The organism is Streptomyces sp. NPDC060027, from assembly GCF_042737005.1.
Lineage (GTDB): Bacteria > Actinomycetota > Actinomycetes > Streptomycetales > Streptomycetaceae > Streptomyces.
This window is the reverse complement of the sequence record NZ_JBHWVI010000058.1, coordinates 1-41,283: the sequence shown is the minus strand read 5'-3', so window position 1 is coordinate 41,283 and position 41,283 is coordinate 1. Positions and strand designations below refer to the sequence as shown.

The 41,283-nt window shown below is 70.1% G+C and carries 39 protein-coding genes and 3 pseudogenes; 19 read left to right on the top strand and 23 right to left on the bottom strand.

What is annotated here, in order from left to right; genetic code table 11:
- The 5 genes and pseudogenes from ACFWBT_RS17280 to ACFWBT_RS17260 all read right to left on the bottom strand — a co-directional run.
- Positions 1-1,088: pseudogene (locus ACFWBT_RS17280) on the bottom strand (hypothetical protein); the annotation flags it as partial.
- A 141-nt stretch (positions 1,089-1,229) separates the two neighbouring features.
- Positions 1,230-2,180 carry an isopenicillin N synthase family dioxygenase gene (locus ACFWBT_RS17275; RefSeq protein WP_385700885.1) on the bottom strand — a complete coding sequence of 317 codons (951 nt, stop codon included), beginning with the start codon at positions 2,178-2,180 and terminating at the stop codon, positions 1,230-1,232.
- Between the two features lie 175 nt (positions 2,181-2,355).
- Positions 2,356-2,814, bottom strand: a complete 459-nt coding sequence (locus tag ACFWBT_RS17270; RefSeq protein ID WP_385700877.1) for a nucleoside deaminase — start codon at positions 2,812-2,814, stop codon at positions 2,356-2,358.
- 226 nt (positions 2,815-3,040) lie between these two features.
- Positions 3,041-4,216: an abortive phage infection protein gene (locus ACFWBT_RS17265; protein ID WP_385700874.1), complete on the bottom strand. Its 1,176-nt coding sequence runs from the start codon at positions 4,214-4,216 to the stop codon at positions 3,041-3,043.
- 219 nt (positions 4,217-4,435) lie between these two features.
- Positions 4,436-5,428, bottom strand: a complete 993-nt coding sequence (locus ACFWBT_RS17260; protein ID WP_385700873.1) for a zinc-binding alcohol dehydrogenase family protein — start codon at positions 5,426-5,428, stop codon at positions 4,436-4,438.
- A gap of 136 nt (positions 5,429-5,564) precedes the next feature.
- Here ACFWBT_RS17260 and ACFWBT_RS17255 point away from each other — a divergent pair, with 136 nt between their 5' ends.
- Positions 5,565-5,915, top strand: coding sequence for an ArsR/SmtB family transcription factor (locus tag ACFWBT_RS17255; protein ID WP_385700871.1), 351 nt, complete (start codon positions 5,565-5,567; stop codon positions 5,913-5,915).
- Between the two features lie 220 nt (positions 5,916-6,135).
- Entirely contained in the window at positions 6,136-7,158 is a 1,023-nt protein-coding gene (locus ACFWBT_RS17250) for a DMT family transporter (RefSeq protein ID WP_385700869.1), read from the top strand.
- On the opposite strand, the gene ACFWBT_RS17245 is transcribed toward ACFWBT_RS17250, so the two are convergent.
- On the bottom strand, positions 7,043-7,948 hold the full coding sequence (locus ACFWBT_RS17245) for a LysR family transcriptional regulator (RefSeq protein ID WP_385700866.1): 906 nt from the start codon (positions 7,946-7,948) through the stop codon (positions 7,043-7,045). The genes ACFWBT_RS17250 and ACFWBT_RS17245 overlap by 116 nt on opposite strands.
- A gap of 1 nt (position 7,949) precedes the next feature.
- Positions 7,950-8,348: a PLD nuclease N-terminal domain-containing protein gene (locus ACFWBT_RS17240; RefSeq protein WP_385700863.1), complete on the bottom strand. Its 399-nt coding sequence runs from the start codon at positions 8,346-8,348 to the stop codon at positions 7,950-7,952.
- A gap of 88 nt (positions 8,349-8,436) precedes the next feature.
- On the opposite strand from ACFWBT_RS17240, the gene ACFWBT_RS17235 reads away from it, so the two are divergent.
- The 8 genes and pseudogenes from ACFWBT_RS17235 (at position 8,437) to ACFWBT_RS17200 (ending at position 15,021) form a co-directional block, all read left to right on the top strand.
- Complete coding sequence (locus ACFWBT_RS17235) at positions 8,437-9,888, top strand: menaquinone biosynthesis decarboxylase (RefSeq protein WP_385700860.1); 1,452 nt, start codon at positions 8,437-8,439, stop codon at positions 9,886-9,888.
- Positions 9,885-10,787, top strand: coding sequence for a menaquinone biosynthesis prenyltransferase MqnP (gene mqnP / locus ACFWBT_RS17230; protein ID WP_385700858.1), 903 nt, complete (start codon positions 9,885-9,887; stop codon positions 10,785-10,787). The genes ACFWBT_RS17235 and mqnP overlap by 4 nt, the downstream gene beginning before the upstream one ends.
- A 31-nt stretch (positions 10,788-10,818) precedes the next feature.
- Positions 10,819-11,508 carry a UbiX family flavin prenyltransferase gene (locus ACFWBT_RS17225; RefSeq protein WP_385700856.1) on the top strand — a complete coding sequence of 230 codons (690 nt, stop codon included), beginning with the start codon at positions 10,819-10,821 and terminating at the stop codon, positions 11,506-11,508.
- Between the two features lie 122 nt (positions 11,509-11,630).
- Positions 11,631-12,086 carry an Lrp/AsnC family transcriptional regulator gene (locus ACFWBT_RS17220; protein WP_266761447.1) on the top strand — a complete coding sequence of 152 codons (456 nt, stop codon included), beginning with the start codon at positions 11,631-11,633 and terminating at the stop codon, positions 12,084-12,086.
- Between the two features lie 82 nt (positions 12,087-12,168).
- Positions 12,169-13,332 (top strand): aminofutalosine synthase MqnE, encoded by a 1,164-nt coding sequence (mqnE, locus tag ACFWBT_RS17215; protein ID WP_356468291.1) that lies wholly within the window; start codon positions 12,169-12,171, stop codon positions 13,330-13,332.
- A gap of 2 nt (positions 13,333-13,334) precedes the next feature.
- Positions 13,335-13,867, top strand: a pseudogene (locus ACFWBT_RS17210) (GNAT family N-acetyltransferase).
- Positions 13,868-13,951: 84 nt separating this feature from the next.
- A complete protein-coding gene (locus tag ACFWBT_RS17205) occupies positions 13,952-14,257 on the top strand; it encodes a DUF4229 domain-containing protein (RefSeq protein WP_385700853.1) in 306 nt (101 codons plus the stop codon).
- An 80-nt stretch (positions 14,258-14,337) separates the two neighbouring features.
- Positions 14,338-15,021 carry a TetR/AcrR family transcriptional regulator gene (locus tag ACFWBT_RS17200; RefSeq protein WP_385700851.1) on the top strand — a complete coding sequence of 228 codons (684 nt, stop codon included), beginning with the start codon at positions 14,338-14,340 and terminating at the stop codon, positions 15,019-15,021.
- A gap of 35 nt (positions 15,022-15,056) precedes the next feature.
- On the opposite strand, the gene ACFWBT_RS17195 is transcribed toward ACFWBT_RS17200, so the two are convergent.
- The gene (locus ACFWBT_RS17195; RefSeq protein WP_385700850.1) at positions 15,057-15,929 is read right to left on the bottom strand and encodes a MaoC family dehydratase; all 873 of its coding nucleotides are present in this window, start codon (positions 15,927-15,929) and stop codon (positions 15,057-15,059) included.
- 393 nt (positions 15,930-16,322) lie between these two features.
- On the opposite strand from ACFWBT_RS17195, the gene ACFWBT_RS17190 reads away from it, so the two are divergent.
- Positions 16,323-18,224 carry an AMP-dependent synthetase/ligase gene (locus ACFWBT_RS17190; protein WP_385700848.1) on the top strand — a complete coding sequence of 634 codons (1,902 nt, stop codon included), beginning with the start codon at positions 16,323-16,325 and terminating at the stop codon, positions 18,222-18,224.
- Positions 18,225-18,349: 125 nt separating this feature from the next.
- Here the strand turns inward: ACFWBT_RS17190 and ACFWBT_RS17185 are convergent, their stop codons facing one another.
- Both ACFWBT_RS17185 and ACFWBT_RS17180 read right to left on the bottom strand, forming a co-directional pair.
- A complete protein-coding gene (locus ACFWBT_RS17185; protein WP_385700846.1) occupies positions 18,350-18,673 on the bottom strand; it encodes an AzlD domain-containing protein in 324 nt (107 codons plus the stop codon).
- On the bottom strand, positions 18,670-19,356 hold the full coding sequence (locus ACFWBT_RS17180) for an AzlC family ABC transporter permease (RefSeq protein ID WP_385700843.1): 687 nt from the start codon (positions 19,354-19,356) through the stop codon (positions 18,670-18,672). The genes ACFWBT_RS17185 and ACFWBT_RS17180 overlap by 4 nt, the downstream gene beginning before the upstream one ends.
- 68 nt (positions 19,357-19,424) lie before the next feature.
- Between ACFWBT_RS17180 and ACFWBT_RS17175 the strand changes: the two genes are divergently transcribed.
- Entirely contained in the window at positions 19,425-20,003 is a 579-nt protein-coding gene (locus tag ACFWBT_RS17175) for a helix-turn-helix domain-containing protein (RefSeq protein WP_385700841.1), read from the top strand.
- Between the two features lie 168 nt (positions 20,004-20,171).
- Here ACFWBT_RS17175 and ACFWBT_RS17170 read toward each other — a convergent pair whose 3' ends face one another.
- Positions 20,172-20,375 (bottom strand): cold-shock protein, encoded by a 204-nt coding sequence (locus ACFWBT_RS17170; protein ID WP_010986243.1) that lies wholly within the window; start codon positions 20,373-20,375, stop codon positions 20,172-20,174.
- 343 nt (positions 20,376-20,718) lie between these two features.
- Between ACFWBT_RS17170 and ACFWBT_RS17165 the strand changes: the two genes are divergently transcribed.
- Together ACFWBT_RS17165 and ACFWBT_RS17160 are read left to right on the top strand one after the other, a co-directional pair.
- The gene (locus ACFWBT_RS17165) at positions 20,719-21,567 is read left to right on the top strand and encodes a menaquinone biosynthesis protein (protein WP_351548382.1); all 849 of its coding nucleotides are present in this window, start codon (positions 20,719-20,721) and stop codon (positions 21,565-21,567) included.
- A 99-nt stretch (positions 21,568-21,666) separates the two neighbouring features.
- Positions 21,667-23,571: a protein kinase gene (locus ACFWBT_RS17160; protein ID WP_385700881.1), complete on the top strand. Its 1,905-nt coding sequence runs from the start codon at positions 21,667-21,669 to the stop codon at positions 23,569-23,571.
- Between the two features lie 15 nt (positions 23,572-23,586).
- Here the strand turns inward: ACFWBT_RS17160 and ACFWBT_RS17155 are convergent, their stop codons facing one another.
- A complete protein-coding gene (locus tag ACFWBT_RS17155) occupies positions 23,587-24,189 on the bottom strand; it encodes a hypothetical protein (protein WP_385700837.1) in 603 nt (200 codons plus the stop codon).
- A 97-nt stretch (positions 24,190-24,286) separates the two neighbouring features.
- The gene (locus ACFWBT_RS17150) at positions 24,287-28,852 is read right to left on the bottom strand and encodes an FtsK/SpoIIIE domain-containing protein (RefSeq protein ID WP_385700835.1); all 4,566 of its coding nucleotides are present in this window, start codon (positions 28,850-28,852) and stop codon (positions 24,287-24,289) included.
- Between the two features lie 277 nt (positions 28,853-29,129).
- Between ACFWBT_RS17150 and ACFWBT_RS17145 the strand changes: the two genes are divergently transcribed.
- Both ACFWBT_RS17145 and ACFWBT_RS17140 read left to right on the top strand, forming a co-directional pair.
- On the top strand, positions 29,130-29,435 hold the full coding sequence (locus tag ACFWBT_RS17145) for a WXG100 family type VII secretion target (RefSeq protein WP_266761472.1): 306 nt from the start codon (positions 29,130-29,132) through the stop codon (positions 29,433-29,435).
- Between the two features lie 204 nt (positions 29,436-29,639).
- The gene (locus tag ACFWBT_RS17140) at positions 29,640-30,320 is read left to right on the top strand and encodes a hypothetical protein (protein WP_385700833.1); all 681 of its coding nucleotides are present in this window, start codon (positions 29,640-29,642) and stop codon (positions 30,318-30,320) included.
- Positions 30,321-30,524: 204 nt separating this feature from the next.
- Here ACFWBT_RS17140 and ACFWBT_RS17135 read toward each other — a convergent pair whose 3' ends face one another.
- The 7 genes from ACFWBT_RS17135 to ACFWBT_RS17105 all read right to left on the bottom strand — a co-directional run bounded on the left by ACFWBT_RS17135 (position 30,525) and on the right by ACFWBT_RS17105 (position 36,023).
- Positions 30,525-31,130: a hypothetical protein gene (locus tag ACFWBT_RS17135; RefSeq protein ID WP_385700831.1), complete on the bottom strand. Its 606-nt coding sequence runs from the start codon at positions 31,128-31,130 to the stop codon at positions 30,525-30,527.
- Complete coding sequence (locus ACFWBT_RS17130) at positions 31,124-31,630, bottom strand: hypothetical protein (protein WP_385700828.1); 507 nt, start codon at positions 31,628-31,630, stop codon at positions 31,124-31,126. The genes ACFWBT_RS17135 and ACFWBT_RS17130 overlap by 7 nt, the downstream gene beginning before the upstream one ends.
- Before the next feature lie 121 nt (positions 31,631-31,751).
- Positions 31,752-32,135 carry a hypothetical protein gene (locus ACFWBT_RS17125; protein ID WP_385700826.1) on the bottom strand — a complete coding sequence of 128 codons (384 nt, stop codon included), beginning with the start codon at positions 32,133-32,135 and terminating at the stop codon, positions 31,752-31,754.
- 54 nt (positions 32,136-32,189) lie between these two features.
- Positions 32,190-33,548 (bottom strand): hypothetical protein, encoded by a 1,359-nt coding sequence (locus tag ACFWBT_RS17120; RefSeq protein WP_385700823.1) that lies wholly within the window; start codon positions 33,546-33,548, stop codon positions 32,190-32,192.
- Positions 33,545-33,844 carry a WXG100 family type VII secretion target gene (locus ACFWBT_RS17115; protein ID WP_385700820.1) on the bottom strand — a complete coding sequence of 100 codons (300 nt, stop codon included), beginning with the start codon at positions 33,842-33,844 and terminating at the stop codon, positions 33,545-33,547. Before ACFWBT_RS17115 ends, ACFWBT_RS17120 begins: the two co-directional genes overlap by 4 nt.
- A gap of 491 nt (positions 33,845-34,335) precedes the next feature.
- Positions 34,336-35,346 carry a hypothetical protein gene (locus ACFWBT_RS17110; protein WP_385700879.1) on the bottom strand — a complete coding sequence of 337 codons (1,011 nt, stop codon included), beginning with the start codon at positions 35,344-35,346 and terminating at the stop codon, positions 34,336-34,338.
- A 20-nt stretch (positions 35,347-35,366) separates the two neighbouring features.
- Positions 35,367-36,023, bottom strand: a complete 657-nt coding sequence (locus tag ACFWBT_RS17105) for a hypothetical protein (protein ID WP_385700817.1) — start codon at positions 36,021-36,023, stop codon at positions 35,367-35,369.
- 540 nt (positions 36,024-36,563) lie between these two features.
- Here ACFWBT_RS17105 and ACFWBT_RS17100 point away from each other — a divergent pair.
- Complete coding sequence (locus tag ACFWBT_RS17100) at positions 36,564-37,136, top strand: hypothetical protein (RefSeq protein WP_385700814.1); 573 nt, start codon at positions 36,564-36,566, stop codon at positions 37,134-37,136.
- A 103-nt stretch (positions 37,137-37,239) separates the two neighbouring features.
- Here ACFWBT_RS17100 and ACFWBT_RS17095 read toward each other — a convergent pair whose 3' ends face one another.
- From ACFWBT_RS17095 to ACFWBT_RS17085, 3 genes are all read right to left on the bottom strand, one after another.
- Positions 37,240-37,776 (bottom strand): hypothetical protein, encoded by a 537-nt coding sequence (locus tag ACFWBT_RS17095; RefSeq protein WP_385700811.1) that lies wholly within the window; start codon positions 37,774-37,776, stop codon positions 37,240-37,242.
- A gap of 398 nt (positions 37,777-38,174) precedes the next feature.
- Positions 38,175-39,230, bottom strand: coding sequence for a hypothetical protein (locus ACFWBT_RS17090; RefSeq protein WP_385700809.1), 1,056 nt, complete (start codon positions 39,228-39,230; stop codon positions 38,175-38,177).
- Positions 39,218-39,871 carry a hypothetical protein gene (locus tag ACFWBT_RS17085; RefSeq protein ID WP_385700806.1) on the bottom strand — a complete coding sequence of 218 codons (654 nt, stop codon included), beginning with the start codon at positions 39,869-39,871 and terminating at the stop codon, positions 39,218-39,220. Before ACFWBT_RS17085 ends, ACFWBT_RS17090 begins: the two co-directional genes overlap by 13 nt.
- Positions 39,872-40,291: 420 nt before the next feature.
- Between ACFWBT_RS17085 and ACFWBT_RS17080 the strand changes: the two genes are divergently transcribed.
- The gene (locus ACFWBT_RS17080; protein WP_385700803.1) at positions 40,292-40,942 is read left to right on the top strand and encodes a hypothetical protein; all 651 of its coding nucleotides are present in this window, start codon (positions 40,292-40,294) and stop codon (positions 40,940-40,942) included.
- Between the two features lie 150 nt (positions 40,943-41,092).
- Positions 41,093-41,283, top strand: a pseudogene (locus ACFWBT_RS17075) (hypothetical protein); the annotation flags it as partial.

Sequence of the window (41,283 nt, the reverse complement as noted above, 5' to 3'; positions counted from 1 at the left end):
TACGCGCGGGGTGCCGTCGGGGGCAGCGGCGGCAGTGAGACGAGCAGCGCCCGCGAGGACGGTGAGGTGCCGGGCCGCCAGCCGGTCTCCCGGGCCGCCTCGGGCAGGGCGAGCCGGCCCGCGTTGCGCAGCGCCGGATGCGCGTAGCCCCGTAGCGCGGCGAAGAACACGGCCTGGTCCCCGATGCCGTCGGCCCGGTCGCGCAGGACCGGCTCCAGGAGTCCGAGGCCCGCGGGCTCCTGGACGTTGTCGATCAGCAGGACCGGGCGTCCGCGCCGCTGCGAGCGCTGCACCACCCCCGCGTAGGCGTCGTCGAGGTCGGCCAGCAGCGCCCGTACGAGATGGCGTTCGGCGTGTCTGCGGGAGTCGCCGCCCGCCCGGAAGTGCCGGGAGAGCAGGATCAGCGCGAGCTTGGGGCTGCCGCCCGCGTTCGGATAGTCCCGGTACCAGGTGGCGGCCCTGCGCAGCCGGCGGTGGGCCGGGGAGACGCCCTCCGTGAACGCCTCCAGGGTCGCCTCGATGATCGGCTCCGCCACCGGGCCCGTCCCGCTCATCGACGCGACGAGCTTGGAGATCACCTTGCTCATCCAGCGCCCCGCGAACCCCGACAGCCACGAGTCGGACTCGTTGAGCAGCAGGATCCGCTCCGCCTCCTGCCGGACGCGCGGCACGTCGTGGTTGCTCCAGCCGCCCGCCGCCACGGCCAGCAGCCCGGACGACAGCCGCGGAAAACCGATCCTTCCGGCGCCCTTCACCGGTTCGGCGAGCTGTTCGGCGGCCGTGGTGAGGGCCTGCCCGACCGGTGACCAGGACCCCGCCGGACGTTCGGGGGGCGGCACGGTGAACTGCCGTTCCTCGCCGTCGATCAGGGCGATGGGAGTGTGCCCGCGATAGGCGTCCCGCAGGGCGAGGAGCACGGCGGTCTTGCCCTGTCCCCGGCCGCCCGCGAAGACCACGAAGGGTGGCTGCGCGGGGTGTTCGTACGGTGTGGTGCCGAGCTGGTGCGGACGCAGACCGACCAGTCGTGACGCGAGTCCGGGCGGATCGGTGTCGAACAGCGAACCTCGACTGTGCAGTTCTGTGTGCACCGCATCTCCCCCTGGTCCGCGGTCCGGTCCGAAGTGCTGCTGTGAGGTGTATCAACAACTGCGGAAGAAGGGGCAGTTGGTTCGGGATAGGCCGCTCGACGCCCACTCGGTGCTCGTTCGCTTACGGAAATGTTCCGCCGTTCAATCGACAGTGATCGAATCGAGCTTCTCGCGCAGGTAGACATGCGAGTCGACGGATTCGTACGCGACACGGCCCACGGGGGCGGGCACCGACTCGACCAGCGTCCCCGGTGTGCATTCGCCGAAGTACACCAGCGAGATCAGTTCCTCGGCGGGCGCGTCGGCCGGCGGCGGCAGCACCCGGTGCCGTCCCGAGCGCCACCGGTCGCCGGTCCAACGGGCCATCAGATCGCCGATGTTGATCGTGAAGGCCGCCGGGTCGAAGGGCGCGTCCTGCCAGCCGTCCTCGTCCGTGAACACCTGGAGCCCGCCCTTGCCGGCCTGCCGGTCGAGGATGGTGACCGTGCCGAAGTCGGTGTGCGGCCCGATGCGGAACTGGCCCGGCTCGGGCTCGCCGACGACCTCCGTCCCCGGATACCAGTTGATGTTGAAGCCGTACGTCGGATGGTCCATGTGCCGGGTGAAGAAGTCCGGTTCGAGGCCGAGCGCCTCGCCGAGCAGCACCAGGAGGCGGTTCTCCAGCTCGCCCATCGCCGCCAGGTACTCCGTGCAGAGCTCGCGCAGTTCCGGCGCCTCGGCGGGCCAGACGTTCGGCGCGTACCACTCCGCGTTGGTCTCCGGGTCCTCGAACGGCTCGTGCGTCGCGAACGTCAGGGACTCCTTGAGGTCGGGCGGGGTCTCGGTGCCCTCCGCGTAGCCGTTGGCCTCGGCACCCGGCCCGAGCCAGCCGCGCCCGCCGACCCGGGCGGCGTACGGCTGCTTCCTCCCCGCGGGCAGTACGAAGAAGGCGCGGGCGGCCTCCCGGATGCGGCGGCGCAGCTCCGGGTCGACCCCGTGACCGGTGACGAGCAGGAAGCCGGCCGCCCGGAGGGCGTCGTCGACGGTACGGGCGACGGCGGCACGCGCCCCGGGGTCTCCGGAGAGCCAGGGGCGCAGGTCGATGGTGGGGATGCGGGAGGCGGCGGGGCCGCCGGGGCCGGTCGGGCCGGCCGGGCCGGCCGGGGTGTCGGGGCCGTCCCCGGCCGGATCCCCGGGAGCGGCCGAATCCTCGTCCCTGGCCGGATCTGAGGGAGCGGCCGGATCCGCGGGAACCGCCGAATCCGCGGGAACCGCCCCCGCTCTCGGGTCAATCACCAATGTCCTCGTTCCAGAGAGCCGGGTTCTTCTTGATGAAGTCGCGCATCAGTTCCGTGCACTCGGGATCGTCGAGCAGCACGACTCCGACGCCGTGCTCGGCGAGCCAGTCGTGGCCGCCGTGGAAGGTGGCCGCCTCGCCGACGACGACCCGGGAGATCCCGAACTGCCGGACCAGGCCGCTGCAGTACCAGCACGGCGACAAGGTGGTCACCATGGTCGTACCGCGATACGTCCGCTGCCGTCCCGCGTCGCGAAAGGCGGTCGTCTCGGCGTGTGCCGAGGGGTCGCCGTCCTGTACGCGGCGGTTGTGGCCGCGGCCGAGAAGGGTGCCGTCCGCGCCGTACAGTGCCGCCCCGATGGGGATACCGCCCTCGGCGAGCCCGGCACGGGCCTCCGCCACGGCGGTGGCGAGCCACGCGCGGGCCCGCGCCTGATCGATGCGTTCCATGACTCCACTCTCCTGTGGAACCCCACCCTCGTGGGGCCGGAACACGAGGACAGGCGCGGAAGCAGCCTCCTGGCGCGCCGGGTTCGCCCGGCCGGCGCCGGTACACGCCGGGTCGGCCACCGGAGAGACCGTGCCCTCGGCATCGGCGGGCGGTCGCGGGTGGCGGCCGTCGGCGGTGGTGGGCCCGGTCGCCGGCGGTGGTGGGCCCGGTCGCCGGTGGCGGCCGTCAGCGGTGGTGGGCGCGTCCGTACTGCCGGGCCAGTGCGTGGAAGGCCTCCTTCGGCTCCCAGTGCACGCCCGAGGCAGGGTCGCCGGGGCGGTCCTCGATGGTCTTCACGATGCTGTAGCTCGCCATGTCGAGGTCGTGGCGCGGGTCACGGGGCCGGTGCGGGGCGTCGCGGGTGACGAAGGTGTACGCCATCGCCGAGTACAGCCCCATCGCCTCGAACGCCGCCAGTACGTCCGTCAGATACGCGGCCTGCGCGCGCTCGCTGCGCACGAGACCGGCCTTGATCTCCGGCGGCTCCTTCGTGTAGTCGACGACGTCCCAGCCCATGCCGCCCTGCTCCGGCGCGCCCTCGAAGGTGCAGCAGCCGAACTCCATGACGGCGACCGGCTTTCCGAAGCGGCGGTACGGGGCGAGGTCCCGGAGGTAGTCCGACGGGCGCCGGAAGGACGAGTAGTAGTCGATGCCCACGAGGTCGAACAGGTCCCAGTCGACGTCCTCGTCCTGCGCGGCGGCGTAGGTCAGCGGCCCGGGGAAGACGGACCGGCCCACCTTCGCGGCCTTCGCGGTGAACCGGCGCAGCCGCCGGGCCATGAGCACGGGGTCGAAGTCGCCGTTGAGCAGGTTCTCCACGCGCTCCTGGATGTTCGCGCCGGGCACGATGCCGGGGACGTACAGCACGAACTCGCAGCCGACGCTCAGGTGCACCCCGGCGCCCTGCCGCCGCAGCCGCTCGGCGTACCGGCCCGTCTCCGCGAGATGGTCGAGGATCTCCCGCTCGGGCACGTCCCCGAGGGTCGGTTCGAGCCAGACGTTCAGCCCGCGCTCCGCCGCCTCGGCCGCGGTCGCGGTGAGCCGTTCGACACCGTCGCCGGTGACCTTGACGGAGTCGGCGTGCAGGTCACGGGCGACGGCGCGCAGGTCCGCCCGCATGCGCCGGACGTTCCACGCCGTCGCGGGCGTCTCCCCGGCACCGACCTCGTAGACCACACCCCGGTAGGTCAGCCCGCGCCGCCCGTTGGTCGCGCCCCTCGTCGCTCCGGCCTGCCCCGCCGCTGCCGCCCGTCCGGTTGCCCCCGCCCGCTCCGCTGCCCCGACGGGCAGCGCCGCCGCGCTCCCGACGGCCGCGGCCATCCCCAGAAACCGTGCCCGGCTGATCCCCGGTGTCCCCCGCATCGCGCCTCCCGACGTCCGGCTTTCGACCTCCGCGCTGAAGGTCCTTCGTCCTGGACCCAGTCTGGAAAACGGAACGCCGTCCCGCCGTCCGCCGATGGTCTACGGAGCCGGGCCGAAGGTATGAGGCCGGGTGCGCCTCGGAGGACTTCCGTCAGGGGCGTCCGGGGGCCGTCGGCCGCTCTCCGGCCCGCGGGCCGGGACGAAGGTCCGGGAGGGCGGTCACGGCCGCGACCGATCCGGAGCCGCCACCCGCAGCAGCAACTTCCCCGTGCTCGTCCGCGACCCCATCAGCGCGTGCGCCTCTCCGGCCGCCTCCAGGCCGAACTCCGCCGTCACCGGCAGGGTCACCGCGCCGTCGGCCACCGTGCGGAACGCGAGCGAGGCGATGTCGCGCAGGATGGCCGGGGCCGTCCTGGCGAGGCCGAGGATCGAGAACCCGGCGACCGACAGGCCGGTGGGGTAGAGCTCCGGCTGGCCCACCGTCCAGGGCTCCGCCGAGCTCGCGTTGCCGAAGGAGACCAGGCGGCCGAAGGGGGCGAGCGAGGCGAGGCTGCCGCGGAGGGTCTCGCCGCCCACCGGGTCCAGGGCCAGGTCCACTCCGCGGCCGGCGGTCGCCGCGCGGACCTCGTCCGTGAAGGAGCCCACGAACACCTCGTCGTAGCCGTGGGCGAGGGCGTACTCGGCCTTCGGGGCGGCGGAGACGACGCCGTACACCGCGCCGGCCCCGGCCGCCCTCGCCAGCCGGCCCAGCACCGTGCCCACGCCGCCCGCCGCGCCCTGGACGAGCACCGTCTCGCCGGGCTGGAGCCGGCCCACGGTGTGCAGGAGGGCGTACGCCGTGGGCAGGACGGTGGGGAGCGTGGCGCCGGTGCGCAGGTCGACACCGTCCGGCAGCGGGAAGACCGTCACGGCGTCGGCCACGGTGACGTCCGCGTACGCGCCGCCCTCCGTCAGCGCCGCGACCTCCTGGCCGACCCGCAGTCCCGTGACGTCCGGGCCGACCGCCCGGATCCGGCCCGAGACCTCGAGTCCCGGTACGAACGGCAGACGCGGTACGCGGTAGCCCTCCGACCTCGCCTTGAGGTCGGCGAAGTTGACGCCCGTGTAGGCCACGTCGACGCTCACCTGCCCAGGGCCCGGCTCGGGGACCTCCGCCTCCACGACCCGCAGGACCTCGGGACCGCCGTACTCCTCGAACTGGACCGTACGCATGGCACACCCCTGGTTGTTGCCCGGCCGGACAGCCCGCGCTCCCCGCAGACTGTTCAATGAAAAGCGAACACTCGGGAGTGTATGGTTTTCATCGAACACTCGGCAAGCGGATCAGGGAATCACCAGGGAGACCGGCGTGGCGGAGCGGACCAGTCATCGGGCGGCGCCGGAGCACACCCATCCGGACGAGGTCCCCGTGCAGACCGCTCTCGCCGCCCTCGCCGATCCCGTACGGCTCCAGCTCGTCAGGGCGCTGGCGGAGTCCGCGGAGTGGAGCCGCAGCTGCGGCAGTTTCGACGTGCCCGTCGGCAAGGCGGCGCTCAGCCATCACTTCGCCGTGCTCCGCGGCGCCGGTCTCGTCGAACAGCGCGACGAAGGCCCCAAGCGGGTCAACCGGCTGCGCCGGGCGGAGTACGACGCCCGCTTCCCTGGCCTGCTCGCACTCGTCCTGCGCGCTGAGCGGCCCCGCGAGGAGCCGTCCCGCTAGGACGAGGGGGATTCGCTCCGCCGGAGGAGCGGCCGTGCCGGCCTCGGCCCACGGGCCGCCGCGGCGCGCGAACCCCCGTTCGACCGTCCTGGGATGGGCCGGGGCGGGGCGCCGGGTCCGGGGCGCCGACCGGCGCCCATCGGCGGCACCGATGGGGTCATCGGCAGGACGCCCCACCAGCGCGTGGCCCGCCCCCGGTCCCCGCTCCTACCTTCGGGGCATGACCTCCGCCACCGCAGTCGAGAACAAGGGCACCGCCCAGCTGACCGCCGCCATGATGCTCTCCGGCACCCTCGGCGTCTTCGTCGTCGAGTCCGGGGCCTCGCCCTTCAACGTCGTCTTCTTCCGCGTCCTGTTCGGCGCGCTCGCCCTCGGCGGCTACGCGCTGGCCCGGGGATACTTCCGGGACCACGGCTTCACCCCGCGCACCCTCGGACTCGCCGCGCTCGGCGGGGTGTTCATCGTCTTCAACTGGGTCCTGCTCTTCCAGTCGTACGAGAACACCTCGATCTCCGTCGCGACCGTCGTCTACCACACCCAGCCGTTCTACGTGGTGCTGCTCGGCGCCCTGCTCTTCCGCGAACGGCTCACCGCCGCCAAGGTCGGCTGGATCGTCCTGGCCTTCGCCGGTCTGATCCTCGTCTCGGGCGTCTCCCCGGCCGACTTCGCGAACGGCGGCACGTACCTCACCGGCGTCGGCCAGGCCCTCCTCGCCGCGCTCCTCTACGGGCTGTCCACCCTGGTCACCAAGCGCATCACCGGCGTCCGGCCCCACCTCATCGCGCTCGTCCAGGTGCTGGTCGGCATCCCGCTGCTGCTCCCCTTCGCCGACTTCGGCGCGATGCGCGGGACCGGCGCGGACTGGGGGTGGCTGGTCGGGCTCGGAGTCGTCCACACGGGGCTGATGTACGTCCTGATGTACGCCGCGTACGCCAAGCTCCCGACCGCGAAGATCGCCGTGCTGGCCTTCACCTACCCGGCCGTGGCGATGGTCATGGACTGGGCCGTGTACGGCCACCACATCGGCCTCGTCCAGGCGCTCGGCGTCCCGCTGATCGTGACGGCCAGCCTGAAGGTCACGCTCCCCAGGGCCGCCGGGACCGCCGGGATCTCCCCGGCCGGACGGATCACTCGGGCCGGCCGGACTCCTCGGACACCAGTTGCCGCGCACGCTCCACGAACAGCCGCGCATGAGCCGGAAGCCGCTTCCCGGCCCGCCACGCCAGTTGAGTCCGAAGCGTGAACGGCGGTTCCCAGCGCAGTCGTACGAGCTCACCCCGCGCCAGTTCCGCGGCGACCGTCACCTCCGGCAGCAGCGCGATGCCGAGGCCGGCCGCCGCGGCCCGTTTGGTCGCCTCGATCGTGCCGAACTCCATGAACGCGACACGAGATCCTTCCGGCGCCCGGGAGTTGAGCTCGCGCTCGAACAAGTCCCGGTAGGCGCAGCCGGGTTCGGTGGCGAGCAGCGGCCGGTCCACGAGGTCGGCGGTGTCCGGTGCCGCGCCGGCCATCGGATCTCCGGGGGCGGCGACGAGCGCCAGCGGCTCCACCGCCAGCACCGCGACCTCCAGACCCGGGTGCCCGGTCTCCTCCTCCATCAGAAAGCCGACGTCGTACGTGCCCTGGCGCAGCGCCTGGCGGGTCTCGTCGCCGATGGTCGTGCGCAGCGACAGCCGCACCCGGGGATGGCGGTGGTGGAAGAACTCGAGGAGCGGCAGCAGCCGGTACGAGGTGAGGGACTCCATCGTGCCGATGGTGAGCGTGCCGGAGGGCTCCTCGGCGCCGACGACCGCGGCCCGTGCCTCGTCGGTCAGCTCGATGATCTGCCGGGCGTAGGGCAGCAGCCGTTCGCCCGCCTCGGTCAGCCGGATCCTGCTGCCCAGCCGGTCGAAGAGCTCCGTGCCGAGTGAGGACTCCAGGGCGCGGACCTGGCTGGTCACACTGGACTGCGCGTACGCCAGCTCGGCCGCGGCCCGGGTGAAGCTCAGCACGGTCGCGACCTTCTCGAAGGTCACCAGCAGGCGCAGTTCCACGTCAGGACTCTTCGTCGGACCTGCTCTGTTCCTCGCGCCGCTTCAGCTCCTCCTCGCGGCGCCGCAGGTCGGCCTCCCAGTCCTTCAGGAGGGACTCGTCCTTGCGGTTCTCGGCCTTGAGGGACTGGAGGAACTCGGGGTTGTCGTCGGGCGCGACGAACTCCGTCCGCTGGTTGCGGTGCCACTCGGAGGGCGTGGAGCCGCCCGCCGGACCCCGGCGGTTGCGGCCCGCGACCAGCCAGGCGACGGGACCGACCAGCACCTCGCCGAAGAGCAGGATGATGATGACCCAGACCACCTTGGGCAGGCCCCTGACCTCTTCCTCCGGCGTGTTCAGGCAGTCGATGAAGGCGTAGATCCACAGCGCCAGGACCAGCAGAAACGGCAGATACCTGAGCATGGCCGAACGTTCCCCCAGTGAGCGACGGCGGGGCGGCACGGGGCCCCGGTGACGGGCACAGGTTAGCGGGTGGCCGATACTTGGACACATGGCTTACGACGATCTTCGCTCCCTGCTGAGGGCGCTGGAGCGCGAGGGAGACCTCAAGCGCATCAAGGCCGAGGTGGATCCGTACCTGGAGGTCGGGGAGATCGTCGACCGGGTGCAGAAGGCGGGCGGGCCCGCGCTGCTCTTCGAGAACGTGCGCGGGTCGGCGATGCCGCTCGCGATGAACGTCTTCGGCACCGACCGGCGCCTGCTGAAAGCCCTCGGGCTGAAGTCGTACGCCGAGATCTCCGAGAAGATCGGCGGACTGCTCCGGCCGGAGCTGCCGCACGGCTTCGTGGGCGTGCGCGAGGCCTTCGGGAAGCTCGGCGCGATGGCGCACGTACCGCCGAAGAAGGTCAAGGACGCGCCGGTGCAGGAGGTGGTGCTGCGCGGCGACGACGTCGACCTCGACGCCCTGCCCGCCCTGTTCACCTGGCCCGACGACGGCGGCTCCTTCTTCAATCTCGGGCTCACCCACACCAAGGACCCCGAGTCCGGTATCCGCAATCTCGGCCTCTACCGGCTCCAGCGCCACGACAAGCGCACCATCGGCATGCACTGGCAGATCCACAAGGACAGCCGGAACCACTACCAGGTCGCGGCCCGCAGGGGCGAGCGGCTGCCGGTGGCGATCGCCTTCGGGTGCCCGCCCGCCGTGACGTACGCCTCCACCGCCCCACTGCCCGGCGACATCGACGAATACCTCTTCGCCGGGTTCCTCCAGGGCAAGCGGATCGAGATGGTCGACTGCAAGACCGTGCCGCTCCAGGTGCCCGCGAACGCCGAGGTCGTCCTCGAAGGCTGGCTGGAGCCGGGCGAGATGCTGCCCGAGGGGCCGTTCGGCGACCACACCGGGTTCTACACCCCGCAGGAGCCGTTCCCGGCGCTCACCATCGACTGCGTGACGATGCGGAAGCGGCCGCTGCTCCAGTCCATCGTGGTCGGGCGGCCTCCGACGGAGGACGGGCCCCTGGGCCGGGCGACCGAGCGGTTCTTCCTGCCCCTGCTGAAGATCATCGTGCCGGACATCGTGGACTACCACCTGCCGGAGGCGGGCGGTTTCCATAACTGCGCGATCGTCGCGATCGACAAGAAGTACCCCAAGCACGCCCAGAAGGTGATGCACGCCATTTGGGGCGCCCACATGATGTCCCTGACGAAGCTCATCGTGGTCGTCGACTCCGACTGCGACGTCCACGATCTGCACGAGGTCGCCTGGCGCGCACTCGGCAACACGGACTACGGACGTGACCTCACCGTCGTCGAAGGCCCGGTCGACCACCTCGACCACGCCTCCTACCAGCAGTTCTGGGGCGGCAAGGCGGGCATCGACGCGACGAAGAAGTGGCCCGAGGAGGGCTACAACCGGGACGGCGGCTGGCCCGAGATGGTGCTGTCCGACCCGGAGACGGCGGCGAAGGTCGACCGCCGTTGGAAGGAGTACGGGCTGTGAGTTCAGCTTCCGCGGCACTTCCGCAGCCGGGCCGCACCAAGGCGTTCCTGCGTCTCGTCATGATCGAGCACTCGGTGTTCGCGCTCCCCTTCGCGTACATCGCGGCGCTGACGGCGATGTTCGCGTGGGACAAGAACATCCACTGGGGAAAGCTCCTCCTCGTCACCGTCGCGATGGTGGGCCTGCGCACCTTCGCCATGGCGGCGAACCGGATCATCGACCGCGAGATCGACGCCCGCAACCCCCGTACCGCCCATCGTGAACTGGTCACCGGCGCGATGAGCGTGAAGCACGCCTGGACGGGCGCGCTGGTCGCCCTGGTGGTCTTCCTCGCGGCGGCGGCCCTGCTGAACCCGCTGTGTCTGGCGCTGGCGCCCATCGCGGTCATCCCGATGGTCGTCTACCCGTACGGCAAGCGGTTCACGAACTTCCCGCAGGCCATCCTGGGTCTCGCCCAGGCGATGGGCCCGATCGGCGCCTGGATCGCCGTCACCGGCACCTGGTCCTGGGACGCCGTCGTCCTCGGGCTCGCGGTCGGCGTGTGGATCGGCGGCTTCGACCTGATCTACGCCTGCCAGGACGTCGAGACCGACCGCGAGATCGGCGTGATGTCGGTCCCGGCGCGCTTCGGCATCCCGGCCGCGGTCCGGGGCGCGCGGGCCTGCCACGCGGTGACGACGGCGCTCTTCGTCTGGTACGGGGTGGCCACCGGCGCGGGTGCCTTCTTCTGGCTCGGCCTGGTGATCGTCGCGGGCGCCTTCCTCTACGAGCACTCCATCGTGAAGCCGCACGACCTCACCCGTCTGAACAGGGCCTTCTTCCAAGTCAACGGCTTCATCGGCATCGCGCTGTTCGTCTGCGCCCTGCTCGATCTTCTGGTGCGCGGGCTCACGGTCTGAATCCGGGCGGTGGCCGGATAGGCTCGACATCATGAAGCCAGGACAGACGCAGCGCCGACCTTGGATCGTGGGGGTGTCCGGCGCGTCCGGTACGCCGTATGCGGCCGCGGTGCTGCGTTCGCTGCTGGAAGCGGGGGAGAGCGTCGACCTGGTCGTCAGCAGGGCCTCACGGCTCACGCTGCTCGACGAGACCGGCCTCCCGTTCCGCGACGCCCACTGGCGGGACGACCTGCGCGAGTGGCTGGCGCGCGGCGCCGACGGCAAGCCCGGCACCTTCGACGCCTTCGAGGAGCATCTCGACGGCGTACGGCACTGGAGCGCGGGCGACCTGGCGGCGGGGCCCTCGTCGGGCTCGTACCCGGCCCAGGGCATGCTCATCGTGCCCGCGTCCACCGCCTGTGTGGCCGGAGTCGCCCTCGGCCTCTCCAAGGACCTGCTGCAGCGGGCCGCGAGCGTCACGCTCAAGGAGGGGCGCAAGCTGGTCGTCGCCGTGCGGGAGACCCCGCTGAACGGGCAGACGCTGCGTCACCTGGTCTCACTGGACGACGCGGGCGCGACCGTGCTGCCCGCCTCGCCGGCGTTCTACGCGGGCGCCACCCACATCCAGGACCTGGTGGACTTCGTCGCCGGGCGGGTCCTCGACGCGGCGGGCGTCGAACACGCGCTGTACCGCCGGTGGAAGGGCGAACTCGGGGGCGGTTCCCGGGGCGACACCACCTGAGGGACGCGCCCGAGGCGCCGGGCACCAACAGCAGTTCAGGACCTCTTCGGACCTCTCGACACCTCACACCTCTCAGACTTCTCAGACCTCTCAAGACCTTTTCAGTGGAAGGCTTCGATCGCATGGACGCGGTGGACAGGCAGCTCATCCAGGCCCTGAGGGAGAACGGCCGGGCCTCCTACGCGGAGCTGGGGCGCCTCGTCGGTCTGTCGGGACCCAGTGTCACCGACCGCATCAACCGGCTGGAGGCGGCCGGCGTCATCACCGGATACCGCGCCACGGTCGACTCGGCCTCGCTCGGCCTCGGCGTCACCGCCCTGATCGGCATCTCGCTCTCCGACGCCGCCGACCACGAGGACGTGGCCCGGCGTCTGCGCGACCTCAGCGAGATCGAGGACTGCTGGTTCATCGCGGGCGACGACTCGTTCATGCTCAAGGTGCGGTCGAGCGACGTCGACGGTCTGGAGAAGACCATCCGGCGCCTGTCGGGCACCAAGGGCGTCTCCCGTACCCGTACGACGATCGTGCTCTCCACGAAGTGGGAGAACCGGGTCGGAGAGCTGCCCGAGGAGGAGTAGGCGCGAAGCCCCTGGTGGGGCCCCGACCGCCGAAAGGCGGGGGAGTACGGTTGGCAGGGTTCGTCAAGGGAGAGGTAATCGCATGGATGTCGGGCTCAAGCGCGAGCTGGAGGACAAGGTCCGGGCCGGTGAGCGGCTCACCCGCGAGGACGGCATCGCGCTGTACGAGTCGGACGACCTGGCCTGGCTCGGCGGGCTCGCGCACGAGGTGCGCACGAGGAAGAACGGCGACGTCGTCCACTTCAACGTCAACCGTCACCTCAACATGACGAACGTGTGCACCGCGTCCTGCGCGTACTGCTCGTTCCAGCGCAAGCCGGGCGAGAAGGACGCGTACACGATGCGCATCGAGGAGGCCGTCCGCCTCGCCAAGTCGATGGAGGGCGAGAACCTCACCGAGCTGCACATCGTCAACGGCCTGCACCCGAACCTGCCGTGGCGCTACTACCCGCGCTCGCTCAGCGAGCTGAAGAAGGCCCTCCCGGACGTCTCGCTGAAGGCGTTCACGGCCACCGAGATCCACCACTTCGAGACCATCTCGGGGCTGTCGGCCTCGGAGATCCTCGACGAGCTGATCGAGGCCGGTCTGGAGTCGCTGACCGGCGGTGGCGCGGAGATCTTCGACTGGGAGGTCCGGCAGCACATCGTCGACCACCGCACCCACTGGGAGGACTGGTCGCGCATCCACCGCCTCGCGCACGAGAAGGGTCTCAAGACCCCGTGCACGATGCTGTACGGGCACATCGAGGAGCCCCGCCACCGCGTGGACCACGTGCTGCGGCTGCGTGAACTCCAGGACGAGACCGGCGGCTTCCAGGTCTTCATCCCGCTGCGCTACCAGCACGACTTCGTGGACATGAAGGACGGCAAGGTCAGGAACCGCCTCCAGGCGCGCACCCAGATGGCGACCGGCGCCGAGGCCCTGAAGACCTTCGCGGTCTCCCGGCTGCTCTTCGACAACGTCCCGCACGTCAAGGTCTTCTGGGTCATGCACGGCGTCCAGACCGCCCAGCTCGCGCTCCAGCACGGCGCCGACGACATGGACGGCTCGGTCGTCGAGTACAAGATCACGCACGACGCCGACAACTACGGCACCCCGAACAAGCTGACCCGCGAGGACCTTCTCGACCTGATCCGCGACGCCGGCTTCCGCCCCGTCGAGCGCAACACGCGGTACGAGATCATCCGCGAGTACGACGGACCGGACCCGGCGCGCCGCGAGTCGCCGCAGCCCATGCGGGTCTGAACATGGCGCCGGTCTTCGAACTGGACCCGGCGGTCACCCCGGCCTCCGGGACGGGGTGGTCGCCCTCTGGGTGGACGTCTCGAACTCGGGCGGCTCCGTCGGCTTCGTGCCGCCGGTGACCGCCGGCGACGTGCGCCCCGAACTCGTGAAGCACTTCGTCGCCATGGCGGAGGGCCGCACCCGGCTCCTGGTCGGGCGGGACGAGGAGGGCGGCGTCGCCGCGACCGCCTTCCTCACCCACAACACCCACCGGCTGATGAGGCACTGGGTCTGGCTGTACACCGTGATGGTGCACCCCCGGCACCAGGGCAAGGGGTACGGCCGGGACCTGCTCGCCGCGGCCGAGGACGCCGCGGGCCGCCTCGACGGCGTCGAGGCGATCCGGCTGACCTGCCGGGGCGGGGAGGGGCTGGAGCGCTTCTACGCGTCCTGCGGCTACAAGGAGGTCGGGCGGGTGCCCGGCGCGATCCGCGTCGCGCCCGGCGACGAGCGGGACGACATCACGATGCTGCTGTCCCTCGCACTCCGCGACTGAGGACCCCCTGCAAGATCGCCGCCCCGTCGTGCTTCACTGGACGGGACCCCTTTGGGAACGTTCGGAACGGAAGAGTGGATTGAGATGCTCCGCTACACACTGATGCGCCTCGGGATCTTCGTAGGCTGCCTCGTGGTCGTCTGGGGCCTCGTCTACTCGGGCGTCGCCCCGCGCGGCCTCGGCGACTCCAACTACATGTGGGTCGTCCTGCTGTCCTTGGTGATCTCCGCGCCGATCAGCTTCGTCGTCCTGCGGGGGGAGCGCGACCGTGCCTCGGCCCAGGTCGTCGCCCGCGTGGACCGCGCCAAGGCCAACCTGGAGCGCAACCGCAACCAGGAGGACGTCGCCGTCGACGAGGCCGCCCACAACTCCCGGACCCAGGCCTCCTGACGCTCCCGCACCCCTGGAGCCGGGTCCCCTGACGCTCCGGTGCGTCCGGCCCGGGGCCGGCCGATCGTAGGCTTGCCCGCATGGGTGCTGTGAAGAACAAGCGGATGCCGCGCGCGGTACGCGAACAGCAGATGCTGGACGCGGCCGTACGGACCTTCGGACAGCGTGGGTACCGGGCCGCGTCGATGGATGAGATCGCCGAACTGGCGGGCGTGTCCAAGCCGTTGGTGTATCTGTACCTGAACTCGAAGGAAGACCTGTTCACCGCGTGCATCCGGCGTGAGGCCAAGGCGCTCACCGTCGCCGTCCGTGCCGGTGTCCGGCACGGAATTCCCGCCGACCGGCAACTCTGGGAAGGGCTGCGGGCGTTCTTCACCCACACCGCCGAGAACCCGGACGGCTGGGCCGTCCTGCATCTCCAGGCCCGCACCCACGGGGAGCCCTTCGCGGCCGAGGTCTTCGCGATGCGCGAGGAACTGGTCCAGTTCGTCACGCAGTTGATCGTCGTCGCCGCGCGTGAGGCGCACCGCGATCCGTCGCTGCCCGCACGGGAGGTCGCCGGGCTCGCGGAGGCACTGGTCGGTGCGGCCGAGTCCCTCGCCGCGTGGGCCAACACCACACCGGGCGTCTCGGCCCGGCAGGCCGCCGCCACCCTGATGAACTTCGCCTGGGCGGGACTCGGCACGCTGATGCAGGGACGGCCGTGGTCCCCGCCGGCCGCGGGCGTCCCGGAGATCCCGCCCCAGCCCGCCGCGGAGGTCTGACCCTCTGCCGGACGGCCTCCGGTCCGCGTCGGAGGTCACCCGCTCCGCGGGTTGATCGGCCGTACGTCGCCGGTCAGATGGACCAGCTCGCCCGCCCGGAGTTCGAACGACGGGCCCCGCACGGCGTACGTCACCGTCCCGGGGAGCAGGACCGGCGCCCTGAACTCGGCCCGCACACCCACCGCTTCCTGCGGCCCGTACTCGGCGAGGCAGCGGGCGACGGTCCACATGCCGTGCGCGATGGCGCGCGGGAAGCCGAACAGGCGGGCGGTGAGGGGGTGCAGATGGATGGGGTTGCGGTCCCCGGAGACGGCGCCGTAGCGACGGCCGACGTCCTGGGCGAGGTGCCACTCGGCGACGGCCGGCAGTGACGTCCGCTCCTTCGGCGAGGTGTTCCGCGGGGTTTCCTCCCGGGAGCGGTGCCGGGCGAGGTAGGTGCTCCTCGACTCCCACACGAGTCCGCCGTTGCTCCGCGCCTCGGTCAGCACGGTCGCCTCGGTGCCCCGCCGGTGCGGCGCCAGTCCCTCGACCAGCACGGCGAGTTCGTACTCCGCGGTCGCCGTGGGCTCCTGGTGCTGGGTGATCTCGATCGACGTGTGCACCAGCCCGAGCAGCGGCAGCGGGAACGCGCGCGCCGCCATGATCCGCATGACCAGCGGAAAGGCGAGCACATGCGGATACGTGACCGGCAGGACGTCCGCGCTGGTCGCGAACCCGCACACCCGCTCGTACGCGGCGAGGTGGGCGAGGTCGACCCGTACACCGGAGAGGACGAGCCGGGTGGCGGGGACCGGGGCGTCCGGGCGGGGGCGCTTGAAGGGGGAGAGCACGGCGCCGCGGGCCAGCAGCGGGGTGAGGGTCCGGGTCCGGGGTGCGGTGCCGGCGGGGCTCGGACAGCGGTCGGCCATGGTTCAGCTCCCAGCTCGGACGTAAATTTACTCTGGAGTAAGTTACCCGGGGTATGGGTATGTCAGGGCGGAGGGGCGGGTCGAGATGAGTCGCCACGATCTCCGGGGGCGGATCCTCGGCGAGGGGTTCCGGAGCCGCTCTTCCGTGGGCGGGCGGAGCCGGGGCGGCGGGGGCGCGAGGGGGCACAGCTACCCCGGGTAACCCGCACCTCGCCCGCCCCAAAGCGTCACAAACCCCACACTCCCGGGCCGTAGGATCCCCGTTTCACCGGGTTGCCGAGACCCCCTGACCCCCCACTCTCCAGGGCCGTACGAGGACGCGCGCCCCGCGCTCCTCCGAGCCCGCACACGCCTTGCACCCGCCCCGGCCTCCGGCCGACAAGGAGCCGCCTCGTGTCCAGCCCGTACTCCCACGACTCCGCCCCTCCGCTCCCGGAGCCCGAGATCAGGCGGCTGGACGGCGTCGTGCGCGAGGTCGCGGTGCCGCCGATCGCGGGGCAGGTGACGCACGGCTCCCTCGCGGACATCCCGTTCGACAACGCGGTCGCGGCCCCGCGTGAGGCGGTCCTCAGCCGGAAGGCGCCGGACGGCGGCTGGACGGACGTGACCGCGGCCGAGTTCGCCGATCAGGTGCTGGCGGTGGCCAAGGGGCTGATCGCGGAGGGGCTCGTGCCGGGCGACCGGATCGCCATCATGGCCCGGACGACGTACGAGTGGACCCTCCTCGACTTCGCCGCCTGGGCCGCGGGCCTGGTCACCGTGCCCGTCTACCCGACCTCCTCCGCCTTCCAGACCCGCTGGATCCTCCAGGACTCGGGGGCCGTCGCGCTCGCCGTCGAGTCCGTGGCACAGGCCGCGACGCTCGGCCCCGAGCGCGAGCACATCCCCGACCTCCGCCACATGTGGGTCTTCGAGAAGGGCCATGTGGAGCGCCTCGCGGAACTCGGCCGCGATGTCCCCGACCAGGAAGTGGCCGTACGACGCGGGGTGCTGGGCCCGGACACCGTCGCCACCCTCATCTACACCTCGGGCACCACCGGCCGCCCCAAAGGCTGTGTCCTGACCCACGGCAACTTCTTCACCGAGGTCGACAACGCGGTGGAACTGCTCTACCCGATCTTCAAGGCCCGTACCCGGGACCCCGCCTCCACCCTCCTCTTCCTCCCCCTCTCGCACGTCTTCGGCCGGATGGTGGCCGTGGCCTGCCTGCGCGCGCGGGTGAAACTCGGCCACGCCCCGAGCCTCCAGACCGAGGAACTGCTCGCGGACCTGGCCTCCTTCCGGCCGACCTTCCTGCTGGCCATCCCGTACGTCCTGGAGAAGGTCTTCAACACCGGCCGCGCCACGGCCGAACGGATGGGCCGCGGCTCCTCGTTCGACCGGGCGGCGCGGATCGCCCAGAGATACGGCGAGGCCGTCGAGGCGAAGCAGCACGGCACCGGTCCCGGCCCGAGCCGGAGCCTGCGCACGGCCCGCGCCCTCTACGACCCCCTCGTCTACCGGCGTATCCGCAACGCCCTCGGCGGCCGGGTCCGGCACGCCATCTGCGGCGGCTCCCCGCTGGGCCGTCGGCTCGCCGCCTTCTACGCGGGCGCCGGGATCGAGATCTTCGAGGGGTACGGCCTGACGGAGACCACGGCCGCCGCGACCGTCACGCCCCCGCAGAAGCCGCGCCTCGGCACGGTGGGCCGGCCCCTGCCGGGCACCCGGGTGAGGATCGCCGCCGACGGGGAGGTGCTGCTGTGCGGCGGACAGGTCTTCCGCGGCTACTGGGACCCGCACGCCGGCGGAGTCGTCGACGCCGCGCCGGACGGCTGGTTCGCTACCGGCGACATCGGTGAACTGGACGACGGCGGCTACCTCGCCATCACCGGCCGCAAGAAGGAGATCCTGATCACCGCGGGCGGCAAGAACGTCGCCCCGGCGCCCCTGCAGGACTTCCTCCGTTCCCATCCGCTGATCGCCCAGTGCATGGTCCTGGGCGACCGCCGTCCCTTCGTCTCCGCCCTCGTCACCCTCGACCCCGAGGGGGTCACACACTGGCGCCGGATGAACGGCAAGCACGCGGTTCCCGCCGAACTCGTCATGGACGACCCCGAGTTGCTGGCCATCCTGCAACGCGCCGTCGACGAGGCCAACAGACTCGTCTCGCGCCCCGAGTCCATCCGCCGCTTCACCGTCCTGCCCGTCGACTTCACCGAGGAGGCCGGGTACCTCACCCCCTCCATGAAGCTGCGGCGCGCGGCGATAGAGAAGGACTTCAGCAAGGAGATAGAGGCCCTGTACGCGACGTAGTCCCGGTGCGGGACGCCGCCTGTACGCGACGTGGCCCCGGTGCGGGGCGCCGCCCGTACGCGACGTGGCCCTGGTGCGGGGCGCCGCCGGGACCCGGAGTGATTCGAACGGCGGCCCACAGCCCCCTAGCCGACCCCGGCCACGCGCAGTCCCGCCGTGGTGGCCGCGGCCCCCAGCACCACCACCACGAACGGGGCCCGCCGCCAGGCCAGTACTCCGGCCGCCAGCACCCCGGCGGGCCGGGCCCATCCGGCGAAGCCGCGGGCCTCGGTGAGCGCGCCCGTGGCGAGCAACGCGACGAGCAGGACCACCGCTCCCGCGGACAGCAACCTCCGTACCCGGGCGGAGAGTTCGACCCGTCCGTGCAGCAGCGGACCGGCCAGCCGGAAGGCGTACGTCCCGACGGCCAGGGCGAGGACGGCGGCCAGGGCCGGTGCCGTGCCGCTCATGCCGGCCTCCCGCCCAGGAGCAGCAGCCCGGTGAGGGCCATGAGCACGGGCACCCCCACCGGGACGAGGGGCGTCAGCGCCAGTGCCGCCGCGCCTCCGGCGAGTGCGGCGCGTCGTACGCCGCGGTCCCCGCGCAGCGCGGGCAGCACCAGCGCCACGAGCACCGCGGGAAACGCGGCGTCGAGTCCGTAGCGTCCGGTGTCGCCGAGCGCGCCCCCGGCGAGGGCGCCGAGAAGGACGCACAGGTTCCACGACGCGTAGAGGCCGAGCCCCGAGATCCAGAAGGCGGCCCGGCGACGGGCGGGGTCCGGCTGGGCGAGGGTGAAGGCGACCGTCTCGTCGGTCACGAGGTGGGCGCCGATCCAGCGGGTGACGCGGCCCCGCCCGATGACGTCGGCGACGGCGAGACTGAAGGCGGCCGTGCGGGTGTTCAGCAGCAGTCCGGTGGCCGCCGCGGCGAACGGTCCGCCCCCGGCGAGGAGTATCCCGACGGCGCTGAACTGGGCGGAGCCCGCGTACACCAGCAGCGACATCACCACCGGCAACCACAGCGGTAGCCCTCCCGCGACGGCGATGGCCCCGAAGGAGACGCCGACGATCCCGCCGGCGAGGCAGACGAGGGCCACGTCCCGCAGCAGACGCGGGTCATGGGACGGGAGTGGTGTTCGGAGCAGCGAACGCATGTTTTCTACAATGAACAGCAAGCACCTCGTTCGTCAAGGCGAACGATCGGACCGATGGAGAGAACGACATGACCGATGACGGCTCCGACGTCCCCCCGGCCCGCCTTCCCCTCGACTGGATCGCCGCCTCCCTGCGCCGCGAACGCGCGCGGGCCGGCCTCTCCCTGTCCGAGCTGGCCAAGCGCGCCGGGATCGCGAAGTCCACGCTGTCCCAGCTGGAGGGGGCGAGCGGTAATCCGAGCATGGAGACGCTCTGGGCGCTGGGTGTCGCGCTGGGCGTGCCGTTCAGCGCGCTGGTCGAACCGCCGACCCCGGCCGTCCAGGTGATCCGTGCGGGGGAGGGCCCGACCGTCCACTCGGAGCAGGCGGAGTACGCGGCGACGCTGCTCTCCGCGAGTCCGCCGGGAGCCCGGCGCGACATCTACCACCTGCGGGTGGAACCGGGTGCGGCGCGGGAATCGGAAGCGCACATTCCGGGAAGTGTGGAGCACCTGATCGTGGGCGCGGGACGGCTGAAGGCGGGCCCGCGCGGCGAGGAGGTCGAACTCGGCCCCGGTGACTACATGGCGTACCGGGGCGATGTGCCGCACGCGTACGAGGCGCTGGAACCCGCGACGACGTTCGTGCTCGTGATGCAGCACGTGTGACGGGTGTCCGGGAAGGCGGGAGAGCCAGGGAAGGCGGGGAGAGCCCGGAAGGGCGGGCGGGGTCCGCGCCGGAGCAAAGGCAGGAGCCCCACGACCGGCTGGTCGCGGGGCTCCTTGGGTACTGCTATCCGTTCCGGATCAAAGCATTGGGCTCATGGAGCCGAAGGCTTAGAGCGGGGTGACGTTCTCCGCCTGCGGGCCCTTCGGACCCTGCGTGACGTCGAAGGAAACCGACTGGTTCTCTTCGAGAGAGCGGAATCCGCTCGCGTTGATCGCGGAGTAGTGGACGAAGACGTCCGGGCCGCCGCCTTCCTGGGCAATGAAACCAAAGCCCTTTTCGGCGTTGAACCACTTCACGGTTCCGGTAGCCATAAGCCCTCCTTGGGCCCAAAGGGTTGCCCTGCTCCAGAACCTGCGATTGTGTAAACAACTGCATACGTCTGAAAACGACGAGAGCCCGCGGTCACATGCTCCGCAGGCTCTGTACTGCAAGGGAAACCAAACTGCAACTTGCGGCGAGCCTAGCACGCAGGCAGCCGAAAGCAATAGAGGCAAAGATCACGTCATCCGGAAGATCGGCCCGTACGGGCGAGGGGTCTGACGTGCGTTGACTTCGGGGTGTCACAAAGGTTGACACGGGGGGTCCCGATGGTTTCCACCAGCACACGCCCACCCTGGAACCCGCACCGTCCCGCATGGGGTCTAGCCTCGCGATGTGGACAATTCTCGCACCCGGCCGCGCGTCGGCCACATCCAGTTCCTGAACTGCCTGCCCCTGTACTGGGGGCTCGCGAGAACGGGCACGCTCCTCGACTTCGAGCTCACCAAGGACACCCCGGAGAAGCTCAGCGAGCAACTGGTGCGAGGGGATCTCGACATCGGGCCCATCACTCTCGTCGAGTTCCTCAAGCACGCCGACGAACTGGTCGCCTTCCCGGACATCGCGGTCGGCTGCGACGGCCCCGTGATGTCCTGCGTGATCGTCTCGCAGGTGCCCCTCGACCAGCTGGACGGCGCCCGCGTCGCCCTCGGCTCGACCTCGCGCACCTCCGTGCGGCTCGCGCAGCTGCTGCTGGCCGAGAAGGTCGGCGTCCGGCCGTCGTACTACACGTGCCCGCCCGACCTGAGCCTGATGATGCAGGAGGCCGACGCCGCCGTCCTCATCGGCGACGCGGCGCTGCGCGCCAACCTGCTCGACGGGCCGAAGTTCGGACTCCAGGTGCACGACCTCGGCGCCCTGTGGAAGGAGTGGACGGGCCTGCCGTTCGTCTTCGCCGTGTGGGCGGCCCGGCGCGACTACCTGGAGCGCGAGCCGCTCGTCACCCGCAAGGTCCACCAGGCCTTCCTCGCCTCCCGGGACCTCTCCCTCGACGAGGTCTCCAAGGTCGCCGAGCAGGCCGCCCGGTGGGAGGCCTTCGACGAGGCCGTCCTGGAGCAGTACTTCACGACGCTCGACTTCCGCTTCGGCGGCCCGCAGCTGGAGGCCGTACGGGAGTTCGCGCGCCGCGTCGGCTCCACCACCGGGTTCCCGGCCGACGTGAACGTACGGCTCCTCCAGCCGTGAGCCACCGACCGTCGCGGTGCCGATAGTTTCGGGGCTCCGGGCGCGCACGGCACTACGCTGCTGGGCAGTGTCTACGGGGGAGGGGGAGCCGTGACTGCCATGCAGCCGCTCGGAGTCGACGAGCCCACGGTCGTGGGGCCCTACCGGCTGCTCGGCCGGCTGGGCTCGGGCGGCATGGGGCGCGTGTATCTGGGACGCAGCGCGGGCGGGCGTACGGTCGCGGTCAAGATCGTGCATCCGCACTTCGCGCTCGACGAGGAGTTCCGGGCCCGCTTCCGCCGCGAGGTCGACGCCGCGCAGCGGGTGGGCGGCGCGTGGACGGCCCCCGTCCTGGACGCCGACCCGGAGGCGCCGATCCCCTGGGTCGCCACCGGCTACGCGGCCGGCCCTTCGCTGACGGGCGCCGTCGCGGACGGCGGACCGCTTCCGGTGCACTCCGCGCGTGTTCTCGGCGCCGGGCTCGCCGAGGCGCTCGCGGCGGTCCACGCGCTCGGCCTCGTCCACCGCGACGTCAAACCCTCCAACGTGCTGCTCACCCTCGACGGCCCGCTCCTGATCGACTTCGGCATCGCCCGGGCCACGGACGGCACCGCCTCCCTGACCTCGACGGGCGTCTCGGTCGGCTCCCCCGGCTACATGTCCCCCGAGCAGATCCTCGGCAAGGGCGTCACGGGAGCCGCGGACGTCTTCTCGCTCGGCGCGGTCCTCGCGTACGCCGCGACCGGCGAGCCCCCCTTCCCCGGCGACTCCTCCGCCTCCCTCCTCTACAAGGTGGTGCACGAGGAGCCGCGACTCGACTCCCTGGACGGCGAGTTGCGCGAGCTGGTGGCGTCCTGCCTGGCCAAGGAGCCTGCGGCGCGGCCCACTCCGGGCGAGGTGGCCGTCCGGCTCGCACCGCAGGGGGCCGCCCGGCTGGTGTCGGCGGGATGGCTGCCGGGCTCCCTGGTCGAGCAGGTGAGCCGAAGTGCCGTACAGCTGCTGAACCTTGAGGCGACCGGCGCCGCGGAGGTCGCGCCCTCCGGGCCGGTGGGCTTCAGCAGCCCCTCGGTGGAGTCCGGTCCGGGTACCGCGAGCGCCGCCGGGTCCGGAGCGGCGACGCCCGGCGGGGTGGCCGGAGCGCCGGGCGGCGGCTTCGGAGGTCCGGGCCCGGGCTCCGCGGCGCCCGGCTCGGCCGGCGGGTTCGGGCCGCCTCCTCAGGGCTTCGGGCCGCCTCCGCCTCCGATGCCCACGTACGTACCGGGGCAGCGCGAGAGCCGGGCCGCCGGACCCCAGGATGCGGTACACCGCGAGGGTGCGCCGGGTCAGCAGCCGTACGACCGCCCGGGCAAGGTCTCCGTCAGCGTGGCCGCGACCTCCGCGCCCGGATCCGACGGGCGCGGCCGCAGGATGAGCTGCACGGTCGCCCTGGCGGTCGCCGGAGCGCTGGCGGCGGTGACCGTGGGCTCGGCGTTCCTCTTCGACCTGCTGCCGGGCGGCGGCGACACGAACGACCAGGGCAGCGCGTCGGGCGAACGTCCGTCGGCCACCGCGAGCCGGAGCGCTTCCGACGCGGGTCCGTCGGCGAGCGCGAGCGAACCCGGACCGGATGACACGGCGAGCCCTTCCGAACCGGGTTCCTCGGCGAGCGCTCCCGAACCGAGCGGGCAGCCGTCCACGATCCCGGCCTCCTACCTCGGCACCTGGGAGGGCGACGGCCTCGCCCTCAACGGCACCCTCCCCATGGGCACGTTCCGCGTCACCGTCCACCAGGCCGCCGTGGGCGAGGAGTTGGGCACCTTCCGGCAGACCGACCAGATCGGCGGCATCTGCGACGACGTCCTCATCCTCAAGAAGGTCACGAAGAAGCAGATCGTCGCCACGAGCGTGGCCGAGAAGTCCAACCGCGACGTCTGCACCAAGGGCCGGCACGAGGTACGGCTGACTCCCGTCGGCAGCTCCCTCACCTACGACACGGACAACGCCGAGGCGGGGGATCCGGTGGCCAGGATGACGAAGGTCGACTGACCGGGGGCACCCGGTTCAGCCGGCCGACGCGTCCTCGCGGGCATTCGTGACCTTGATGAGCACGGCGATCAGCGCCGCGGCGACGAGCACTGTCGAGAGCAGGCCGAGGGCCCAGACCCAGGGGTACTCCTCGTGGACCCAGCAGGGGTCGCCCAGGCTGTAGCACCCGGAGTCCCAGTTGCGCCGGTACCTGGGGCGCGTGGTCGCGGCCACGACCAGCGCCCAGAAGACGCAGACGGCGAGGCCGGGCAGGGAGGCGGCCACCCAGCCGAGCGAACGCAGCGGGCTCACCTTCCACTTCATCCGGGAGAGCGTCGCGATCACGACGGCGAGCCCGAGCGGCAGTACGGCACCGACGGCGGCCGCGAAGCCGTACCCGCCGCCGGGTGAGGCGGGGGCGACCCGGCCCCAGAGCTCGGGCCCCCACTCATGCTCGGTCATGGCGAACCCGGCGACCGCCACCAGACAGACCAGCAGGATCAGGCAGCCCGAGCCCGCGTCCTTCCAGGACGTCTTCTCCTTCGCCTGCTGCCACGCGGACGGCCGCTGCCGCACATGTTCGTAGCGCAACGCCGCCACCGCGGCCCTCCGCCGCTTCGGCTTCGCCGATCCGCTCACCGGATCCGCCCCCTCTTCCTTCTCCCGCTCTGCCTTCGCTTCCTTCTCCGCCTGCTCTGCCTTTTTTTGCCTTCTCTCACCTGCCCGACGCGGCGGGTCACATCGGCGTCGTCACCGTCAGCGGCTCGCCGTCCCCGAGGTGCAGCAGGCCCTTGCCGGGCGCGACCGGCCCGCCGACCATGCTCCGGTTCGTCCGGATGCCGATCAGCTCGCCCGCGGAGGAGTCCTGGGGGGAGAGCAGGATGCCGCGGCGGCCCTTCTTCATCTCGACCTGCCAGCCGGAGAAACCGCTGCACACGTCCTCCTCGTCACCGGCGATGACCAGGCCGAGACCGCGTTCGGTGCCGCGCTGCACGATCCGCTTGAAGACCGTCTGGGCGTCGCAGTCCTCCAGGACCTCGCCGTCGTCGACCAGGACCACGATCGGCTCCTCGCGCGACGCCGAGTCGATGGCCTCGCGCAGGTCGTCGCTCTCGATGTCGTCCTCGTCGAAGACCTTCAACACGCCGTCCTGTCCGTCCAGTTCGCGCAACGGTGACGGGCGGGGCGCCGCGACGACCAGACGTACGCCCTGGGCCAGATAGGACCGGGCCATGTTCAACAGGGTCGTACTCCGGCCGGACTTGGCCGGGCCGGCGATGACGAACGTCGGCACGCCCTGGGAGAGGTCAGGACCGAAGCCCATGATGTCGTCGCCGCCGATGCCCACCAGACTCCACAGCCTGGAGCGGGAGGCGTCCGGGTCGCGCATCTCCCAGGCGTCGGTGAAGCCGATCCGGGTGGGCAGCACATCGACCCGGAACGGGCGCCTGGCACGCGGCAGTTCCGCGTCGCGGGCCGCGGCGGCCTCGCCGATCGCCCCGATCGCGGCGGCCTGGCCCTGACCCGTGGAATCCTCGGTGAGCAGGGCGAACTGGGTCTCGGTGCCGTGCTCGTTGCGGTAGCCGCGGCCGGGCGGGATCTCCTCGGGGATCTTGCGGGCGTTGATGCCGATCAGCGAGAAGTCGGAGCGGTCGGCGAGCCGCAGACCGTACTTGTCCTCGGTGAGCGAGCCGATCCGGGTGGAGAGGATCTGGCGGTCACCCGTCATCACCAGGTGCAGGCCGACGCTCGCGCCCTCCCGCATCATCGCGGTGAGCTGGTCGGTCAGGTCGCCGTGGTCGTACTCGCCGAGCGTCGGCAGCCAGCCCTCCCACCGGTCGAGCAGCACCACGATGTGCGGAAGCCGCTCGTCCTCCGGCACCGCGGCCCGCTGCTCGCCGATGTCGGCGAAGCCCTTGTCCGCCAACAGATCCTGTCTGCGGGTGAGTTCACCCTTCAGGCGGGCGATGAGGCGGACCACGCGCTCGGTCTGGTTGCGGCCGACGACGGCGCCGCAGTGCGGCAGCCGCGTCAGCGCGTTGAGTGCGCCGTTGCCGCAGTCGATGCCGTACAGATGGACGTCGGCCGCCGAGTGGGTGCGGGCCAGCGAGCCCGCGATCGTCCGCAGGATCTGTGAACGGCCACTGCGCGGGGCACCGCCGATGAGCAGATGCCCGAAGGTGGCGAAGTCCACCACGACGGGTCGGCGGGCCTGGTCGGCGGGCAGGTCCTCGACGCCGTACGGGGCGGGCGGCAGCTTGCCCGGACCGCCCGCGAACGCGGGCACCCGGATCTCGTCGAGCAGCAGCGTCTCGGAGAGCGCGGGCAGCCAGGGGCTGTGCTGCGGCGGGATGCCGAGGGAATGGTTGGCCTCGCGCACCGCGTCGACCAGGACCTTCAGGTCGGTGATCTCCTCCTCCTCGCGCTGCTCGGCCTTCGGCTTGACCAGCGCGGCCCGCCCGAGGTCCTCCCAGGCGAGCGGTCCCGCCCAGGGCGCGAGCGCCGTCGGATCGGCGGCACCGGGCCGGCGGCCACCGACGCGGCCCGACTGGAACGGCACGAGCGAGGCGTGCCCGAGCCGGACGTAGGCCCGGCCCGGTGTGCTCTTGGAGATGTGCCCGGCCTCGGGGGAGTCGATGACGTCGCTGGACTCGCCGCCGTCGGTCACGCGCAGCGCGATACGGAGGTTGGTGTTGGCCCGGATCTCGGGCGAGACGACACCGCTCGGCCGCTGGGTGGCGAGCAGCAGGTGGATGCCGAGCGACCGGCCCCGCTGGGCGATGTTGACCAGGCCCGTCACGAAGTCCGGCAGGTCACGCACCATGGAGGCGAACTCGTCGATGACGATGAGGAGTCGGGGCACGGAGGCGTGCGAGGGATCACGGCGTACGAGATCCTGGTAGTCCTCGATGTCCTTGGCGTCGGCGGCGGCGAGGATGTGCTCGCGCCGCTTGAGCTCCGCGCCGAGCGATTCCAGTGCGCGTTCGACGAGATGGGCGTCGAGGTCGGTCACCATGCCGACGGTGTGCGGGAGTTTGACGCAGTCCTTGAACGCCGAGCCGCCCTTGTAGTCGACGAGCACGAACGTCATGTTCTCGGGGGTGTTGGCCACGGCCAGCGACGCCACGATGGTCTGGAGCAGCTCCGACTTGCCGGAACCCGTCGTACCGGCGATCAGACCGTGCGGGCCGTCGCGCCGCATGTCGATGCCGAACGCGCCGTCGTACGACTCACCGATGACCGCCGTCGTCGACTGCCCGCCCATCCGCCAGCGTGCGCTGATCGCGGCACCGGTCGGCGGCTCCAACTGCAGTACGTCGAGCAGCCGGCTGGCAGCGGGGAGCGCCGAGTCCTCGGTCTCGCCGCTGATGTCGCGCAGCGGGGACAGCGAGCGGGCCAGCCGGCCGCACCAGGCCGCGGACACGAAGTCCGGCCGTACGTCCCGTACCCGCGCGATGCCCGTCTGCTGGACGCGCAGCCGCAGTTCGAGGGCCTTGTCCGCGCCCGCCGCGGAGTCGTCGGGCTCGGTGGCGTGCCAGGCGTGGAAGGAGGGGAAGCCACCGGGGGCGGCCGGCGCGGTCCGGGCCGGCCGCTGGGCGGTCGCGTGCTCCTCGGGCTTGGGCTCCGCGATGACGATGGCCTGGCACTCGCCGGGCAGGAACCGCTCCTCGGCGTCCAGGCAGATCGCGTACATGGACATGGCCGGGCCCTCGCGCAGCAGCCGCACCACCCCCGGCATGGACCGCAGCCGCCGGGAACCGTCCCAGACGACGACGATGTCCGGATCGCTGAACGCGGCCTTGTTGCCGTTCTGCCGGGCGGCCTTCTGGCGGGCGTCGAGGAGCTGGGTCAGCTCACCGATGCGCGCTCCGACGGTCTCGGCGTCCGTGCCGATGAGGACGTTGGCGTCCTGGGCCCCGGCGGGCCGGCTGTGCGGCAGCCAGCGCACCCAGTCCCAGCTCTCCCGGCCGCTGTTCTCCGTCAGGACGTAGAACTGGACGTCCAGCGGGCTGTGCAGCACCGCGGTCTGCGCGACGGCCCAACGCCCCAGCGCCTGCGCCGAGTCGCCGGGTCCGGCGATGCCGATGACCCCGCGCTCGCCCAGCGGAAGGGCGACCGGCGCGTCCTCGATGGTCCAGGTGACCTGACGTTTGTGGTCGTCCTGCTCCGGGTCGTCGAGCACCACCTCGGAGGGCAGTTGGCCGGTGCCGACCCGCAGCAGCAGATGGTCGGCGTCGGTGCGGCGGCGCTCCCACAGCCGGGTGCGCGGCCCGGTGCCCAGGGACAGCACGGTCGCCGGATCGGGTATCGCCCGGCGCCGGTCGAGCCGTTCGGCGAGCAGGGCCTCCTGGGCGTCCTTCTCGATCCGCGCCTTGTGCTCGTTGTACTCCTTGACCTGCTTGGCATGGGACTTGCGCCCCTGCTTCTTGTCCATCAGGTAGTTGCCCAGCATGATCAGCGGACTCAGCAGGGCCATGATCATGTAGTACCAGCGTCCGAAGACCATCACCATGACGACGGCGGAGACCAGCGGGGTCAGGGCCATCAGCCAAGGCAGCGGACGGGCTTCGTAGTCCCGTACGGGGCTCGGCAGCCGGAACTTGGTCTCGCGCTCCGGCGGATGCAGCCGCGGCGGCCGGTTGTAGTCCAGCCCGGCACCGTCGTCCGACCACTTGAGCGCGGCGTCGGGAGCCGCGTAACGGTCGAGCTGGAGAAGGGTGTTGGCGACGGCGACCTCGCTGCCGAGCGGCCACTCGTCGTCCTCGCGTTCCTCGACGGGACCGCCGTCGAGGGTGACGCCCTCCTTCTCCCCGTGCACGGCGACGCGACACGTTCCGTCCGTTGCAACTGACAACGTCAGCGCCCTTTGCGGAAGTTCGGGATCGTCGATCCGCAGGTACGACGACGCTCCGGCACCGATGTCGTAGCGGCCGATCCCGAGCCGGTGCACGGAGCCCGCCGACGGACCGCCGGCCACCCGCAGTTCGACGAGCCCGGTCGGCTCGCCGGGCAGGCATCCGGCGGGGTCGTGCAGACTGACGACGGCGCCTTCGCGCAGCGGAGAGGTGCCGATCGTCGCGGCCGGATCGACGGGATATCCGTCGACGTACGCGAGGGGTGCGCCCCCGGCCGAGGCTCCCTGGTGCTGCCCGAGGGGAATGATCTGCGCACCACCGCCGTAACCGACGTGCTCCGCCAGCTCTTTGGCGATGTCCCCCACCGAGGACTCGGGATCCGCATCAAGAACCACGTCGGCGGTGGCGCCGCCGAGCGGGTCGACGACGGTCAGAGTCAGCCGCACGCTCGTCCTCCCCCAGACACCCTGGGCCGCTTCCGGAACGCGGGCCACAGTGCTCTCGACGATAGCCGCTCACCGCTTCCCGCAGGCAACGCCCCTTGTGAGGGAACCAGGGAGGCCCCGGCCGGACACCGCCTCTGGTGCGGGCTCGTGACAGAACCGGGGTGTGCTCCTGCAAGCGTCGTAAGTAAGCTGCTTGCTCGATGCGGACGATCACACCATCCGTATCAGGAGCCACGGGGGTTGGCCCTGCGGCGAGTTGAAGCATGGAGGACGCCACATGGCCGGCGGCAAAGACGCGGACATCACTTACGACAAGATGCGGCACGCTGCTAAGCGACTCGGCCACGAGAAGGAGAAGATGGAGGACAAGCTCCACGGCCTCGACAGCTACATCGACGGCCTCGTCGCCGACGGTTACACGACGTCCAAGGGTTCCCAGGCCTTCGACGACTCCTTCAAGGAGTTCACCAAGGGCATGAAGGACACCCTGGAGGGCCTCAAGGGCATGGCCAAGTTCCTCGAGGACGCCGCGAAGGCGTACGAGGACCTTGATGATCAGCTGGCCAAGGGTGTCAAGGGCTGAGGCCCTTCTGGGCTTGAGTCCGACCCGGTGCGATGGGGTGCCCCGGCCCCCATCGCATCGGTGTGTTCCCGTCGGCTTCGGGGGGGTCGTCCGGCTGTCCGTTGCCGGCGGTGGGACCGTGCGGGGCGGTCCGGGCCCGGACGACGACATTGATCCGGTCCTGGGCCGATGTCCTCCGTCGCGCCCCGGCGCGAAAGGAACGACATGACCGCACCGGATGACGGAGCTCCCTTGGTGGAGGGCTTCGAGTGCAGCTTCGAATTCCGGCCGGGATGGATCGACCTGACGCTCCGCGAAGGGACCAGAGCCGAGGCGAAGGCGCTGGCCACGTACGTCGTGAACAGCCTGGATCCGCTCGCGCTGGAGATCGAGAAGAGCGCGGTCCTCGATGACATGGTCGAGCGGGCCGTGGCCCTCGACGACGACACCCCCACACTCGCGGCGGCGTTCTACACCGAGAGCGGCGAGGCTCTCGCCAGCCTCACGGCCGACTCGTACGGCGACGAGGGTGTGGAGCGTCCCACTCGCGAGGAGGTCCAGCCCGCCCTCCTGGAGTGGGTGAACGCCGAGGTCGCGGGGGATCCACAGGTCGACCACCTGGATCTGCCCGCCGGGCCCGCCGTGCGGGTGCAGGCGATGCTTCGGGTGAAGCGCGTGTTCGGCCTCCGGCGAAGGCTGACCGGGTTCATCAGGTACGCGGTCCTCCCGCCCGGAATGAAGAGCCTGATCGTCGTCACCGTCACCTGGGAGGCGATCGCCCGTACGGAAGAGCTCGCCGAGCTCGCCGAGCTCGCCGCCGAGGCCGTGCAGACGCTGCGGATCACTCCGATAGCCTCGGACGGCGGTGGGGCGATCGCTGACAGAGGCACCCGAAGTGGGGATTGATGCTCAACTTCTCCACGTCCGTCGATCGGGTGGTGGAGCTGTTCGCGAAGCTGCCGAACGTCCGCGGAGGGCTGGAAGATTCTGCCGGTAGTACACCGGTCAGCGGCATCCGGATTGAATCCGAGGCGATCTCGTCAGGCGTGGACGGCGCTGTTTTTCCGGGCCTTCAGTGTCTGCGCCGTCCAGGCTCGGCATCGAACGGGCTCACGACGGACCGCCACCGGCCGCTTCACCGATCCGAAGGCTTCTGGCGAAGGTATCGACGGCGTCGAAGGAGGCTTCGAGAAGGGCCGGGTCGTCGTAGTGGCCCTTGAGGACCAGATCGATGTTGTGGGCCGGGTCGTTCCATGCGTAGGCGACGGAGAGCATCAAGCCGCCGTCGGGTCCGGTCCAACTGCGCATACTGCGCAGACCCTCGCCGAAATAGGGAGAGTCGAAGGGAACGGTCTCCACGCGCATGCTGGCTTCGGCGGCCGCGGGGTCCGGCTCTGCCAGCATGCTCAGGTGGAGGGGACTGTGGTTCTCGTCGCAGGCGAACCGCTTGGTGAAGAAGACCAGGGGAGCGGCCTGCGGCGGCATCGGCCCGAAGATGAACGCCTGCTCCGCCCCCACGCGCTCGCCCAGCATGACCGCCGAGCCCTCCAGAAACCGCTTCATCTGCCGCTTCTCCCGCCAGGTGAGCTTGCGCCGGTGCAGCAGGGAACTGGCGTCGAGGAACAGGTCCAGCCACTGCGCGAACTCCGACCTGCCGACACCCAGCGGCATCGGAAACCACACGGCCGGGTCGGAGTCCGTCTCGATGATCAACATGCGTAGCTCCAGCGGAAGGTGGTCATCACAGCGTCGAAGAGTTCGATCAAGGTCTCGGTGAATTCGATCTCCATGTCGGGTGCGGTCAGAGCGCTGAAGGAGAAGGTCAGCCACTGGGCGGGGACAGAGTCCGGGATCGGGACGGTGTACTGAACCCGCCAGGACGGCACGTCGATGTCCTCGTCTGGATCGGCCGGCACCTTCTTCACGGTGCGCAGGGAAGCCGTTCCGTCGAGTTCGCGGACCGAGCAGTCCTCGGAATCACGCGCGAGATCGATGAGTACGGCCTCGGGCTCGATGGTGTCCGTCGGTGCGCGAAGGGGCTCGGATGCGATGAAGGAAGCCGGGATGATCACGCCGTGCATGCGTTCGACCGGGAGGTAGAGAGTCAGGCCGTCGGCCTTCCGGGCCTGCCGAACGGTCTGCTGCAGTTCCTTCGTGAGCCGGAGCCGGGCCCTTGGCATGTCGTCCTTCGGGAATCCGGGAGGGAGTTGGGCCACGGACTTCTGAACGATTCGCCGGACAGCTGCTGTTGTACCGCTCTGGAGCGGAACGGTGTCCCATCCGGGCGGTGGCACCAGATTGAACCCTGTCGGCACGCGGGACGATTCCACGGAGTTCTCAGGACGTGACACTTCGGTTCCGAATCTTCTCCGCGACCCAGGTCGCACCGACCAGCACCGTGAACAGCGGGGCCCCGATGATTCCGGGCCAGAAGGACGTGAGGAGACACGGCAGCGTGATGGCCCAGCCCATGGCGAGGTCCCGCGTCAGCAGCGGTGGCCGCCTGCTGGGAGTCGGATTCCTGGCCAGGATCCACAGCAGATGGACCAGGCAGCCGGACAGCGTCGCCCAGTAGATCCAGAACAGCACGTCACGACCGGCAGCGGGGATCGCCAGTGAGATTCCGATCAACGGGAAGATGGAAACCAGCGCGCCGATGATGGTCACCCGCACTCTGAAATTGGCTCCCGTGCCCAACTGTTCCCTGAGGGACTCAGCCATTCCTCCTGCTTTCCTTGCCGCGTCCACCGGTGTTCCGGGCGCGAGTCCGAGTGTTCACCAGTGGGTGTCCGCGGCGGGCATCCAGCCGCTTTCCTTCCATGTGTTGTAGCTCTCGTTGTAGGGCTTGTCCCCTGGGGACAAGCCGTGTTGGTCCAGCCAGCCGATGGAGTCGCTCTTGCTCAAGGACTTGTCCATGAAGTCCACCCCCATGCCCGCGTAGGCGGCTCCCATGGAGGCTCCGTACCCCAGGCGTCCCAGAATGGAGGCCCCGCCGGACGCGGAGCCGGGGAAGGCTCCCTGGTTCGAGCGGAGCTGACCGAACAACCCGGCGGCTTCGTCGTCACCCAGATGCAGCCATTTGGAGACGGTGGAGATCTCGGTCGGCCCCTTGGCGACCAGACCGGTGTCCCGGGAGATCTTCTTCAAGGTGAACTGTCGGAGATCCGAGAAGAATTTCCGCGAAACGTCGTCCTGAGCGCCCGCCATGGCCCGGCTCAGATCGTTCAGCATGCCCTTGTGCGATCTGAGGCCGGCTTTGAGCCCGGCTGTCCGTCCGGTCTGTGCGGCAGCGGTGGTGACCTTGTTCGCGCCCTTGAGCATGTTGATGCCACCCCGGCCGATGCCCATCAGCAGCAGACCACCGATGTCGAAGGCCAGATCGGTCCAGGAGGCGTCGCCGGAGGCGACCAGCATGGATCTGGTGAGGATGGTCAGGAGGGCGATCCCGAGGACCAGGAGGTTCAGCCCGGGAATCCAGATGGCGACGAGCCCGGCGAGGGTGGCGATCCATCCGAGGGCGTCGAGTACGGTCTTGATCCAGTCCGCGTTGTCATGGAACCAGCCCTTGACGTTGTCCCACCACGAGTCTTCGATGACGTCGTCGATCTCGTCCCTGATCTTGCCCGCGTGGTGGGCTGCGCGGGTGTCGCGGTCTCCGGTGATGACGTCCAGTTGGGTCCTGTACGTCCGCAGGGGGTCGTCGTCGGCTCCGCCGGTGGACGGCGGCGGGGCGGTCTTGTCGCCTGTGTCCGACTCCTTCGCCTTCTCGGCCTCGATCTCCTCCTGCTTCTCCTTGGCCCGTCGCAGAACTCGGTCGGCGTCGGACTGGAAGTCCTCCAACTCGTTCGCCCAGGTGCTGAGATGGCTGTGGACGCGCTCGTAGCGGCTGGCCACTTCCCGCATGTGCTTCTCCAGCGTCCCGGAGTCCTCGCGCAGACGCTTGACGTACTTGCCCTTGAGCTTGTCCTCCTTGCTGAGAGCTTGGAGGTTCTTGGCCTGGTCGCGGAGCTTCTCGGCGACCGACACCATGTGGCGGACTTCGTCGCGGATCTCCTCAGGGTCGCCGGGTACCGGGTCGGCGTTGCAGAGGGGCTGCCAGTCGGCCGGTCGGCGTTTGGATGTCGTAGTCGTCACTTCTTCGGCTTCTTCTCGTCGCGCTTGCTCAGTTCGTCGTCGAGTTCCTCGAAGGCCTTCTTGGTGCCAGCCACCAGCTTGCCGACCGACTCGATGCCCTCGATGAGCTTGGTGCGGTAGTCGTCCCAGTTGTCGACGAAATCCCCCATGGCGTCCGCTATCGCGCCGGAGCCCCAGTGCTGGCGCATGTCGTCGCGCCGGTTCTCGATGTCCTTGAATGTCCGCTGGAGTTGGCCGAGCCTTCGCTCGGAGTCCGAGAGGAACTCGTAATCGACCGTCAGATCCGGTTCAGCCACCGGGAAGCCTTCCTTCGAGTCTCATCGGCTGCGTCGTCGTGGCGGCCCTTCGGCGGCGGTGCCGTCTTCACGCAGAGCGCGGCAGCAACGAGCGAAGAGCGCTTCACTGGAGACTCCACTCATGACAAAGGATTGGTCAAGGGTGGTCACGCTATCGGTGGGGCTGATGGTTTCGCCAGGCCGGAAGTCTTCTTAAAAGCATGCCAATTATGGATTATGTAGGAGGAGTTGGATTCTTCCGTGCACGCCCTGTGTGCGTCCTCACCATGTGGCGGATCCAGCAAAGGGGTGATGCCCGCGGCCGAACGAAGCTGCCTGCATTCGCGGCAGCTACCGGATGTCCCCGGGCTGAGGCGTTCCGGGCAGGCCCAGGAGCCGGGTGTCGGACGTGTCCTGGGCGACACTCCGCGGATCCGATCGTGTTGCGCGGCGTCGGCGATTCGAGCGGTGGTGTCCGAGGCCCCTCAGATGCGGGCCTCGGACGGGAGCCGTCAGTGGTTGACGGACTGGATCTCCTGGACGGTGATGTCCTGGGTCGTCCCGAAGGTCCCGTCGGGAAGGTCGCCGCCGGTCCCACCGGTGCCGGTCCAGTCGACCTCCCAGGTGATCGTCGCCCGGAGCTTGTACGTCCCGTCGCCCGACGAGCGCAGGTACTTGATCCCGCACGGCGGTGTCTCGCGGGCCTTGCCCTTGGCGTACGGCGCACCGATCGAGTCGTCGTCGTTCAGCCGGCACTCACCCGAGTTCGGGTAGGTCTCCGCGTCGCTCGTGCCGGGCTCCAGCCTGAGCGAGACGGGCTTCGCGGTGGTCGTCGCCGAGATGTTGAGCCCGGCGACATCGAGCGCCGCGGTCACGGACACCTTCTTGAACGTCGCCTTGTCGAGCCAGGCCCAGGTCGGCAGGTTGACCTTGGTGATGTCCTCGGGGGCGAGGGTGATCTCGGTGTCGGGCACCTTGATCCGGCTGTACGCGAGCTGGGCCAGGATTTCCGGCGTCACCGCGTTCCTCACGTTCGGGGTCTCGCCGTTCTCCACCCAGAAGGTGGCCGTGTCGCAGGCGAAGGCGGCGGGGTCGCCAGATTCCTCTCGGTCCTTGTCGCGGACCGCGTCCCACCACAGGCCCTTGCCCGTCTCGGACTTGTTGAAGTCCTTGTAGGGCTGACCGTTCTTGTAGCGCTCCTTAGCGAGGTTGTACGCCTCACCCACGCCGCTGGCGTTCGGGATGTCCCAGTCCTTCTGGAACTCCTTGGCGAATTCGTCCGGTGTCCACTTGGGCTCGTACCAACAGGCAGGCGGAGACCAGTCGCCGACGGGAGTGAACCCACCCGAACGCGTTCTCTTGGAACCGCCGGTGGAACCGCTGTAGACAATGCGCGACTCGAGGGTCCTGCCGCCGTCCTTCTGGTTGTCTCCCTCGACATCGAACTGGGACCCCCCGGGACCCTTGGCGAAGGCGCTGGTGGGCACGGACAGCGCACAGGCGATCGCGAGCGCTCCGACCATGGTCACGGCACGCGACCTGGTCACCGAACGCACGTCTTGCTCCCCCGTACGGACGTCCCGTCGGAGGTCTGCCACACGCCCTGGCCGTTCTTCTCCAGGCGCGTGTTGTACAGCACGTAGGCGTCGTTCCCGGCGGGTGTCCGGTCGACCTTCTTGGTCTTCCGGTTCTTGTTGTATGCCTTGGTCTCGTCGGCGCAGTACGAGACGCCCGCGGACTTGTTGTCGAAGATTTCGACCTTCGGGCTGAAGTAGCGCGTGGTGCCGGTGTACGTGATTCCGGCGTCCAGCCACTTCTGCACCCATTGGGCGGACGAGGTCAACGCCTTGCCCTTGTAGTAGAAGGTCATGCCGGGGGTGTTCGACGTGCCCTTGATGATGGCGTCGTTGGTGGCCGTCTGCGCGCGGCCGGCATCCGCGAGGATGGCGTCCTTCTTCGTGTCGCCTGTCTTCCAGCCCTCGAACTCGTCCTTCACGTCACTCGGCAGGGTGATGTCCGGCCGGTCAGCGCTGTCTGCTGAGCTCGTGCTGGGTGAAGCGGGCTTGCTGGCGCCGCCGTTGTCCGCCCCCGCGATCTTGTCGTTGTCCTTCGGACTGTCACCCCCGCTGCCACAGGCCGTCAGCAGCAGGGCTGTTGCCGCGGCGAACGCGGCAGCAACGGGCAAAGAGCGGCGGTTCACAGTGGACTCCCCGTGAGACATCGGTTGAGCGAAGTCAGTCAAGGGCAATGACGGTATCCGTGGGGCTCTTGGTTTCGCCAGGCTGAACCCTCCTTCTGGATGGGGTCATACGGGGTGGAGTCGGTGTGAAATGGAGGCTTGCTGGAGCCTGATCGTGTCCATGGCCACATCCACCCGCCCGCGTCCGGGCCCGCTTCCACACCTCACCCCGACTTTGCGTTCCGCACCTTCACAAGTCCGGCAGGCGCGTGCAAGTCCCCTGCCTCCGGGTGGGCCAGAGACCGCACCGCCCCACCTCGTAGGCTGACCCGAGCCGAACAGGTCGAACAGAAAGACGAACGACGATCCCCCGGGGACACGCCAGGTTCCTGCGACAAAAGAGTGGTTGATGCTCAACTTCTCCACGCCCGTCGATCCGTCGGCCGATCGCATGGTGGAGCCGTCCGACATCTCTTCCGGACCCCTTCACCGGACCTGACTCGCCCACGGCACCACCCATCCCACGCCGCTCCGGCGGCCGCGACGGCAGGAGAGACACTGGTGAGCCACCAACAACACGCGAAGTACTTGCAGTTCACCGGGGACGACCGTGCCGTGCATGCCATGGTCCCCTCGTCCGTCATCGTCGGGGTTCCCTCGGCCAGGGCGCTGGCCGAGAAGTACGGCCGCGAACTGCGGTTCGACTTCCTCGACGAAAAGGCCGTCCATCGGATGTTGTTCCATCGGTGGGAGGACAACAGGAAGGCGGGCGGTATCGGATGCCTGGGGGCAGTTCCGCTGACCGTCTTCGGATTCGGCGCCTGGCCCTTCTGGGATCTCGTGGCGTCCCAGAGGCCACGCTCATTCCAGATCGCGTTCATCGGCCTGGACGCGCTGATCGTCGTCGGATCGATCGTGGGCATGTATCTGTGGCGGCGTACCAGCCTCCTGGACCCGTCGATGCGCAACGTACGCGTACGGGCGCGCAGATATCGCGAGATCGCGGGCGCCGCCCGCCGGGGTGGAGCCGATATCCCGGCCCGGTACCCCTACTACGGCATGTACGCCTCGTCCCGGAGGTTCTTTCCGGACGCCCCCGAACTGCCCATGCCCGACGCGGAGCAACGCGCGTGACGGTCCCTCCAGGGCTGTGAGCGAGGAGCCGTTTCGGGCCGCCCCGCTCCGCCCGCCGTGAACGCGGACGGCTCGCACATCCCCGGGGCCGCAGGCGCCGGATTCACCCGGTGGCCGCGTCTGCACCACCCGTCCGCGAACGCCGCAGCACATACATATGGAGCTCGCTCCGCCGCTCCTCCGTGATCAGGGTCAGCCAGGAGCCGTCGGTGAAGCGGATGCGCAGTCTGTCGCTGGCGTGTTCACCGCGGAGGGGGTCCTCGAGGACCGCGTCCTCGGAGGGGATCTCCGCGACGACCTGTACGAGGCTCTCCCGGCGGATGGACACGCGCTTCGGCGGCGCGGCCAACACGGTGCGGCCCTTGGTCAGGGCGACGAGCCGCTGGTGGTGGGAGGAGTGGCCGTACCAGCGCAGCAGGAGCTGCCCGGCGGCGCCCTTCCAGTCGCCGTCGAAGGTCTTGTCGAGTCCGTGTTCGGTGACGGCCCGGTCGCGGAGCTCGGCCGCCCGGCGTTCGGACCGGGCCGCGTCACGCTCCTCCTTCGTCGACAGCAGTACCTGGAGGGCTTCTGCTCCGGTCGCGAGGAGCCCGAGGAGCAGGCCGATGAGCATGAAGGGAGCGGCGAGGACGACCCCGGCCATGGCAGGCGGCCGCATGAACGCCGGCCGGGTTCGCAGCGCACCGGCCGCCTGCCGGACGTCCTCAGGGGGCTCGGGAATCCTGCCGATCGTGCACCAGGCCGCGGCATCCGGAGTGAACCCGAGACGGTTCCTCCGGGAAGCGGGGAGAGCGCTGTTCCTTCGCGCGTTCCGTGCCTGCCCCGACCGGGGTCCGGCACCGGTCGTGCTCGCGGCTCCTGTCGGGGCGCCGGACGGATCCACGGAGTTTCCAGGACGTGACAGAGACTCAGCCATTCCTCCTGCCTTTCTTACCGCGGTCACCTGGGTTCCGGGGTGCGACTGCGAGTGCTCACCGCCGAGTGTCCGCCGCGGGCATCCAGCCGGACTTCGACGAATCGCCATGGCGCGGACGGCGGCAGTCACCGGTTGACGGACTGGATCTCCTGCACCGTGACGTCCTGCTCGTTGCCGAAGGTCCCGTCAGGCAGTCGCGTCTGCCCCGGGCTACCTGTTCCGGTCCAGGTGATCTCCCACGTCACCGTCGCCTTGAGAGCGAATGTGCCGTCACCGGAGGAGCGCAGGTACTCGAGCCCGCAGGGTGGGGTCCGTTCCGACTTGCCCTTGGCGTACGGCTCACCGATCGAACCGTCGTCGTTGATCGCGCATTCGCCGGAGGCCGGGTAGGTCTCCGCGTCCTTCGTGCCCGGTTCGAGCTTGAGGGCGACGGGCTTGGCCGTCGTGGTGGCCTGGATGTCGAGGCCGCCCACGTTGATCCGCGCGGTGACGTCTACGGGCTTGAACTTGGCCTTGTCCAGCCATGCCCACGTCGGGAGGTTCACCTTCGTGGTGTTCTCGGGCGCCAGGGTGACCTGGGTCTCCGGGAGCCGGAGCCTCTTGTACGCCAGCTCCGCGAGGACCTTCGGGGTGACGGCGTCGGGGACGTCGGGGGTGTCCCCGTTCACGACCCAGAAGGGCATCTCGTTGCAGCGCTGCGCCGCGGGTTCCATCCAACGGTCGGGATCCTGGACCGCGACCCACCAGGTGCCCTCGTCGGCCATGTCGAGGTTGTAGTTCAGGTACTTGCCGTCCTTGTACATGTCCCGGAACTGCCCGACGGCGGTCTTCGCGTAGCTGTGCTGCCCCGGGTAGTTGACCGTCTCGGTGTACATGCCCTCTACGTACTCCTGAAAGGCCTCGGCCGTGCGCGGCTCGTACCAGCAGGCCGGGGGCGTCCAGTTCCCGACGGGAGTGACGTTGCCCTTGCTGCCGCCACCGTCGCCCTTGGAGCTACCGCTGTAGCGGACCATGGACACGATGTCGGTCCCGGACCGTCCGCCGCCCGTCTCCTTGTTCTCGCCGTTGGACTTGCCCCCAGGTCCCCATCCGGCCATCGCCGTGCCCGGTGTCAAGGCGCAGACGCCCATGACAGCCCCCACGACCAGCCATCGGCCGCGCCGCCTCGTCAAGGCGTGCATATCTTGTTCCCCCGTTCCGACACGAGCTTGCTGGTCTGCCAGATCCCCTTGTCGTTCTTCTCCAGGCGCGTGCTGTAGAGCACGTACGAGTCGTCGTTCGCGGGTGTCCTGTCGACCTTCTGCGTCTTGCGGTTCTTGTTGAACGCCTTGCTCTCGTCGGCGCAGTAGGAAAGCCCCGCCGACTGCTTGCCGAACACTTCGAGCTTGGGCGAGAAGTAGCGGACCGCCCCGGTGAACGTGGAACCTGAGTCGACGATGGTGTTCACCCAGTCCTGGCTGCCAGGAAGGGCGGAGCCGGCCTGATAGAAGGAGAGCGCCTCGGACTTGGGGTCACCCTTGACGACCGCGTACGTGACGGCCGTCTGGGCGTGCCCGGCGTCGGCCAGGATCGTGTCCTTGGTCGCGTCGCCGGTCTTCCAGCCCTGGAAGGTCTCCTTGATGTCGCCCGGCAGCGTCAGATCGGGGCGCGTGACAGTGTCCGAAGCGCTCGTGCTCGGCGAAGCCGAACCCGTCTCGTTCTGATCCGCCCCCGCGATCTTGTCGTTGTCCTTCGGACTGTCACCCCCGCTGCCACAGGCCGTCAGCAGCAGGGCTGTTGTCGCGGCGAACGCGGCAGCAACGGGCAAAGAGCGGCGGTTCACAGTGGACTCCCCGTGAGACATCGGTTGAGCGAAGTCAGTCAAGGGCAATGACGGTATCCGTGGGGCTCTTGGTTTCGCCAGGCTGAATCCTCCTTCTGGATGGGGTCATACGGGGTGGTTTTGGTGTGAAGTGGCGGCCCGCTGCCGCCTGATCGTGTCCATGGCCACATCCGCCCACCCACGTCCGGACCCGCCTCCACGCCTCGCCCCGACTTTGCTTTCCGCACCCTCACAAGCCCGGCCGACGCGTTCGCGGCCCCGGCTCCCGGGTGGACCAGAGGCCGCACCGCCCCACCTCGTAGGCTGACCCGAGCCGAACAGGTCGAACAGGCCGAACGACATACCGAATAGCAGGTCGACCAGCAGGCCGCAGGCTGCAGGCTGAACAGCAGGACGAACGACGAACCCGGGGGACACGCCATGGCCCGCTACATGGAGACGCTCACCGTCGAGCGCGGCGGATTTCGCATCAGGGTGCCCGAGTCGTGGTGGGAGTTCGACGTGCGGCCGGAGTCGCGGGACGACTCGATCCGGCGGATGGTGAGCGAACGGATCGCGCAGCGACCGGAGTTGGCTCAGTACCGCGACACCTACACCGCCTTCCTGCGCAAGGCCTCGGCGGACGCCTGGAAGTCCGGTGCGCTGTACTGCGGATGCATGGCGGAGTCCTTCGGCGGTGACACCCCGATCACCGGCTCGGTCACCGTCTCGATCGTCGGCGGCCGCTCGCAGTCCGGCGAGCCCCTTTCCACCGACCCGCGGACGATCGCGGGCCAACTCGCCGTGCGCGAGGCCAAGAAGGAGGGGGACGCCTGGCGCAAGGTGACCACCGTCGAGATACCCGGCGTCGGTCCCGCCGCGCGGACGTACGGCATCGAGGACATCGTCGTACCCGACGACAGCCTTCAGCGCACGATCCGCGCGGTGCTCATGCAGACGTTCATCCCCGTGCCCGGCCAGGAGGGCAAGGTCGCCCTGGTCGCCGGCAGCAGCCAGGTCCTCGACCTTGCCGACTCCTTCTTCGACATCTTCGACGCCATCACCTCGACGTTCCGTTTTGCCGATCAGTAGGCGCCGATCACCAGGCGCCGACCAGTAGACCCCCTGCGGCGCCGGCGTCGGTGGTCCCCCTTCCTCGCCTCACGCCCACCCAGTAACTTCGCTTGTGCGTACGATTGTTGTTGGTGTTGCCATTGGTGTTGCTGTCACGGGGGTTGCGGCATGGCGGGGAATCGGCCGGGGGACTGGCATGTCCTGGATCTGGACAAGGATCCGACGCCGGGTGACCCGGACCGGGTGCGGCATCTGTCCAAGAACCTGCACGATTTCGCCGATGACGTGTCGGATGCGCTGCGTCTGATCAAGGGGATGGCGGACGAGGATGCCGTTCTGCGGTGGGCGGGGAAGTCGGC

Bases quoted from the DNA above. Each gene is read 5' to 3' on its own strand.
- ACFWBT_RS17240 (WP_385700863.1), bottom strand. From the start codon at position 8,348: ATGCTCAGGTATCTGCCGTTTCTGCTGGTCCTGGCGCTGTGGATCTAC.
- ACFWBT_RS17220 (WP_266761447.1), top strand. From the start codon at position 11,631: ATGGACGCGGTGGACAGGCAGCTCATCCAGGCCCTGAGGGAGAACGGC.
- ACFWBT_RS17110 (WP_385700879.1), bottom strand. From the start codon at position 35,346: ATGGTCGGAGCGCTCGCGATCGCCTGTGCGCTGTCCGTGCCCACCAGC.
- ACFWBT_RS17270 (WP_385700877.1), bottom strand. From the start codon at position 2,814: ATGGAACGCATCGATCAGGCGCGGGCCCGCGCGTGGCTCGCCACCGCC.
- ACFWBT_RS17095 (WP_385700811.1), bottom strand. From the start codon at position 37,776: ATGGCCGGGGTCGTCCTCGCCGCTCCCTTCATGCTCATCGGCCTGCTC.
- ACFWBT_RS17225 (WP_385700856.1), top strand. From the start codon at position 10,819: ATGAAGCCAGGACAGACGCAGCGCCGACCTTGGATCGTGGGGGTGTCC.
- ACFWBT_RS17175 (WP_385700841.1), top strand. From the start codon at position 19,425: ATGACCGATGACGGCTCCGACGTCCCCCCGGCCCGCCTTCCCCTCGAC.
- ACFWBT_RS17090 (WP_385700809.1), bottom strand. From the start codon at position 39,230: ATGCACGCCTTGACGAGGCGGCGCGGCCGATGGCTGGTCGTGGGGGCT.
- ACFWBT_RS17195 (WP_385700850.1), bottom strand. From the start codon at position 15,929: ATGGCCGACCGCTGTCCGAGCCCCGCCGGCACCGCACCCCGGACCCGG.
- ACFWBT_RS17185 (WP_385700846.1), bottom strand. From the start codon at position 18,673: ATGAGCGGCACGGCACCGGCCCTGGCCGCCGTCCTCGCCCTGGCCGTC.
- ACFWBT_RS17160 (WP_385700881.1), top strand. From the start codon at position 21,667: ATGCAGCCGCTCGGAGTCGACGAGCCCACGGTCGTGGGGCCCTACCGG.
- ACFWBT_RS17145 (WP_266761472.1), top strand. From the start codon at position 29,130: ATGGCCGGCGGCAAAGACGCGGACATCACTTACGACAAGATGCGGCAC.
- ACFWBT_RS17135 (WP_385700831.1), bottom strand. From the start codon at position 31,130: ATGTTGATCATCGAGACGGACTCCGACCCGGCCGTGTGGTTTCCGATG.
- ACFWBT_RS17250 (WP_385700869.1), top strand. From the start codon at position 6,136: ATGACCTCCGCCACCGCAGTCGAGAACAAGGGCACCGCCCAGCTGACC.
- ACFWBT_RS17080 (WP_385700803.1), top strand. From the start codon at position 40,292: ATGGCCCGCTACATGGAGACGCTCACCGTCGAGCGCGGCGGATTTCGC.
- ACFWBT_RS17235 (WP_385700860.1), top strand. From the start codon at position 8,437: ATGGCTTACGACGATCTTCGCTCCCTGCTGAGGGCGCTGGAGCGCGAG.
- ACFWBT_RS17125 (WP_385700826.1), bottom strand. From the start codon at position 32,135: ATGGCTGAGTCCCTCAGGGAACAGTTGGGCACGGGAGCCAATTTCAGA.
- ACFWBT_RS17260 (WP_385700873.1), bottom strand. From the start codon at position 5,428: ATGCGTACGGTCCAGTTCGAGGAGTACGGCGGTCCCGAGGTCCTGCGG.
- ACFWBT_RS17170 (WP_010986243.1), bottom strand. From the start codon at position 20,375: ATGGCTACCGGAACCGTGAAGTGGTTCAACGCCGAAAAGGGCTTTGGT.
- ACFWBT_RS17140 (WP_385700833.1), top strand. From the start codon at position 29,640: ATGACCGCACCGGATGACGGAGCTCCCTTGGTGGAGGGCTTCGAGTGC.
- ACFWBT_RS17200 (WP_385700851.1), top strand. From the start codon at position 14,338: ATGGGTGCTGTGAAGAACAAGCGGATGCCGCGCGCGGTACGCGAACAG.
- mqnE (WP_356468291.1), top strand. From the start codon at position 12,169: ATGGATGTCGGGCTCAAGCGCGAGCTGGAGGACAAGGTCCGGGCCGGT.
- ACFWBT_RS17180 (WP_385700843.1), bottom strand. From the start codon at position 19,356: ATGCGTTCGCTGCTCCGAACACCACTCCCGTCCCATGACCCGCGTCTG.
- ACFWBT_RS17265 (WP_385700874.1), bottom strand. From the start codon at position 4,216: ATGCGGGGGACACCGGGGATCAGCCGGGCACGGTTTCTGGGGATGGCC.
- ACFWBT_RS17205 (WP_385700853.1), top strand. From the start codon at position 13,952: ATGCTCCGCTACACACTGATGCGCCTCGGGATCTTCGTAGGCTGCCTC.